Here is a 54,089-nt window from a genome sequence, read left to right as displayed (position 1 = left end):
GACGCCGACGGGCTGGACGACGCCCGCGAACACGAGATCGGGACCGACCCGACGGATCCCGACACCGACGGCGACGCACTCTCGGACGCTACCGAGCGCACGGTGGGCACCGATCCGACGAGCCCCGACACCGACGGCGACGGGACGAACGACGCGATCGACGCGTACCCGACGGACCCGTCCGTCCGAACGGACCGGCCGAAACGGAGCGTCGAGGGTGGGACCGAGGCCACCGACGGGAGGTCGACCGACTCGGCGACCACGGCCGACGACGGCACCACGCGGGGCGACGACGTCACGACGGAACGGGTCGAAGCAACGGGAGAAGAGATCGCCGAGCGCGTCGACACGCCGGGGTTCGGAGCGGGCCTGGCGGTCGCGGCGGGCGCTCTCGTGGGGATGCGACTACTGTTGCAGAACCGCGATTCGTCCTAGACGCGCCGGAGACCGTCGCCGATCCCTTCGGCTTCGCCGCACTCGGGACATTCGTAATGCCACCCGTCCTTCGTGGCTCTGCCCTCGGGGAACTCCGCGGCACACTTTCGGCATACGAGCATGTCTCGACCGGACTGCTTTGTTATCTGCATCCCCGCCATAGTGACATGAACACCTGCATGTAGCTTCAAGATGTCGTTTTTCCTCGGTTTCGAGACGCGTTCACACGCAACAAACGCAGCCCGGGGGACGGGCGACGAGTTCCGCGGCTCCGACCGACTGTCAAGCTCCCGTCAGACGGGCGGCTAACGCGGATCCGGGACGACGTCTCGGCCAGCTGTGTCCGCGTTCAGGAACGACTGCGGGGCGTGACTGTCCGGATTACGTGGGCGACGCCGAACGGAGTCGCGGGACAGACACCCCTGGGACTTCGACGTGCCGGCAGACAGGCGGTCAGTCGTCGCCGAGGATCCCGTGCTCGGTCATCCGCGCGGGGTCGAGCACCTCGTCGGCCTCCTCGTCGGTGAGGTAGCCCTCGTCGACGGCGACCGCCCGGACGGTCTTGCCCTCGGCGAGCGCCTGTTTCGCCACCTTCGACGCCTTGTCGTAGCCGATGGCGGGGTTCAACGCGGTGGCGAGCGCCATCGAGCGCTCCACCTGGTCGGCGCAGTGGTCCTCGTTGGCTTCGAGTTTCGCGACGAACCGCTCGGCGAACACCCCTGCGGCGTTCGCGAGCAACTCCGTCGACTGGAGGACGTTGTGCGCGAGGACGGGCTTGTAGAGGTTCAGGTCGATCTGGCCCTCCGCCGCGCCCGCGGCGACCGCGGCGTCGTTGCCGACGACCTGCTTGTGGACCTGGTTGACGGCCTCGGCGACGACGGGGTTGATCTTGCCGGGCATGATCGACGACCCGGGCTGGTTCTCCGGCTGTTCGAGTTCGCCGAGGCCGTTTCTCGGTCCGGATGCCAGCAGCCGGAGGTCGTTGGCGATCTTGTTCATCGATCCCGCGACCGTTCGAAGCGCACCGTGGGCCTCGCTCATCGCGTCGTGGGCCGCCTGTGCCTCGAAGTGGCTGTCGGCCTCGCGGAACTCGATGCCCGTCTCCTCGGAGATGTACTCGGCGGCGCGTTCGGGGAACTCGGGATGGGTGTTCAGGCCGGTCCCCACGGCGGTCCCGCCGAGGGCGAGCTCCGAGAGGTGGTCGTGGACGTGGTCGACGCGCGTGACCCCCTTCTCGATCTGCGTCCGGTAGCCCTCGAACTCCTGTCCCAGGGTGATGGGGGTGGCGTCCTGCAGATGTGTCCGGCCGGTCTTGACGACGTTCTCGAACTCCGCTTCCTTCGCCCCGAGCGCCTCGGCGAGCGCTTCGAGGGCGGGACGGAGGTCCTTCTCCATCGCTTCGAGCGCCGAGACGTGCATCGCGGTCGGAATCACGTCGTTCGACGACTGGCCGTAGTTGACGTGGTCGTTCGGGTGGACCGCGCGGTCGCCGATCTCCTCGCCCATGAGCTCCGCGGCGCGGTTGGCGATCACCTCGTTGGCGTTCATGTTCGAGGAGGTGCCCGATCCGGTCTGGAAGACGTCGACCGGGAACTGGTCGTCGAGGTCGCCCGCGATGACCTCGTCAGCGGCCTCGACGACCGCGTCGGCGACCGCGTCGTCGAGCAGGCCCAGGTCGCGGTTGGCCTGCGCCGCGGCCTTCTTCACGACACCGAGCGCGCGGACGAACCGCCGGCCGAAGCTGATGCCCGAGATGGGGAAGTTCTCGATCGCTCGCTGTGTCTGTGCGCCCCAATACGCCTCCGCTGGAACCCGCATCTCGCCGAGGCTGTCCCGTTCGACCCGGTAGTCCTCACTCATGTCCGGCGCAACGGAACGGGGTCGCCTAAAAGCTACTCTTGCGGCACGCTACGACGGCCGGCGAGCCGAGCCGTCGCCGCGGTGTCCGCACGCCGACGCGGGATCTGCTCCCCCGGCTGGTCCGGGAGTCTCACCGCACCTGTCCAAAACCAGTGTATTCGTTCACCAACAGTTCACGCGTGGAAGCGTCAGCCGACGGCCTCGGAGCCTCCGAGCACTGTCTGGAACATTCATTCTATATATGGTAAATTCGATAAGTTTTATGTAGATACTGTCTCACTGTCGTAACGAGCGGCTTATACTACAAAGAAACCATGACAGACAACGATCGCGATATCTCACGACGGACGTACGTCAAGCTTACGGGACTCACAGGTGTCGGGATGGCGGGTCTCGCTGGCTGTGCCGGTGGCGGCGGGAACGGGGACGGCGGGAGCGGCGACGGTGGCGGCAGCTCCGGTGACGGCGGCAGTGGAGACGGCGGGAGCGGCGACGGTGGCGGCGGTTCGGGCGACGGCGGCTCCGGCTCCTCGAGCGCGCCGGTAGAGATACTCCACGGCTGGACCGGGGGCGACGGCGCGCGGGCGGCCGAGGCGCTCGCTACCGCGTTCGGCGAGGCGTACCCCGACATCTCCGCCGAGTTCAACCCGATCGGCGGCGGCGGCAACGAGAACCTCGACGCCGTGGTCGCCAACAGACTGCAGAGCGGGGACCCGCCGAGCACGTTCGCCAACTGGCCCGGGAAGAACCTCCAGCGGTACGAGGGCGCGCTCGGGACCGTCGACGACGTCTGGTCGGAGAACGGCTTCGAGGACGTCATGGTTCAAGAGGCCGTCGACCTCCACCAGCAGGGCGGGAGCTTCCGCGCCGTTCCGCTCGGCTCCCACCGGCTGAACTGCCTGTTCTACAACGTGAGCGTGGTGGAGGAGGCCGGCGTCGACGTCGATTCGCTCACGAGCGTCTCGGCGTTCGCCGACGCGCTCGACACGGTCGCGTCCGAGACGGACTACATCCCGTTCACCCACGGGATGTCGGGCACCTGGACGACGACACAGCTGTGGGCGGCGATGATGCTCGGACAGGAGGGGTACGACGCCTACATGAGCTTCATCAACGGCGAGGGCCCCGAAGAGGCCGTCCGCGCCACGTTCGAGTCGACGGCGGCGGTGCTGGAGAACTACATCAGCGACGACGCCTCCTCGATCGGGCTGACCGAGTCGAACCAGAACCTCATCAACGGGAACGCGGCGTTCATCCACCAGGGTAACTGGGCCGCGGGCGCGTACCGCAACGCCGAGGACTTCAACTACGACGAGGACTGGGGTTTCAAGACGTTCCCCGGGACCGAGGGGATGTACACGCTCCACTTCGACTCGTTCCTCTACCCGTCGAACAACCCGACCTCCGAGAACACGAAGGCGTACCTGAGCTTCGTCGGCAGCCCGGAGGCGCAGATCGCGTTCAACCAGTACAAGGGCTCCATCCCCACGCGGACCGACGTCAGCATGGACGAGTTCGGGCCGTACCTCCAGGAGACCGCCCAGGACTTCGCCGAAGCCGACCAACGGCCGCCGACGCTCCAGCACGGTCTCGCGGTCACGAGCGAGAAGATGACCGCGCTCAACGAGGTCATCTCCTCGGAGTTCACCGGCCCGTACAACGTCGACGCGGCGACGCAGGGCTTCCTCGACGCGGTCTCGAACTAATCGAACAGTCGTACCATGTCCCGAATCTTTCGAACGATTCGACGACTACTCCCGGGTGGGGGCCGGCACACGGGGGACGACGACACGCGCACCGACGGTGGCGTCGTGAGCGAGTCCGAGCGCGAACGGGTGCGTCGGGGGCCGCTCGATCGGCTGATCGGTCGTGTCGACGGCCGCTTCGGGAGTGACTTCGCCGAGTCGCTTCCGTTCTGGCTGCCGGCGTTCCTGTTGATGGGACTGTTCGTCTACGGCGCGATCATCTGGAACCTGATGATCTCGCTCACCGACTACGAGGGGTTCGCCCAGGCGCCGGACTACTCGAACCTCGACCTCGAGATGTACGTCCGGGCGGCGACCGACCCGGGGGCGGTCGACGCCGCGCTCAACACGGTCGTGTTGCTCGTCTCGTTCACCGCCGCGACGCTCGCGGTCGGGCTCGTGTTGGCGATCCTGATCGACCGCGGGATCCGGTTCGAGAACACGTTCCGGACGATCTACCTGCTGCCGATGAGCCTCTCGTTCGTCGTGACGGCGCAGTTCTGGCTCTGGATGTACAACTTCAACAACGGGGTCGTCAACATCGCGCTGGGCACGTTCGGGATCGGACCGATCGACTGGATCGGCAACCAGGGGATCGTCCTCTGGGCGGTTATCTTCGCTTTGATGTGGCAGTTCTCGGGGTACGCGATGGTCGTCTACCTCGCGGGCTTGCGCGCGATCCCGACCGAACACTACGAGGCGGCGAAGGTCGACGGGGCCTCGACGCTGAAGATGTACTGGCGCGTCATCGTCCCGCAGTTGAAGAGCGCGACGATCGGTGCCGCGGTGGTGCTCATGGTGTTCGCGCTGAAGGCGTTCGACTTCCTCTACTCGCTGAACGCCAACTATCGCCCGCCGAACGGCGCGGACATCCTGGCGACGAAGATGGTCCGTGAGGCGTACTCCAACCAGAACTGGGCGTACGGTGCCGCCCTCGCCATCATCCTCTTCTTGATGGCGCTGTCGGTCATCGGCCCGTACCTCGCGTACCAGTTCAGGAGGGGGAACCTATGAGCACCGAGACGTCGCTACGCGGCCGTCTCGAGACCCTCGACGGCTACCGCGTCGGACTGTACGCGGTGCTCCTCGGGCTGATCGCCTTTTACCTCACCCCGATCGAGTCGGGGCTCGTCACGTCGTTTAAGACCAGCAGTGCGATCACCGGGACGGCGCCCTTCGCGCCGCCCGGTCCGAACGGCGCCACGCTCGAGAAGTGGCGGACCGCCGTCGACGCGTTGCTGCGCGGCATGGGCAACAGCCTCCTGTACGCCGTCCCGGCGACGGTCCTCTCCGCGTTCTTCGGGAGCATCGCGGCGTACGGGCTCACGATCACGACCTGGCGGATGCGGTACAAGGCACCGCTGCTCGCGCTGTTCGTCGCAGGGATCTTCATCCCGTACCAGGCCGTCCTCGTGCCGCTGAGCCAGTTCTGGGCACAGATCGCCCCGCTCGACGAGTGGCTGGCGTTCCTCTGGGCGGCCGGCATCAACGACGACTACGTCGGCATCGTCGAACTCATCGTCACCCACGTCGCCTACGGGATCCCGATCTGTACGATCCTCTTCCGGTCGTACTACAAGAACATCAGCACCGAGATGATCGAGTCCGCGCGACTCGACGGCGCGACGTTACGAAGGGTGTACCAGCGGATCGTCTTCCCGCTGTCGACGCCGATGTTCGCGGTCGTCCTCATCTACCAGTTCACACAGATCTGGAACGACCTGCTGTTCACCCTGATCCTGGTGGCGACCGAGTCCAGCGCCGCCGCGCCCGTCGTGTTGATCCTCGCCGGGTTGGGCCAGTCGCTAGAGGGGCAGGACTTCGGGCTTCGGATGGCCGGAGCGTTCTTCGCGGCGCTCCCGACGCTGGCGGTGTACATCATGTTCGGCGAGGAGTTCGCCGAGGGGGTGGCGACGTGACCGACGCGCGACGGCGGGCGAAGACGGACGCGGAGCGTCGGCTCGCGACGGAGCCGCGCCGCCGCCCACGACAGCCGCTCACGACGGCACGCGGAGGACCGACGACGGACAACAGGAGGCGATAAGATGGCATCACTCGAACTCGATTCGCTCACGAAGGTGTTTCAGGACGGCAACGAACAGGTGGTCGCGGTCGACGAGGTTTCGGTGTCGATCGACGACGGCGAGTTCCTGGTGGTCGTCGGGCCGTCGGGCTGTGGAAAGTCGACGACGCTCCGGATGGTCGCGGGGCTCGAAACCGTCACCGACGGCACGATCAGCCTCGACGACCGGGCGATCAACGACGTCAAACCGCAGCATCGGGACATCGCGATGGTGTTCCAGTCGTACGCGCTGTACCCGCACATGTCCGTGCGGGAGAACATGTCGTTCGGGCTCGAAGAGAGCACTGACCTCCCGGAGGACGAGATCTACGACCGCGTCGCGGAGACGGCGTCGCTGTTGGACATCTCGGAACTCCTCGAACGCAAGCCGCGGGACCTCTCGGGCGGCCAGCAGCAGCGCGTCGCGCTCGGGCGGGCCATCGTCCGCGACCCCGAGGTGTTCCTGATGGACGAACCCCTGTCGAACCTCGACGCCAAACTCCGGGCGCAGATGCGCACCGAACTCCAGCGGCTGCAGGAGGACCTCGGCGTGACGACGATGTACGTCACCCACGACCAGACCGAGGCGATGACGATGGGCGACCGGATCGCCATCCTCGACGGCGGCGAACTCCAGCAGGTGGCGACGCCGCTGGAGTGTTACCACGAGCCCGCGAACGTCTTCGTCGCGGGCTTTCTCGGTGAGCCGTCGATGAACTTCTTCGACGTCGACCGCGAGGGCGACAGCCTGGTCGCCGACGCGTTCGACTACCTCGTCTCGGATGCGCTCGCCGCCGACATCGGCGACGAGACGGAACTCGTCCTGGGGATCCGCCCCGAGGCGATCGAACTCGTCGCGAGCGCCTCGGGCCCGCACGACTTCGAGACGCAGGTCGACGTGGTCGAGCCGATGGGCGACGAGAACACGGTCTACCTGACGCTCGGCGACGAGACGGAACGAACGCTCGTGGCGACGACGAGCGGTATGCGGCAGCTCAGCCGGGGACAGTCCGTCGCCGCGCGACTGCCCGAAGAGGCGATCCACGTCTTCGACCGCCGGACCGGACGGGCGCTACACAACCGGACGGTCGTCGACGAGGAGATCGTCGACGCGCCCCAGCGCTGACGCTCCGACTCAGACACCCCCGGGGGAGGGCTCCCACGGGCTCCTGAACAGGCCCTCGCCGAGGATACGGGCCGCGACGACGTGTGCGTACGCGACCGCGACCGCCCCGAGGACTGCGGCGACCGTCGCGACGCCCGCGGTCGCGAGGGCGCTCCACGCGACGACGACGAGCGACGTGGCGACCGTCCACGCGAAGAAGTACGAGCCGCTCGCCAGGCCGCCGAGCGACCGCCGCGAGAAGCCGGCCCGGAGCCCACGGTGGACGGCCGCGGACAGCGCCCCGGGGAGGACGTAGACGGACGCGACCGTGACGAGGAGCGCGACGGTCGGCGCGATCGTCAGGAGCGAGCCGCCGCCCCCGCTGATCAGCACGAACGCCGTCCCGAACAGGGCGACGACCGCCGGGAGGAGGTAGACGCTGGCGACGACGAGCAGCCGGAGGCCGACGCGGAACGCGCCGAGCGACCAGGCGAACGGCGGCGCGCCGCTTCGCCCCGGATCGGCCGAGAGGACGCGTCCGAGATAGCCGGCGAACAGCGATGCGGGCGGGAGGGCGAGCACCACGGGGAGGGCCACGAGTGGCGTGGGCCAGAGCGCACTCCCCACGCGGAACAGGACGAGAACGGCCAACACGAGCCCCGTACAGGTGGCGAACGCGTCGCGGCCGGCACGGCCGCCGAGCGGGTACCGGAGCGCCTCAGCGAGCACCGTTCACTCCAAGCGGTGCGCCCCGGTGGTCGGCGGTCGCACACGCTCGTGGTCGTGGGTTCGGTACACGTCTCGGCCTCTCCGCGGGCTCTGAAAACGGTGTCGTCCTGCGACGGCGATCGGGTGGCTCTGGGCCCGTCCGGGAGCCGCCACACGCCCCGGTGGCGGGGTCGCCGTCACGCCCCGTCGGCGTGGTCGTCGTACTCCGCGGGCGTGTACGTCTTCATCTCCAGCGCGTGGATGTCTGTCGTCATGTGTCCGTCGAGGGCGTCGTACACCAGCTGGTGCTGCTGGACAAGCGACTTCCCCTCGAACGCGGGGGAGACGACGACCGCCGCGAAGTGTGCGTCCTCGAACTCCTGGTCGGGGTTTCGCGGCGTCGTCACGGTCGCCTCCGCCTCTTCGATCCCTGCCTCGATGAGTCGTTCGACCTCGGCCGTGTTCATACCCGCCCCGTGGCGCTCCGGGGGCAAAAGTCGACGGATACCGGTTCCGGGAACTCGTCCCGCCAGGCTGCTCACTCGTTGGAGGTACGACGAGTGATAATCGAGGGCGAACCGTCATATATCGGCCGATCGCTCCTTCGAGCATGTGGAATCGACGGAGCATCCTCGCCGGCGCTGGGGTCTCCTTGCTGTCGATCAGCGTGGCAGGACAGCTCCAGAACGGACCGTCCGATTCGACGAACCCGTACGTCAGAGAGATCACGTTCGAGGGGCAGACGGTCGACGTCGACAGTGACGGCGACCGCGAGCGGCCCGTCTGGGTCAGCTTCGTGCCGGCCCGACGGCTCGTGGCCGTTCGGCTCGAAGCGCGGGTCGAGGACGCGACCGATCCTGACCTCGCCCGTCGCCTCGACCAGGAGGGCGACGGCTGGTACGTGATCGCCCGACGGACACGACTCGGAGACCGACACCGTGGGGAAACCCGATTCCTCCGAGCGTCGCGAAGCAGGCGACTTCCGGGCGCCGACGGGCGCTGGCTCGTCGAGAGTCGCGGGTTCCAGACCGGCTCGACGGGCGTCACCGACTCCCGTGGGTTCGACCGCGGTGACGTCCTCCGGCTGGTCGTCGTCCCATACGGCGACGATCCGGTCGTCGTCGCGGAACACGTCGTCGGTGTCGACGGCTGAAGCCGGAGTCGGGCAGTGTCGGGCGACAGTATATAGTGCCGTGAGGAGTACCCGACGGTGTGACCGACGTCGACACGAGCGCCGTCCGGGACTCCCTCGTCGAGAGTCATCCGGGAGTCGTCGACGCCGTCCGCACGTGCGCCGCGGCGGCGGCCGCGGCCGTCACGACCGACGCCGGACGGACCGACACGAGCGCAGTCCGGCGGGAGATCGAATCACGGCTCCGAAGCGCGGGGGTCTGGGGCGAGTTGCCGTCGGTGCTCGCCGACTGCGTCGAACGCACGGGACGGCGCTTCAGGGCGACGCCGGTCGCGGCCCCGCCGTACGTCGCGCCGACGGCGACGGGCGTCGTCCTGCGGGCGACGCTCGACGGCGGTCGGCTCGTCGTCGCCGTCGACGCCCTCTCGATCGAGCGCGAGCGAGCGGACGGAACGGGGACGGGCGTCGAACTCCGGCCCCGCCCCCCGGAGACGCCACGGGCCGACCTGGTGCGCGTCGAGTGGCGGTCGTGACCGGGGATTACATCTGGTAGCGGCGTTCGTCGTCGCGCTGTGGGTACTGGTCGGCCCCGGTCATCTCGTCGTACGTCATTCCCGCGAGATACTCGTCGTAGGTGACGTCGTACGCCTGCCGGAGGTGGAAGTCGAGGTCGCCGGTGTCGACGGTCGAGCGGAAGAGCGCGTGGACCCCTCGTCGAAGGAGTTCGTTCACGTCGGCGTCGAACACGGCCGCGAGCATCGCGAGTTCGTTCTTCGTCTCGCGGTCGAGGTCGGCGGTGTGTTCGTCGTTCAGCCCGCTGTAGACGTCTTTGACGTCGGCGTCGAGGTCGTCGAGTGTCATCGCCGGCGAGAGGGGGCCTGGGGACATACGGCTTTTTGTTCACCCGTCACGGCCGTGCATCTCCGACCGGTGAAGACGTGTTCACAATTCTCTTGGTTCGGCTCCCCCTACGTCAGAGGTATGGGCTACACGTACGCCGGGGACGCCCACCTGGCGCTGCAGGCGTCCTTCCGGGACGACGCGGAGCCGTTCCCGACACGCACGTCGATGCGGTTCCCCCGCCGGGACCACCTGCGCGACGAGGTGAGCGCCCTCGAACGCCTGCTGTTCCCCCGCTGTTGGAACGCGGGATCGCTGGTCGGCGACGACGAGGCGCTGGGCGACCGACTCGCGGAACTCGGGCGACTCGTTCACCTCGGCGTCGACTCGTACGCGCCGAAGGACGACGACCCGACGGAGACGGTCGACGCGCTCTTGGACCGGCTGCCGGCGCTCCGGCGGACGCTCAAACGGGACGTCGAGGCCGCCTACAAGGGCGATCCGGCCGCGAAGAGCTACGTCGAGATCATCCGGTCGTATCCCGGCTTTCACGCGGTCACGATCCATCGGGTCGCTCACGTCCTCTACGAACTCGGTGCGCCCGAGTACGCCCGGGAGCTCACCGAGTACGCCAAGGTCGAGACGGGGATCGACATCCACCCCGGCGCGGAGATCGGCGAGCACTTCTTCATCGACCACGGCACCGGCGTCGTCATCGGCGAGACCGCGACGGTGGGCGAGTGGGTTCGGATCTACCAGAACGTCACGCTCGGCGCGCTCCACTTCGAGGAGGAAGAAGACGAAGAGCACACGCTCAAGAAGGGGTACAAGCGCCACCCCGACATCGGCGACCACGTCGTCATCGGGGCCGGCAGCAACGTCCTCGGCCCGGTCACGATCGGCGATCACGTGAGCATCGGCGCGAACTCCTGGATCACGGACGACGTGCCGGATCACACGAGCGTGTTCATCGCCGAACACCCGACACAGGTTCGCAAGGACAACGACTGACCGTCCATCGGTGGGTGCGAACCACTACGCCTTTACTCCGGTCGTCCCTTCCCCCGTCGATGAGCGACGAGGAGTCCCCGCTCTCGGGGGTGGACCGCGACGCCGTCCGTGCGGCGCTCGTCGAGTGGTACGAGTCCGACCACCGCGAGTTCCCGTGGCGGCGCACGACGGATCCGTACTCGATCCTGGTGTCGGAGGTGATGAGCCAGCAAACCCAGCTGGGACGGGTCGTCGACGCCTGGGAGGACTTCTTGGAGGAGTGGCCGACGGTCGAGGAGCTCGCCGCCGCCGACCGCGCCGACGTCGTGCGCTTCTGGTCGGATCACTCGCTGGGATACAACAACCGGGCGAAGTACCTCCAGGAGGCCGCGAGACAGCTCACGGCGGAGTACGACGGGACGTTCCCTGAGTCACCCGCCGAGTTAGAGGAACTGATGGGCGTCGGGCCGTACACGGCCAACGCCGTCGCCTCCTTCGCGTTCAACACCGGGGAGGCGGTCGTCGACACCAACGTCAAGCGCGTGCTCTACCGCGCCTTCGCCGTCGCGGACGACGACGGCGCGTTCGAGACCGTCGCGCAGGGGCTGATGCCCGCGGGGGAGTCGCGCGTCTGGAACAACGCGATCATGGAACTCGGCGGCGTCGCCTGCGGGAAGACGCCGCGCTGTGACGAGGCCGGCTGTCCGTGGCGGCGGTGGTGTCACGCCTACGAGACCGGCGACTTCACCGCGCCGGACGTCCCCGAGCAGCCGAGCTTCGAGGGCTCGCGGCGGCAGTTCCGGGGGCGAGTCGTTCGCGTCCTGGGCGAGTACGACGCGCTCGCGCTCTCGGAACTCGGCCCGAGGGTGAGAGTCGACTACGGACCCGACTCCCGGGCGTGGCTCCGCGACCTCGTCTCCGATCTCGCCGACGACGGACTGGTCGAGGTCGTCGACGGCGACGACCGTAGCGATGGGGATGCCGATGACGACGAAGACGAAACGGTTCGCGTTCGCCTCCAGGCCTGAGGCACCCGCCCGAGTCGATCGGCGTGGGTTCGCTCGCATCGGTTGGCGCCTGGGGCGCGGATCGTGGCACCTTTCTCCCCGTCGCTCGTCGCTCCGCGCATGACACACGTCCTCGCCATCTGCGGGAGCCGCCGCGACGAGAGCTACACCCGGGCCGCCCTGGAGACGGCGCTCGACGAGGCGGCGCAAGCGGGCGCGTCGACGGAGCTGCTCGACCTCCGGACGCTCGATCTCCCGCCGCTGGACGCCGACCTCGCGGCCGACGAACAGGGCGACGGCGCACGACTCCTCGCCGCGGTCGACGGCGCGGACGCGGTGGTCCTCGGGACGCCCGTCTACCACGGCTCGTACTCGGGCGTGCTGAAGAACGCGCTGGACTACTGCGGCTTCGACGAGTTCGAGGGGAAGACCGTCGGCCTCCTCGGCGTCGCGGGCGGGTCGTTCCCCGTCACCGCGCTCGAACACCTCCGGTCGGTCTGCCGAGCGCTCAACTGCTGGGTCGTCCCGCACCAGGCGGCGGTGCCGGGGGCGTACAGACACGTCACGTACGACGGCGGCGAGGGGCGCATCACCGACGAGGACCTCGCAGAGCGCGTCCGCGTACTCGGGCGGCGCGTCGTCCAGTACGCGACCATCGAACCCGATCCCGAGACGTTCGAGGCGGGCGAGAACGTCGGCGCGGGGGACTGAGATGAACCTCCAGGTCGCCGTCGCGCTCGCGACGGGGCTGGTCGCCGGCGCGGCCTTCGCGGCCCTCGAAGTGCCCATCCCGGCCCCGCCGAACGCCGCCGGCATCATGGGCATCGTCGGGATCTACCTCGGCTTCAGAGGCGTCGAGGCGCTGGGGTACAGCGTCGACGTGCTGGGGCTCCTTCGCGGGCTGTATTGACACCGTCCGGCGTGGCGTGGCCCGCGCCGGAACCGCCGACCGATCGACATCAGAGTCCCGCCGGCGACCGAGAGCCGGAACGGTTTTGCGTCTCGGTTGGCCCCTCTCGAAGCGTGCACGCCATCACCAAGAGCGGGTGGATCGAGGTCGTCACCGGCTCGATGTTCTCCGGGAAGACCGAGGAGCTCCTCCGGCGGCTGCGGCGCGCGGAGATCGCGGGCCAGGCGGTCGCCGTCTTCAGCCCCGCCGTCGACGACCGCTACGGGAAGACCACGGTCGGGTCACACGACGGGCGGACCTGGGAAGCGACCGTCGTCGGGAGCCCGGCCGCCGGCACGGACGGCGGCGACCCCGACGAGCGCGCCGCCGGAGCCGAAGAGGACCACGGACGGGACGGTGCCTGGGAGATCTACGACCACCTCTCGGCGCTGGACGAGGGCGTCGATGTCGTCGCGATCGACGAGGGGAACTTCTTCGGGCCCGCGCTCCCCCGAGTCTGTGAGTCGCTGGCGGACGACGGCTACCGGGTGGTCGTCTGCGGGCTCGACACCACGTTCAGAGGCGAGCCGTTCGAGCCGATCCCGCGGCTCATGGCCGTCGCGGAGTACGTCGAGAAGCTCCAGGCGATCTGCTCCGTCTGTGGCGAGCCGGCGACGCGGACCCAGCGGCTCGTCGACGGCGAGCCCGCACACGTCGACGACCCGACGGTCCTCGTCGGCTCGGAGGAGTCCTACGAGGCGCGATGTCGGAACTGTCATACGCTCCGGCGCGCCTAATCACTCACACTGTGACAACGTGGGTCGAGACGCCCGGTGAGGGGCGCGAACGTGGACCGATCGGGCTCGGCCGTGCCTGGGTCGAGGTGCTCGTCCGCCCGCGCGGCTTCTTCCGGGCCGGGGTCGTCCCGGGCGACCAGGCACCCGGGCTGGTCTTCGCCGTCGTCGTCGCCCTGACGTTCGTCGCTACCCGCTTTCTGGTCGACCCCACGTCGGTCCCCGCGGTCCAGGGTGGGCCGGCGCTGTCGGCGGCGTTGACGCTGCTCGCGGTCGGGTTGCTCGTCGCTCCCGCAACGCTGCATCTTACCGCGGCGATCCAGACGCTGTTGCTCATGCTCGTCGTCTCCGACCGCGCCGGCGTGAGCGAGACCGTCCAGACCATCGCCTACGCCACGGCACCGTGTGCCCTCGCCGGCCTGCCGTTCCCGACGGTGCGGGCGGGCTGTGCGCTCTACGGGGCCGCTCTCCTCGTCGTCGGTCTCGCGGAGGTCCACGGCACGAGCGTCGCCCGGGCGGCCGTCGCGGCGCTCGTCCCGGCGGCGCTGGTGTTCGGCTACGCCTTCGGCGGCTTCGGCGCGATCATCGCCGTCGCCCGCGCCTGGGCGGTGATTTGATCCGCCCCCTCGCCGTAGCGAGCCCATGCTCACGCTCGACCTGACGGATTTCGTGATCGAACTCGACGAGGGCGCGGTGAAACACGTCGGCACCAAGACGAAAGGTGCGACGGTGAAACTGTACCACGTCACGGAGACAGAGGCCCGGGCGTTCGGCGACCGGGTGAAGTTCGTCTTCGACGACGGCGAGGGCAACCACGTCGAGGTGGCGCTCGACCCCGACCAGGTGACCGCACTCACTTCGGACATCGAATCGTTGCGTGCCGACGAGTCGCACGCGGCGGCGGACGAGTGAGCGCCCGGAGAACCCGGCGACTGCGGGTGCTCACACGCCACGGGGGGCGACGGTCGACGCTCGGCGGGGGGACGCTGCTGTCGCCGGCGTATCGACAATCGTTTTAGTCGGCGGGCGTTTCCTTCGGCTAACGGACCTGACCCGCCGGCCGACGGCGGGTCTCTCCCACCCATCTAACCCAGTGACACACCCATGGATTGGATTACCCACGAAGAAGACGTCTGGTTCGATTTCCGCGGACAGCACGCAAACCAACTCACGTCCGGCCGCTTCTACCGGGGCACCGTCGACGGGTTCGCCGAGTTCGGCGTCTTCGTCGACCTCTCGCCGAGCGTCACCGGCCTCTTACACCGAAGCGAACTCGACCGCCGCCTCGAGAGCCTCGACTGGGAGCGCGGTGACACGGTGTTCGTCCAGGTGAAAAACGTCCGCGACAACGGCAACGTCGACCTCGGCTGGTCCATCCGGCAGTCCGAGAGCGAGTTCCGGGGTGCCCGTATCGACGACCCCGACGGCGACCCCGCGGGCGAACCGCTCGAACGCGACGAGGACGACGCCGACACGGGACCGGTGAAGAAACGGCCCAAGCCGGCGAAAGGGACCACGAACGACCGCACGAACCGGGGAGGAAGCGACTCCGTCCCGGACACGCAGGGCGACGCGGGGAACGGTCGTGCGTCCTCTGACGGCGACGCTGTGGACGACAGGAACGACGAGGGCGACTCGACGGCGGTCGACGAGGGCGACTCGACGGCGGTCGACGACGAGGCGTTCTCCCGCGTCTCGATCGACGACCTCGACGACCGCGTCGGCGACGACGTCAGCGTCGAGGCGATCGTGGTCGACGTCTACCAGACGTCCGGACCGACGGTGTTCGAGCTCCGCGACGAGACCGGGACGGTCGAGTGCGCCGCCTTCGTCGAGGCGGGCGTCCGCGCGTACCCCGAGGTCGACGTCGACGACGTCGTCCGGCTGGCTGGCGAGGTCGAACTCCGTCGCGGCGAACTCCAGATCGAGACCGAGGCGCTGACCGTCCTCACGGACGACGAGGCCGCGACCGTCCAGGGCCGTCTCGACGACGCGATGACCTCCCGGGCCCGACCGGAGTCGGTCGAACCGCTCGCGCCGCACGGCGCGGTCGAGACCCGCACCGAGGAGCTCGCGGACGCCGCCGAAGCGATCCGCCGGGCGGTGTTCGACGACCGTCCGATCGTCCTCCGGCACGCGGCGACCGCCGACGGCTACGTCGCCGGCGCGGCTATCGAGCGGGCCGTCCTCCCGCTCATCCGCGAGGAGTACCCCACCTCGGACGCCGAGTACCACTACTTCACGCGCCGTCCGCTCGACGACCCGATGTACGGGATGGACGCGGCGACGAACGACGTGACGCGGATGTTGCAGGACCGCGACCGCCACGACGAGCGGCTCCCGCTCGTCTTGCTTGTCGGGACGGGCTCGACGGCCGAGTCCGCCGACGGTCTCGGGCTTCTCGGCGTCTACGGCGCGCGTCGGGTGGTGCTCGACGCCGCCGCGGCCGACGACGAGGTCGCCGACGTGACCGAGGTACTCGTCGACGCCGACGACGCCGACGACCTCTCGACGGGGGCGCTCGCCGCCAACGTCGCGAGCGCGGTCAACCCCGAGGTGCGTGACGACCTCGCCCACCTCCCGGCGGTCAGCTACTGGGAGGAGACGCCCGAGGCGTACGTCGAGGCCGCCGCCGAGGCCGGCTACGACGCCGACCGGGTCCGCGAGATCCGCGAGGCGGTCGCGCTGGAGGCGTACTACCAGTCGTACGAGGACAAGCGCGAACTCATCACCGACCTCCTGTTCGACGACGACGGCGGTCTGGCCGGCCACGTCTCCGAGCAGTTCCGCGTCAAACTCGAAGACGAGATCGAGACAGCCGAGGCGAACCTCGAAACCCGAGAGGCCGGCGGCGTCAACTTCGCCGTTCTCGACACCGACTCGTTCACCCACCGGTTCGACTTCCCGCCGACGACGCTGCTGCTCGACGAACTCCACCGGAGAAACCGCACCGACGAGGGGCCGTTCGTCACCGTCGGGATCGGCACCGACGAACTCTACCTCCGGAGCACCGCGCCGTTCGACGTCCGTTCGGTCGCCGCCGCGGCACGGGAACGCGTCCCCGCCGCGGGCGTGACGGCGTTCGGCATCCGCGACGGCCGAATCGAGTTCCTCTCGGGGATGCGTGAGGACGTGCTGAGCGCCGTCGTCGACGCCGTCGCCGACCAGCTCTGACTCACCGGCGACGTATTCGCCGTCCGACCAGTCGACCGTGGGAACGCTCGTCCGGCCTCGACCTCACGCGGTCACCGGCTTCGAGTCTCGCCTGAACGTCTCGTAGACCCGTTCGGCCCACGCCCGCGCGATGGCCGTGTCCGTGTCGACGAACACCCGAAGCGTCCCGGTCTCCTCGTCGTACCCGCCGATCCCGACCCGGTCGTCGAACAGCGCGAGTCCGTACGGGAGCGCCTCGCGGGTCAGGAGCTTCAGATGTCCGTCCTCCTCGTCGAGCGCGCGCCAGACGTCGCGCTCAGTCTCGCGGAGCGCTTCGATCACGTTCGGGAGAGAGATCAGTTCCACCTCGCACGCCGCGAACGGATCGCCGTACAGATCGGCCAGCCCCGGTGGGATCATGTGGGTGGTGTTGAAGCCGCGGAACCGACCACAGCTGCGAAGGAGCGTCAGAAAGCGGGTCACCGGCGCGTACGGCTCCGACGGCGTCGCCACGGTCACGGTGGCGTCCTCGAACGGTTCGACCACGAAGTCCCGGTGGTCCTCACAGATCACGTCGAGCAGGGGGGCCAGCCGGTCGGCGGCCCGGAGCTTCCGCTCGAGCCCCATCACGGCCTCGGCGACGACCTCGCCCTCGCCAGTCAGGTGGTAGACGCCGTCGACGCGGTCGGCGTACGCGTTCGACGCGAGCCAGCGGGTGAACCGGTGGCTCGTCGCCCGCGAGACGTCGAGCCGTGCTTCGAGGTCGCGACGGTCGAGCGGTTCGTCGTACAGCGCCTCGAACAGTTCGCGGTGCCGGACCACGTCGAGCAACTCGTCGGTGTCGAGTCGAGCGTCGGCTGGTCCCGCCCTGAGGCCGCGGTGTTGGATCTCCAGCGCGTTCTGCAGGAGTTCGTCGAGGACTTCCCCATCTGCGTCTCTCATCTTCTCCTCCCCCGAATCTCGGGATGCGTGTCCACGGTCCCTCCAGTGGATGACACGCGTTACCATCCGTTCGCACCCCGATGTGATAACTGTGTCTCGGGCCGTGAGACGCGGGTCACCGCGTGGCCGTCGTCTCCGGACGCGACCTCCGTCACACCCCGACCGACACGTTTCGTTTCGGAAACTGTGTCTCAGAAAGTAACTATAGCCCGCTCGGACGCCACCGTCCAGCCATGGCAACGAGCCAGCCAGAGATCGACCGAACTGCCGTCGAAACATTTCAGGAACGGGTCTTCGAGGCCGCGCTGGGGACGTTCACCACCTACGCCATCCACCTCGGCTCGCGGCTCGGCTACTACGACGCCCTCGCCGCCGAGGGACCGTCGACGTCCGTCGAACTCGCGGCGGCCACGGAGACGAGCGAACGGTACGCGCGCGAGTGGCTCGAACAGGGTGCGGTCGCGGGGCTCCTGACGTGCGAGAACCCCGGGGCGGCCGCCGCCGAACGGCGCTTCGCGCTCCCGCCGGCACACGCGGCCGTCCTCACCGACCCCGAGAGCCTCGACTACCTCGCGTCGCTCCCGCGGACCGTCGTGGGCGCGGTGTCGATCGTCGGCGACGTCGCCGAGGCCTACCGCACGGGCGAGGGGATCGAGTTCCACGAGTTCGGCGCGGACTTACACGAGGGACAGGCGGCGCTCAACCGGCCGCTGTTCGTGAACGAACTCGGCACGGAGTGGTTGCCGTCGCTCGACGGGGTCGACGCCGCGCTCCGTGCCGGCGGGCGCGTCGCCGACGTCGGCTGTGGCCACGGCTGGTCGGCGATCGGCATCGCACGGGCGTACCCTGACGCGACCGTCCACGGTATCGACGCCGACGAAGCCTCCGTCGACAGGGCTCGCGAGAACGCCGCCGCGTCTGACGTGGGCGAGAGACTCTCGTTCACCCACGCCGACGCCGCCGACGTCGAGGGGTCGTACGACCTCGTGACGGCGTTCGAGTGTGTCCACGACATGTCCGACCCCGTCTCGGTGCTGTCGTCGATGCACGACCTGGCGGCCCCCGACGGCACCGTTCTCGTCATGGACGAGCGCGTCGACGACTCGTTCGCGCCCGACGCTGGCACCGTCGAGGCGTTCATGTACGGCTGGAGCGTCTTCCACTGCCTGCCGGTGAGCATGGTCGACGACGGCGTCGGCACGGGGACCGTGATGCGCGCGGAGACGCTGCGGGAGTACGCGACGGAGGCGGGCTTCTCCGACGTCGAGGTGCTCCCCATCGAGAACGAGTTCTTCCGGCTGTACCGACTCGTACGCTGAGAGAGGTGACTTCCGCACCGTCACCGTCACGGTCGGGGTCGGGGTTCGACCGGGTCAGTCGCCTTCGCGACTGTCGCCGGGGTCCTCCTCGTCGTGGGGGTGACGCACGGTGGTCGTCGGACGGCCGACACGACGGCCGTCCGCTGACGCGGGCTCGCTGTGCTCGTTCTGTTCAGGCCGTGTGAGAACGTTGATTATCGTCGGGTCCTCCCACCCGACAGAACGGATGATGAGCGAGCGCGACCCCGTGAGCGTCCTGCTGCCGACCGTCGAGTGGGGCGACGCCTGCGAGGCGCTGGTCGCCGGCCTCGGCCCCGACGACGAACTGCTGGTGATCTGTGATACGCCGGTCGATCCGGTCGCCGGGCACGACCCACCGGACGGTGTGGAGGTGCTCGTCGCCGGCGAGCCGGAGGGCTGTTCGGGCAAGGCGAACGCGCTCGCGTACGGGATGGAGCGCGCCGAGAACGACCGGTTCGTCTGGACCGACGACGACTTCGAGCGCGACGCCGAGTGGATCGACCGACTGGTCGCCGCCGGGGAGGACCACGGCCCGGCGAGCGCCGTTCCGGTGTTCGTCGGCGACGGCTGGTGGCGGCTCGTCGAGGCGTGGTTCGGCGCGCTGTTCGCGTTCCTGATGTGCTTCCAGGTCGGGAGCGTGGCCGACACCGCCTGGGGCGGCGGCGTGACGTTCACCCGGTCGGAACTGACGGTGAGCGTCCCAGCGCTCGCTGACGAACTCCGGGAGGTGTTGAGCGACGACTACCTGCTCACCCAGCGACTCCCCGGCGTTCACCCGGTTCGGTCACTGGTGACCCCGGTGACGGTCCCCGGGGAGTTCGAGCGGGTCTCGAACCGCCTCGTTCGGTTCGTCCGCATCGTCGGCGTCAACGAGGGGTGGCGCTGGTCGCTCCTGAGCGTGCCGCTGGCCGCGGCCGGCGTCTGCTTCCCGCTCACGGTCGCACCGCTCCTCACGGTCGCCATCGCCGGGGTGTACGCCCGGCTCGGGCTCCGTCGGGTGAACGTCCTGTTCGCGTACCCCGGGTTGCTGTTGCTCCCCGTCGTGACGCTCGCGGGACGCGTCGTCACCGAGTTCGAGTGGGCCGGGCGGCGGTACCGGTTCGCAGAGGACGGCCGCGTCGAGGTGCTCGGGCGGGAGCGTCGGTAGGTCGCGGGGCGTATCACAGCAGGCCGCGGGTCGCGCTGCCGGTCGTTTCGGCCGAGCGTTTAGACGAACGACACGCTTATTCGCCTCAGTCCACCACTCAGGGACGATGACCGGCACCGCGGAGGGGACCGTCGACGACCCCGATCCAGAGGAGACCGAGGCCTTCCGGAAGACCTGCGAGACGCTCGTCGAGCGCATTCTGGCAGGAGAGGTCAACGCCGAGTCGCTCGAGAGCGCGAAACTGCGGGCGTGTTCGGAACACTCCTCGCCGAAAGTGCCGAAGAACACCGACGTCCTCCAGCACGCGCCCGACGACCGCCGCGAGGACGTGATGGAGGTCGTCCGGCGCAAGCCGGTCCGGACCGCCTCGGGGGTCTCGCCCGTGGCGATCATGACCTCGCCGCACATGTGTCCGCACGGCAAGTGCCTGTACTGTCCCGGCGGCCCGGCGAGCGAATTCGACTCGTCGCAGTCGTACACGGGCCACGAGCCCGCCGCCGCGCGCGGGGAGCAGAACGACTACGACCCCTACGGCCAGGTGACGCTCCGGCTGGAACAGCTGCGGCACATCGGTCACCCGGTCGATAAGGCGGAGCTCATCCTGATGGGCGGGACGATGACCGCGCGGAGCCACGACTACCAGGAGTGGTTCGTCAAGCGCGCCCTGCAGGCGATGAACGAGTACGACCTCGACTCGCCCCCGAACCCCGCGGAGGGGCGGTCGTTCGCACAGGCCCCCGACGAGTACGACTTCCGCTACGTCGCGGACGTCATCGCGGAGAACGAGACCGCCGACGTTCGCTGTGTGGGAATCACGTTCGAGACGAAGCCCGACTGGTGTGACCCCGAGCAGATCGACCGGATGCTCCGGCTGGGCGGGACGAAAGTCGAGGTGGGCGTCCAGACCACCTACGAACGGATCAACCGGGAGATGCACCGCGGCCACGGTACGCAGGCGTCGGTCGACGCCAACCGCCGCCTGCGCGACGCGGGGTTCAAAGTCGGCTTCCACATGATGCCCGGCCAGCCCGGCATGACCCGGGAGATGTGCGTCGAGGACTTCCGCCAACTGGCCGAGAATCCGAAGTGGCGGCCCGACTACCTCAAGATCTACCCGACCCTGGTGGTGAGAGGGACCCGCGTGTACGACCAGTGGCGCCGGGAGGAGTTCGACCCGCTGACGAACGAGGAGGCCGCCGACGTCGTCGCGGAGGCGATGGGGCTCGTCCCCGAGTACACCCGGTTGCAGCGCGTCCAGCGCGACATCCCCGCGGACTTCATCGACGCCGGCGTCTGGAAGTCGAACCTCCGCCAGCTCGCCGAACAGCGGGCCGCCGAGAGGGGAATCGAACCACGCGACATCCGCGCCCGCGAGGTCGGGATGAACGACGCCGACCCCGATCCCGATCGGATCACGCTCTCGACCCGGACGTACGACGCCGTCGGCGGTCGAGAGCACTTCCTCGCGTTCGAGGATCCCGACGCCGACCTCCTCGTCGGCTTCTGCCGCCTTCGCTACCCCTCGTACTCGCCGTACGGCGACCGCCCCGACGCCGACCCCGTCCGTGAGGAACTCCGCGACGCTGCCATCGTGCGAGAACTCCACGTCTACGGGAGCGAGGTCGGACTCGGCGGCGAGGGCGACTGGCAACACCGCGGCTACGGTCGGCGTCTCTTAGGAAGGGCCGAGGAACTCGCGGCCGACGACGGCTTCTCGAAGCTCGCGGTCATCTCCGGGATCGGCGTCCGACAGTACTACTGCGACAAGCTCGGCTACCACCAGGACGGCCCGTACGTGTCGAAGCGGCTGTAGATTTCACAGAGCGTTCTGATCCAGGCATTGCGCGAGCGACCGCCGTCACGCACGGCCGACGACGCGCAGCTCCCACGAGCGAACGCGGACGCCGTGGTCGTGGACCCCTCGCGCGGACGCGATCGACGGTCAGTCCGGTCACCGCGCCGGCGACCCCGAGACAGCGGAGCGCCGCCCGCCGACCGGGTGGCTCCGCGCCCGCTCGTCCGTCGCTCGGGTCCGCTCGTCGCCGGTCGTTCCACCTTCGGATCGACGCCGGTCCACGGTATCGCGCTGTCTCGGTCGGTCCGGATCGGCCTCGGCGTCCGCGCGGTGCTCGCGTTCCGCCTCCCCCGGAGTCGTACGCATCGGTGTATCTCCCCGGAGTTCTGCGGTAAGGCTACGCCTCGAGGCATCAGTCGGCGGAACGGAGAGGGGTCGCCGGTTCGACCGGGGAACGACTCAGCAGTTGCGGACCATCTCGACGTGTGGGATCCCGGCCTCCTCAAACTCCTCGCCGACGGATCGGTAGCCACGATCGGCGTAGAAGCCCTCGACGGGAGTCTGGGCGTGGAGCACGAGCGTCTCGAACCCCGCCCTCCGGGCCTCCGCCTCAACAGCGTCCATCAGGCGAGCGCCCCAGCCCTCGTCGCGACGGTCGGCGAGGACCGCGACGCGTTCGATCTTCGCCCGCGCCGGCGTCGCGTGATCGTCCGCCCCGTCGGTCCCGGCGTCGACCGGCCTGAGCCGCGCCGCGCCGACCGCGGTATCGCCGTCGACTGCGAGGAAGTGGGTCGCCGCGCCGAGGTCGTCGTATGCGTCGACCTCCAGCGCCGGGGGGACGTCCTGCTCGTCGACGAACACCGCCCGGCGGACGGCGAGAGCGTCTTCCAGTTCCGCCTCCGTTTCGACCCGTCGGACCGATCGTGTCACGTTCGGATGTCGATCGGGAGGACGAAGAGCCTCACGCTCGTCGTCGAATCGGCGGTGACAAGTCGAGCCGTCCGCTCGGTCGGTTCTCGGCCGGCCGTGAGGCGGCCGAGGACCGATCGGAAGCGACACCCCTTTTCGGCACCCGCTGATACGAGGACGGTATGGAGCCCAAGCAGGAGCTTTCGAGCGTCGACCTCGCAGCGCTCGTCACCGAACTCACCCGGTACGAGGGGGCGAAAGTCGACAAGGCCTACCTCTACGGCGACGACCTCCTGCGCCTCCGCATGCGCGACTTCGACCGCGGCCGGGTCGAACTCATCGTGGAGGTCGGCGACGTGAAACGCGCGCACGTCGCCGCGCCCGAACACGTCCCCGACGCGCCTGGCCGCCCGCCGAACTTCGCGATGATGCTCCGGAACCGCATCGCCAACGCGGACTTCCGTGGCGTCGAGCAGTTCGAGTTCGACCGCATCCTCGTCTTCGAGTTCGAGCGCGGCGACGAGCGGACGAAGATCGTCGCGGAACTGTTCGGACAGGGGAACATCGCCGTCCTTGACGGGACCGACGAGGTGGTGCGCAGCCTCGAGACCGTCCGCCTGAAGTCCCGGACCGTCGCCCCGGGCGCGCAGTACGAGTTCCCCTCCTCGCGGCTGAATCCCCTCACCGTCGGCTTCGACACCTTCCGCCGGCAGATGGCCGACTCCGACACCGACGTGGTACGGACGCTGGCGACCCAGTTGAACCTCGGCGGGTTGTACGCCGAGGAGCTCTGCACGCGGGCGGGCGTCGAGAAGACGCTCGACATCGCCGACGCGGACGAGAGCGACTACCGCGCGATCCACGACGCCATCGCCGAACTCGCCTCGCAGTTGAAGTCGGGCGACTTCGACCCGCGGGTGTATCTCGACGGCGACCGCGTGGTCGACGCGACGCCGTTCCCCCTCCGTGAGCGTGAGCGCGAGAACCTGAACGAGGAGGCGTACGGGACGTTCAACGAGGCGCTCGACGAGTACTTCTACCGGCTGGAACTCGCCGACGAGGAGCCCGAAACGGGGGACGACCGACCTGACTTCGAGGCGGAGATCGCCAAACAGCAACGGATCATCGAACAGCAAAAGGGCGCGATCGAGGGGTTCGAGGAGCAGGCCCGCGCGGAGCGGGAGAAGGCCGAGGCGCTGTACGCGAACTACGACATCGTCGATGAGGTGCTCTCGACCGTCCGCGACGCGCGCGCGGAGGGGATCCCGTGGTCGGAGATCGAGTCGAAACTCGCGGCGGGCGCGGACCAGGGGATCCCCGCCGCGGAGGCGGTCGTCGGCGTCGACTCGGCGGCGGGAACCGTCACGATCGACCTCGACGACAGCCGGGTGACGGTCGACGTCTCGATGGGGGTCGAGAAGAACGCCGACCGCCTCTACACGGAGGCGAAGCGGATCGAGTCGAAGAAGGAGGGGGCGCTGGCGGCGATCGAGGACACCCGCGAGGAACTGGCCGCGGTGAGAGCACGCAAGGAGGCGTGGGAGGCCGACGACGGTGACGAAGAGGACGAGGACGAGGAACCCGTGGACGTCGATTGGCTCTCGCGGCGGTCGATTCCGATCCGCAAGCCCGGCCACTGGTACGAACGCTTCCGGTGGTTCGAGACCTCGGACGGCTACCTCGTCGTCGGGGGGCGGAACGCCGACCAGAACGAGGACCTCGTCAAGAAGTACCTCTCGAAGCACGATCGCTTCTTCCACGCGCAGGCGCACGGCGGGCCGGTAACGGTGCTCAAGGCGTCGCGGCCGTCGGAGCCGTCGAACCCCGTCGAGTTCCCCGAATCGACGCTCGAAGAGGCCGCGCAGTTCGCCGTCGCGTACTCGTCGGTGTGGAAGGACGGCCGCCACGCGGGGGACGCGTACATGGTGACGCCCGATCAGGTGTCGAAGACGCCCGAGAGCGGCGAGTACCTGGAGAAAGGTGGGTTCGCCATCCGCGGCGACCGCACCTACTTCCGCGACGTCGAGGCACGCGTCGCCGTCGGCGTCCAGTGCGAGGGGGAGACACGCGTGCTCGGCGGTCCGTCGTCGGCGATCGATCCGCGCGTCGAGACCGCGATCCACCTCGAACCCGGCCGGTACGCGCAGAACGACGCGGCGAAGATGTGTTACCGGGAGTTCAAGACACGCTTCACCGACCAGTCGTTCCTCCGGAAGGTGGCCAGTCCTGATCTGATCCAGGAGTTCCTCCCGCCCGGCGGGAGCGAACTGCGTGACGCCGCGGACTGAGCGTTCGTCTCCGGTGGAGTCGGGTGGTGTTGACAGAAAATAACGTTCCGTTTATCCGACGGAACGAGCACCATAGATATTACCTCCGGTCGCGTGTAGAACGCAGAGCAAGTGCAGGCCACGCCGACACGTGTCGTGCCCGTGTGGCGGCACGCTCGGTGAATCACTATGATTGAAGAATCACTCAGATACCTGCGCAGCAGCGACGACTGGATAAAGACGGTTCTGCTCGGCGGCGTCCTGACGCTGTTCGGCTTCCTCCTCGTCCCGCTGTTTGCGGTGTTCGGCTACTACGTTCGCGTCCTCCGGGGGACGATGCGCGGGGGCGACGAACCGCCGGTGTTCGACGACTGGGGGACCATGATCGTCGACGGGCTGAAGGCGTTCGCCATCTACCTCGTGTACGGTCTCGTCCCGGGCCTGCTCGGGGCGACCATCGCGTTCATCGGCATCGGCGGTGCGGTCGCCGGTGACTCCGGGGTCGCGGGCGCGATCGGCGGCCTCGTCGCCGTTGTCGGCTTCCTCGTGGCGTTCGCCCTCGGGCTCGTTGCGGCGTACATCGCCCCCGCGGCGCTCGCGAACTACGTCGAGAAGGACGACCTCATGGCCGGCTTCGCCTTCGGCGAGATCCGTGCGGCCATCACGACCAGAACGTACGCGATAGGGTGGTTGAGCGCGTTCGCGATGCTCCTCGCCGCGGGGCTCGTCACGTCCGTGCTGAGCATCGTCCCGATCGTCGGGACGATCGTCGGCGTCTTCGTGACGTTCTACGCCGCCGTCGCGGCGTTTTACGTCATCGGCCACACCTGGACGGATCTCAACCCCGTCGAACTGCACGAGGAAGACGAGATGCCCGGCGAACAGCCGGCCGTCTGAACGACCGGGCGATCGGTATCCCGACGGGATCGATTTCCCGACGGATCGATGTCCGTCCCGCACCAGCGGGCCGACTCTGTGTTCTCTCGAGGACCCTCGCGCTGACGTTCGGAGTCGGGCGCTCGGTCCCGAAACCGGGCGACTGCGGCGGTGGTGCAAGAATAGTCACAAGAACTAACTCCGCGCCCGGTCACCGACCGGGTGATGCTCTTCGATGCTCTGTCGTTTCCCCGTCGAGGCGATGACTGGCTGTCGACGCTCCTCGTCGGCGGGGTTTTGACTCTTCTCGGCGTGTTGGTTCTCCCGGCGTTCGTCGTCCAGGGCTACCTCGTTCGGGTGCTCGACCACGCCGCGCGTCGGGAGCGCACGCCCCCCTCGTTCACGCAGTGGGGCACCCTGTTCGTCGACGGGCTGAAGCTGACCGTCGTGAACTTCGTGTACGGGTTGTTCGTGCTCGTCCCGCTTGCGATCGTGCTCGGAGCGATCCTCGTGTTCATCCCCAGCGATCCGATGATTGCCGAGGCGGGTGCGGGGAGCCCCCCGCCGGCACCGACCGTCGTCGGACCGGGACCCCTCGTCTTCGTCGCCTTCCTCGCCGCCGTCGGGCTGTTCTTGCTCGTCGTCACGTACATCCTCCCCGCAGCACTCGCGAACTTCGCCATCGAAGGGCGACTGCGTGCGGCGTTCGACGTCCGGACCGTCCTCGCGGGGGCGTTCACGAGCGACTACGCCGTCGCGTGGCTGCTCGCGATCGTCGTCGGGATCACCGGCGGACTCGTCGGCTCGGTGCTGACCGTCGTCGTCGTCGGAATCTTCGTGCTCTTTTACGTCCAGGTCGCCTCCTACTACCTCGTCGGACGGGGGTTCGCCGCGGGGCTGTCGAAGAAGCGGTGGAGCGAACCCTGATCGTCGGTCGGCCGGAATGACAAGACACGTAACGCCCGCCCGCCGAGAGCCGACATGCGCATCGTAAGCCGGGGTCGCGGCGAGGAGGGACGCGAGCGGGTGACGCTCGTTCCCGAGAACGTCGACGACCTCTGGCACCTCTCGTACGTGCTCGAACCGGGCGATCTCGTCGAGGGTGACACCACCCGGCGCATCCAGCGCAACGAGGAGAACCTCCGCGATACGGGTGGCGAACGCGAACACCTCCACCTCACGCTTTCGGTCGAGGACGTCGAGTTCGCCCGCTTCGCCAACCGGCTCCGCGTGGGCGGCGAGATCGTCGGCTGCTCCCGCGAGGACCAGCTCGGCCACCACCACACGCTGAACGTCGAGGAACGGTCGGAGATCACGGTCGAGAAACACTGGAAGCCGGACCAGACCGATCGGCTGGAGGAGGCCGAACAGGCGAGCGAGAACCCCGACGTCGCCATCGTCACCGTCGAAGAGGGCGAGGCGTACATCCACACCGTCGCCCAGTACGGCACCGAGGAGTACGCCTCCTTCACCAGGCCCACGGGGAAAGGCGAGTACGCCCGCCCGCGGACGGAACTCTTCGACGAGGTCGGGTCGGCGCTGTCGCACCTCGACGTCGACGCCGTCGTCCTCGCGGGGCCGGGCTTTACGAAGAACGACGCTCGTGATTACATCGCAAGCGAGTTCCTCGACGCGGCGGAAAAGATCGTGAAGACGGTCGATACCGCCGGCGTCGGCGACCGCGGCGTCCACGAGGTGCTCAAGCGCGGCGCGATCGACGACGTCCAGAAGGAGACCCGCATCGCCGAGGAGTCGCGGCTCATCGACGAACTCATGGACGGCATCGCAGCGGGGACGAAAGTCGCCTACGGCGTCGAGGAGGTCGCCGAAGCCGCCGAGTTCGGTGCCGTCGAGCACCTGCTCGTCCTCGATTCGAGGCTGAGAGACGAGCGCCAGGGGGCGGGCGAGTGGGACGTCGACGCGAACGAGGTGATCGAGACGACGGAACAGAAAGGCGGCGAGGTAACCGTGTTCTCCGCGGAGTTCGCCCCCGGCCAGCAGCTGAAGAACCTCGGCGGCATCGCAGCGCTGCTGCGGTACCGCCTGCAGTAGTCGTCGCCGGGAAGGACGAACAGCCCGAGTGAGACAGCCGGACCCGCCGGTGGTGGGGAAAATACGGGAAGGTAGAGGGCCTGACGTCGAGTCGTTGCGTCGACGGCTCAGTTGCTGCCGCCCGAGAGCGCCGACTCGATGACCGACGAGTACGACGACTCGCCGATGTTGAACGCCACCTGCGTCATGACTTCGCCGTCGAAACTGTCCTCGAAGACGCTGGTGAACCGCTCGGAGAGCTGCTGGCCGTAGTCGTTGTTGACGTACAGCGTCGACACCGTAGAGGCACCGAGCCGCTCGGACATGACCTGCGCCATGACGCGGCCCTGGAGCTGGTCGGACGGTGCCGTCCGGAAGATGAAGTCGTTGTCTTCGAGGTTCGTCACCGACAGCGCCGTCGACGACGGCGAGCAGCCGACGATCTCGTTGGGGATCGCCACCTGCTGAGACATCGGGACGTTCACGCCCGAGGAGGCGGTGCCGCAGATGAACGGCACACCCGCGCTCGCCAGCGACTGACCGGCGGCGACGCCGGCGCTGGGCGAGGTCTGAGTGTCCTCGATCTGTGCGTTCACCGAGAGCCCGGCGGGGTTGGCCTCGTTGACCAGAATGCCGGGGATCTGCGCCGCCTGGATCATCGGCTGGCCGGTCGAGGCGAGGTCGCCCGTCTCCGGGAGGAGGATCCCGAGCGAGATCTCACGGTCGCTTCCGCCGGGGCCACTGTCGGCGGACGGACCGGCTCCGTCGGGGTTCTCGCCGGAGAACGACTGCGTCTCGACGGCCGTCGTCGACTGCGAGTCGACGCCGTCGAACTCCCAGATGTCGTACGCCGCGGACGCGGGGTCGCCGTTCTGGTCGAAGTTGGTCGCCGAAGACGCCCCCTGGTAGTTGACGTCCTCGCCGTTGGCGGCGGCCTCGACGCCCTCGACGAGGTTCTGGGGACCGACCTCCATCCCGCCCGGGTTGGCGATGCGACGCATCTGGTCCTTGACCGCCGGCCCGCTGTTCTCGCCGGCGGCAGCGTTGGCGAGGATACCGATGGCCGCGGAGTCGAACGACTGGGAGGTGAAGACGCCGGGCGCGGAGCCGTACTCCTCCTGGAAGAGTTCGTTGAACGCGTCCTGGTTCGGCCCGCCAGCCGCCGGCGCCGTCCCCGTGACGTTCTCCATCGGGTTGCCGACCTGTGCGGGCAGTGCGCCGTCGCGGAGCCCGTCGGGGATCAGGATCGACTGGCTCCCGTCGGTCTGGCTGTAGTAGTCACGGAACAGCTGAATCCCCGACTCGGGGTATCCGATGACGACGAGCCCGTCTGGGCCGCTCATCCCGCCGCCACCGGTGCTCCCACCGGATTCCGTCTCGGAGCCGTCACTCGATTCCGTCTCGGTCGCCTCCGAGCCCCCACCCGACCCGCCGTCGCCACCACCGATGCAGCCGGCGAGTCCGGCGACACCGGCGACACCGGCTCCCTTCAGGAACTTACGTCGGTCGATATCACGTACCATAATCCGTCGATGGGTACACCGTCGTATAAATCTACCTTTGTGAACGAAACTCACATGTTTCGTGAACGAAATCGCCACGATAAATTTCTGTAGTTGGCGAACGTTTCGACGGGGTTTGGGCTCCGACGGCCCACCTCCGGCCGACCGGCGGTGGTCGCCGGAACCGCTGATCGGCGGCCCACGGTCACACGGTCGATGGGAGCGAAACCAACACGTTGAAACCGGTTCCCGTCCCGGACTAGCCGGATGGGTATCCCGTCGTTCGTCATCGGCATCGCGGGAGGGACTGGCGCCGGGAAGACGACGGTCGCCCGACTCGTCACGGAGAACGTCGGCGAGTCGGTCACGCGGATCCCGATCGACAACTACTATCACGACCTGAGCCACCTCGACTTCGAAGCGCGGAAGAGTCGGAACTACGACCATCCGTCGGCGTTCGAGTGGGACCTGCTCCAGACGCAGATGAGCAGCCTCCTCGAGGGGCAACCGGTCGAGATGCCCCAGTACGACTTCACGAGGCACAACCGCAAAGCCGAGCGAAAACGGGTCGATCCGACCGACGTCGTCATCCTCGAAGGGATCCTCGCGCTGTACGACGAGGCGATCAACGAGATGATGGATCTCCGCCTGTACGTCGAGACCGACGCCGACGTCCGGATCCTCCGGCGGATTCAGCGCGACGTCATCGAGCGTGGGCGCGACCTCGAAGGCGTCATCGAGCAGTACCTCTCGACGGTGAAGCCGATGCACGAACAGTTCATCGAGCCCACGAAGCGGAACGCGGACCTCATTATCCCCGAGGGGGCGAACAGCGTCGCCGTGAAACTCCTCGAGGAGAAGGTTCGCGCCGAAGTGACCGGCGACGCAGCCCGGACGTGGGAACGGGACTCGGTCGAGGTCGAACTCGACGCCGAATTCGACGACGCCTAGGCGCGGTCGCGGACGAACGCGTCGGCACCCTCGTAGAACCAGAGGTCGTTCTCCCGCATCGCCCGTCCGAGCGCCTGGTGAAACTCCACGAAATCGGCGAACTCCTCCTCGTCGACCCCCTCGAACACCTCGCGGAGCGAGACGACTCGCTCGGAGTCGATCCGGATCGGGTCGTCGCCGTACTCGGCGACGAACGCGTCCCGCGAGAGCGGGAAGTCCTCGTCCTCGTCGACTTTCTTGGCGACGACCGCGTGGCCGTACTTGCGTCGGCCCTCGCTACCCTGCTCCCCGTCGGGATCGTGTGGCCAGTCCATACTCGACGGTTGGGTGGCCGACTCAAAGCCGTTACGCTGTCGGTCGCGATCGGGAGACGCGAGCGACCGAGACGGACAGCGACACGTCCGTCGGGACCGCCCGCTGTGTGGTCTCGTGGTCGCGCAACGTCCGTCGCCACCGGTCGATCGACGCGTCGTCCGCACCGCTTTCGACCAGGAGCGTCGCGTGGATCGAGACGACCGCCGACCCGAACGGGCACTCCTCTCCCGCCGCCGCGACCGTTCCCTCGACCGTGACGCGGGCGACGTGTGGCCGCCCACCGAGCGAGTCGGTGACCGCGTGGGCCACCGACCCCAGATGCGCAGCGCGGAGATCGAGCGCCGTCCCGTCCACCGAGGGGTGCGATCGGTTCGGGTGAGACGGAAGTCGAACGTCAGCCGCTCCGAGACGTCGAACCCGCCGGTACCCGAGGAGCCGGCGCGGTTGTGCGCCTCGACCCGGTACGTGTCGGCCCGGCCGGCTCGACGCATGAACCGAGACGGGTACTGAATAGAACATCCCACCCGACGCCGCGTTCGCGCGCCTCAGTCGAGCAGCCCCAGTTCGGCCACGAGCGGGGCCGTCCACTTCGGGACGATGCGGCCGGCGTCACGGCGCGCTGCGAGGAGCGGGAGGATCGTGTCGAGGTCCGCGGCCGTCCGGAGCACGGGTTGCATCGGGAGGAAGTCGACTTCGAGCCCGGCCGCGTCCCCCCGGGCGGCGAGCGTCGACACTTCGGGCGCGGCGAAGGCGTCCGTGAAGTCGATCGGCTCGGTGAACGCGGCGTAGAACACCCGGCCGGTCGGTGCGGGCCCGAGGACGACGGGCGTCGACCGAAGCTTCATCGCCGCGGAGTCGACGGCCGTCCGCGTCAAGAACGGAGCCGTCCCGCGGACGACCGCCACGGAGTCGACGCCCTCCTCGCGCAGGAGGTGGGTGGCGGTGTTGCCCGCCCGGGCGGCGTACGACGAGCCGACCTGCACCTCGAACCGCACGTCGTCGAGGTCGTCGAGCGCGTCGGCGGCGAGCGCGCGCACCGCCGCCTCCGCCGTGACGTCCCCCGCGTTTCGGTGTTCGTCGGGCAGGAGCTCCTCCGGGCGGTAGTTGACGAGGAGGTCGCCGCCGGAGCGGTCGACCGCGAGGAAGGTGTCTTTCAGCATCGCGGCGTACAGGTCGGCGGCCTCTGCACCGGAGAGCGGACCCTCTTCGACGAGAGCGGGGAGGACGAGACCCGGTCGGGGCGGATCACAGAGTACGGCAACGACGGTCATGTGAATGACGTACGGCGGCGGCGCCTTGAACGCGCCGCTTCGGTGCCGGACGTCGACACGGCCGACGGCACGGTCACCCGACTCGTTTTGTCGCTCCCCGTTCCAGTGGTGGTATGAAGTTCGTTCGTCGCCTCGCCCTGCTCGCGGCCGTGGCCGTCGTCGGTCTCGGCGTCGGCGGACTCGTCGTGCTCGTCGGCACGCTCGACGTGGCCGCGGCGCTCGTCGTCGCCTTCGTGGCCGGTCTCCTGCTCGGTGGCGTGGTCGCGGGGCTCCGCTGGGCGGGCCGGTCGGACACTCCCTACTGGTGACCGCCCGAGCTACCGCCCGCGGCGACCCTTCGTCTGGCGGTAGTCCCTCCCCAGGACGTTCTCGCGGACGTGGTCGACGAACGCCTCGGTGTCGGCGTCGGTCTGCTCGTCGAGCGGGAGCATCGGCACCAGTTCGAAGCCGCGCCCGCGGATGGTCGTGGCGTGGGCCGCCGCCACGTCGAAGCTCTCGGGTGCGCGTGTGGTGTACTCGGTGGCGAGGGCTTCGAGCACCCGTCCCCCGATGGGGACGATGATGTGGGGGTTGATCATCCTGATCTCGGCCGTGAGGAACGGATCGCAGTTCGCCACCTCGCCGTCGGTCGGGGGACGCTCGGGGTGGTGACAGCGCGCCAGGTAGGTGAGAAAGACGTTCTGGAGGTCGGGTTCGGTCGAATCGGGCGGCGACCGCGAGAAGCCCAGGTCGCCGAGGACGCCCTGGAGCCGCTCGCCCGCGGCGTCACCGGTGAACGGAACCCCGGTCCGGTCGGCGGCCTGCGTTGGTGCGTCTCCGACGACGAGGAACTCCCCCCCGACGTCGCCGTAGCCGTGGACGACCTGTGTGCGCGTCTCGGGGAGCGCGTCGCAGTTCGTACACTGCTCGTCCATGTTGAACGGGTTCCGGAGGCGGTCTTGGTGTGCGTCCACAGTCGGCTGTCGGTTCCGAGCGGCAAAACCCTCCGGGTTCGTCGGGTGTCGTCGCCGCCGTGTCGCGGAACGAGATGGCGGAGCGGAGGCCGCAGCCGGCTCCGATCGGCTCTCGGCGGTCCCTATCGGTCCAACCCGCCGCGTCGGTTTACCTGCATGATGAACCGGACGGTGCGGTAGATCTCCTCGGGCGTCGTCTCCTCGCCGTCGTCGTAGAGGTCGCTCACGCGGTAGAGGACCGCGGCGAGCTGCTGGCTCGCCGAGGAGTCGCCGCGGAGGTCGTCGGCGGTCTCCCGGAGGAGGCGCACCCGGTCGGGGTCGGGGGCGAACCCCTCGGAGTCGTCGACCCGATCGGTGTCACCCACGTGTCCGCCACCGCCGTCGGCCGTCATCACGAACGAGAGACTCGCCGGCGGTGGACAGTCCCGACGTTGTTGGCGACGTTCTCGGTCATCACCCGGAGCGCGTCGGCCGTCTCGCTGCCCTCCTCCAGAACCATCGGTTCGCCGGTGTCGCCGCCCGTTCTGACGGCGGGGTCCAGCGGGATCGACCCCAGGAATGGCAGTTCGTTCTCGTCGGCGAACGCGCGGCCCCCACCCGACCCGAAGAGGTCGTGGCGGCTCCCGCAGTCGGGACACCGGAACCCGGCCATGTTCTCGACGATCCCCAGCACGTTGGTGTCGTGTTTGCCGAACATCCGCAGGCCCTTCCGGGCGTCGTCGAGCGCCACGTCCTGCGGCGTCGTGACGATGACCGCCCCCGAGAGCGGGAGCGTCTGGAGGATCGTCAGTTGGGTGTCGCCCGTCCCCGGCGGGAGGTCGAGGATCATGTAGTCGAGCGCGCCCCACTCGACGTCCTCGACGAGTTGAGTCAGGACCTTGTGGACCATCGGGCCGCGCCAGATGACGGGGTCGTCCTCGCCGACGAGGAAGGCCATGCTCATCAGCTTCATCCCGAACTTCTCGGGCGGGACGATCGTCTCCTCCGGCGTGGCCTGTGGGTGTTCGTCGGCGTCGACCATCCGGGGGACGTTCGGCCCGTACACGTCGGCGTCGAACAGTCCCACCCGCGCGCCGAGCTTCGAGAGGCCGGCGGCGAGGTTGACCGCGATCGTCGACTTGCCGACGCCGCCCTTGCCCGAGGCGACAGCGATGACGTTCTTCACACCCGGGAGCACCTGCTCTTCGGCCGCCCGAGCGGGCAGTTTCGCCGTCAGGTCCGCGTCGAGACCCGCGTCACCCAGTACCTCTCGCACCCGCCGCGCGACGGCGGACTCCTGTGGGGAGTACGGCGCGCCGAGCGCGAGCGATACCCGAACCCGGTCGCCCTCGACCTCAACGGCGTTGACCAGGCCGAGCGAGACGACGTCGTCACCGAGGGCAGGGTCCTCGACCGCTCGGAGGAGCTCTCGTACGTCCGCGTTGTCCATACCCTCATCTCGTCGCGTCCGGCGAATAAGGGTTGTGAAGGGGTGACCGTGATGAACTGTGAGCGTCGGTCCGACCGTCGCGAACGGACAGGCCCTGTCACTACGCGCACGGACGAACGGCAGGTGAAAACACGACCGCAGGTGAAAAACCTGACACCAAGAATCGTGATGTCCGCGTCGGTCGTTGAGCAAGATATGGCAACGAAAAACGTGCCACGACCGGAGTCCGAATCGAACGACGAAGCTGAACACCCCACGGGCGTGCTCCCGTGGCAGGCCGTCGTCCGCCTCGCTCACCAACGAGCACTCGGCGAGGAGTGACGGCGAGGGAGAGCGGTTTTTTGGAGTCGAAGAGACGGCACGGCGTTCACCGAGCGGGCGTGTCCGTCCGCAGCGTCGCTAAGTAGGCAGCCGTGACGGGCGTGGCGTCCGCTCTGTGTGTCTCGAACCGCTCCTGCATCCACCGGACGACGTGTTCGTCGTCGGTTTCGATGATCGCGATAGAGGTGTTCCGTTCGTCTCGGACGATGAGGCAGGCGAGTCCATCGTTGAGACATATCGGAGGGGTAACGTCGCCATCGGAGACGAAGGCGGAGCAACGGTCTGCGGTGACCATTTCGACGAACTTCTCGGCGGAGCGAAACGCCATCACCGCCTCCAGTACCGGGGGAGTGAAGACGACCTCGAACGTCTGTGTCCCGTTCACGACGGCCTCGTGACGAGCATCGAGACACGGTTCGGGGAAGAAGTCCGTGAGGCTCGTCGAGTGCTCGGACTCGAGTTCGTACTCCCTGATCCGCGACGCCATCGCAAGCGGGTCGTCCGGCGTCGAACGGGCTACCGACGCCCCAGCGAGGCGCTCGAGGTCGAACCCCACCGTGTCGAAGGGGAGGCTCGCCAGCAACGGCTGGAGGTCGCGCGCGACCGTCACCCTAGCGTGGAGCGTGGTGAACTCCCGCGAGACGAACCGTCCGAGCGGCGTCAAAGCGTACCGTCGCTCCTCCTCTGTGACCCACCCGCGGCGTTCGAAGTCACTCAGGAGCCGTCCGACCGTCGCCGCGGACGCCCCGGTCACCGTTCGGATATCGGCCCGCGAGCACGGCGCATCGGCCAGCGCCTCCATCGCGACGAGTCGATGGCTCGAATCGGCGAGAAACCGGATGTCGTCCAGTGCCGTGCTCATAACACAGAGTGGCGACGATATTACATAACCAGCCCAGTAACGCGTCACCGCCGAGCACACTCAGGATATCGCGCTCGTTTCGGCCCGTGGAACGGCTTCTGTTCGGCGCGTTCGTCTCGCGGCCGGGCGAAGGCTCGACATCGAGGACCGTCGACCGTCGTCCGTCCGAGGGCCGGCATTATGTCACAAAAGATATTACGAACGGCTACGTACACCCAAAAGAAGTAACCAGAAGAAGTTACGAGACCGCCCAATCGACCCTGCAAGTTAAGACTCCTCACATCCACCTCTCTCCCACATGCTCGAGGACGACTTCGGACGGGAGGTGACAGGCGTCCGGGTCTCGCTCACGGACCGGTGTAACTTCGACTGCGTCTACTGCCACAACGAGGGGTTGGGCGACACCCGGGGGCCGATGGAGCCAGGGGACAACGAGATGTCGACCGACGACGTCGTCCGCTTTCTCGACGTCGTCGAGGAGTTCGGGGTCCGGAAGGTGAAGTTCACCGGCGGCGAGCCGATGCTCAGACAGGACCTCGAAGAGATCATCCGCCGCACGCCGGACTCGATGGAGACCTCGCTGACGACGAACGGGACGTTTCTTCCCGGGCGGGCCGAGGCGCTGAAGGAGGCCGGACTCTCGCGGGTGAACGTCTCGCAGGACGCGCTCGACCCACAGGCGTTCGCGGAGATCACCAAGTCGGGCGCGTACGACAAGGTGATGGAGGGGGTGCAGGCCGCGGTCGACGCGGGACTCACCCCCGTAAAGCTGAACATGGTCGTGTTCGAGCACACCGCGGGCTACGTGGAGGAGATGGTCGAACACGTCGCCGAGAACGACGGCCTCCAGCTCCAGTTGATCGAGTACATGCCCGAGCTCACGGGCAAGCCCGAGTGGAACATCGACATCCAGCGCGTCCACGACTGGCTCGCCGACATCGCCGACCGGGTCGAGCACCGCGAGATGCACGACCGCAAGCGCTACTTCGTCGAGGGCGGCATGGTCGAGATCGTCGACCCCGTCGAGAACGAGGAGTTCTGTTCGAACTGCCACCGCGTCCGGGTGACCCACGAGGGGTATCTCAAGGGCTGTCTCAACCGCAACGACGACCTCCGACCGATGGGCGAGATGAGTCGGGAGGAGATCCGTACGGCCTTCCACGAGACGGTCGAAAACCGGGTCCCGTACTACGGGGAGTACCTGGTCAAGGACGACGACGGCGACTGGGTCGTCAACGAGAAGTACCTCGGTGTCGAGCCCGAGCCAGTGACGGCCGACGACTGACCCGCCCAGCCCCGTCACGCGTCCGTGTCGGAGCCCCACACGCCGGGGCCGTTTTCGTGACCCTTAAGTACACTCTCCCAGTTGTATCGACTGCAAACACTGTAGGGGCAGCATGCCCCGAGTCCGCGACGGGCGACAGTGAATCAGAACGCGGGTTGCGGTAGCCAAGCCTGGCCCAAGGCGCAGGGTTGCTAACTCTGTGGCGTCAAGCCTCCGGGGTTCGAATCCCCGCCGCAACGCTCACCAATCTAGTCATGAGTGCAGAAGAACCACAGGACGACGCTGCCGAAGACGACGACCTTCGGTACTTCGTCAGGATCGGACAGACGGACCTCGACGGGACGAAGTCCGTCGAGCGAAGCCTGACGGAGATGAACGGTATCGGCAAGCGCACGGCGCGTATCGTCGCCGACGCGGCCGACGTCGACCGGATGGCGACGTTCGGTCGGCTCGAAGACGACGAGATCGACGCCGTGGTGGAGGTCGTCGAGAACCTCCACGACCACGTTCCGGCGTGGATGGCTAACCGCCAGCGCGACTTCTACACCGGGGAGACGAGCCACATCGTCGGCTCGGACCTCGGGCAGAAGCGCACCCACGACGTCAACCGGATGAAGATGATCAACTGCTACAAGGGCGTGCGTCACAAGCGCGGCCAGAAGGTGCGCGGCCAGCGGACGAAGTCGACCGGCCGGAGCGAAGGCACCATCGGCGTCAACGTCGAGGCAATCAAGGAAGACATGGCCGAGGAGGCCGCTGAAGACGAATGACAACCGGAAAGAACACCAAGTTCTACGAGACCCCGAACCACCCGTTCCAGGGCGAGCGCATCGCGAGCGAGGGTGGACTGCTCGGCGACTACGGCCTGAAGAACAAAGAGGAACTCTGGCGAGCCCAGTCACAGCTGCGCGACATTCGCCGCGAGGCCCGACGCCTCCTCGGCGAGGCGCAGGGTGACGTCGAGGTCGCCGAGGCCGCCGGGGCCGGCTTCCTGAACCGACTTCGCCGGCTCGGCATCCTCTCCGAGGAGGACGACATCTCGCAGGTGCTGGGGCTGGACGTCACCGACCTGCTCGAACGCCGCCTGCAGACGGTCGTCTACCGGAAGGGGCTGGCGAACACGCCGAAGCAGGCGCGACAGTTCATCAGCCACGGCCACATCACGGTCGACGGCGCCCGCGTGACGGTGCCGTCGCAGAAGATCGAGGTGGACGAGGCCGGCGCTGTCGCCTTCGACGCGAACAGCCCGCTGGACGACGACCTCCACCCGATGCGGGCGGAGGCGCAGGAGTAACCACCAATGAGCGAAACAGACGAGGAGCGGTGGGGGATCGCCCACATCCACGCGTCGTTCAACAACACGCTGATGACCGTCACCGACCAGACCGGCGCCGAGACCGTCGCGAAATCCTCGGGCGGGTCGGTCGTGAAGCAGAACCGCGACGAGGCGTCGCCGTACGCCGCCATGCAGATGGCCGACTCCATCGCCGAGGAGGTCAAGGCGGCGGGCATCACGAAACTGCACGTTCGCGTGCGCGGTCCCGGTGGGAACAAGACGAAGTCCCCGGGCCCCGGTGCCCAGGCGGCCATCCGCGCGCTCGCCCGCGCCGGCATCGAGATCGGTCGCATCGAGGACGTCACGCCGCTGCCGCACGACGGTACCCGAGCGCCCAAGAACCGACGGTTCTAAGATGACAGAACAGTTCGAAGTCGAGTTCATCGAACGCTCCGATCGAAAGGCGCGCTTCGTTGCGCGCGGGCTGACGCCGGCCTTTGCCAACGGCATCCGCCGGGCGATGATCGCCGACGTCCCGACGTTCTCCATCGACGACGTGCGGTTCGTGGAGAACTCCTCGGTGATGTTCGACGAGATGATCGGGCTCCGTCTCGGGCTCGTCCCGCTGACGACGCCGCTGGACGACTTCGAGATCGGCGACGTGGTCACCCTCGCGCTCGACGTCGAGGGGCCGGCGACGGCGTACTCCGGCGACATCGAGACGTCGGACGCGCTCGTCCGGCCGGCGGACACGAACGTCCCCATCATCGAACTCAAGGAGGGCCAGCGCCTCGAACTCGAGGCCGACGCCGTCCTCGACAGCGGGAAGAGCCACGCCAAACAGCAGGGTGGCGTCGCGGTGGGATACCGACACCTCCAGCGGGTGGAGGTCGTCGGCGACGACCCCGACGCCGAGTTCGGAGAGCAGGAGCCGAACATCCTGCGCGGCGTCATCGAGGACGACGGCGAACTCGTTCCCACGGAGCAGTTCGACAACGACCTCACGGAGCGGTACCCCGGCAAGGAGGTCGAGATCCACGACGTCCCCGGTGCGTTCGTCTTCCACGTGGAGACGGACGGCTCGTTCACGGTGGACGAACTGGTGACCCGCGCGGTCGAGTCCATCGAGTCCCGCGCGGCCGAACTCGAAGAGAAAGTCGCCCTGTAGGGCACGAGAGGAACACACGCACAGATGCGCCCCCGAAACCCACCCACGACGGCTCGCTCGCCCCGCCCACGGCCAGCCGAGCGTCCGTCACCGTCCGCGTCGGCCGCGACGTCGCGCCCACGCGGGGTCGGGATCGAAAGCGGTTTCAAGGGGCACGCAGTAGCGGAGTACGCACGCAGGGATAGCCAAGTCTGGCCAACGGCGCAGCGTTCAGGGCGCTGTCCCATAGGGGTCCGCAGGTTCAAATCCTGCTCCCTGCACTTTTCAGCTCGACCAAACGGGAGAGCTGTGAAAACCCGAGCGGACAGGTTTGCCCCCCGCGAGGCGCAGCGCGTCTCGCGGTGGTTCAAATCCTGCTCCCTGTACTCTCCGATTTCTCCTCACTGGAGTCACAGAACATGAGTAAGACGAATCCGAGACTGAACAGTCTCATCGCCGAGCTGAAGGCGGTCTCCCGCGACTCCGGCTCCCCGGTCTGGGCCGACGTCGCCGACCGCCTCGAAAAGCCACGGCGCACCCACGCAGAGGTCAACCTCGGACGCATCGAACGGTACGCCCGCGAGGACGAGACCGTCGTCGTCCCCGGCAAGGTGCTGGGCAGTGGTGTGCTGCAGAAGAACGTCACCGTCGCCGCCGTCGACTTCTCCTCGACAGCGCAGAAGAAGATCGAGCAGGTGGGCGACGCCGTGACGTTAGAACAGATCGCCGAACAGAACCCCGACGGATCGAACGTACGGGTGATCCGATGAACGCCGCCGAGTTCGACGCGGACGTCGTCATCGACGCCCGCGACTGCATCCTCGGCCGCGTCGCGAGCGAGATCGCACAGAAGGCCCTCGCCGGCGAGCGAGTCGCCGTGGTCAACGTCGAGCACGCTGTCATCACCGGCTCGGAGTCGGACGTGATGAGCGTCTACCGCAAGCGTGTCGAGGTCGGTTCCGACAGAGGGCCGTACTACCCGAAGCGGCCCGACCGGATCTTCAAGCGCGCCGTCCGCGGGATGCTGCCGTACAAGAAGCCGCGGGGCCGCGAGGCGCTGGACCGCGTCCGGGTGTACGTCGGCAACCCCTACGACGACGAGGGCGAACTGCTCGAAGATACGTCGCTGGATCGCCTGTCGAATATCAAGTTCATCTCGCTCGGCGACGTGAGCGAGAAGCTGGGAGCGAACGTCACATGGTAACGAACACCTCAGGAAAGAAGAAGACGGCCGTCGCCCGCGCCACCGTGCGCGACGGCGAGGGTCGCGTGCGCATCAACTCTCGACCGGTCGAACTGGTCGAGCCGGAGATGGCCCGCCTGAAGATGCTGGAGCCGTTCCGCATCGCCGGCGAGGACCTCCGCTCGCAGGTCGACCTCGACATCGCCGTCTCCGGCGGCGGCGTGAGCGGGCAGGCCGACGCCGTCCGGACGGCCATCGCGCGCGGCATCGTCCAGCACCTCAACGACGCCGAACTCCGCGACGCGTTCATGGAGTTCGACCGATCGCTGCTGGTGAACGACGTCCGCCAGTCCGAACCCAAGAAGTGGGGCGGACCCGGCGCGCGTGCCCGCTACCAGAAGTCTTACCGCTAGGTGATCTCGCCATGATGATTCCCGTCCGGTGTTTCACGTGCGGCAACGTCATCGGTGAACACTGGGACGAGTTCACGACGCGCACCGAAGTGGGTGAAGACCCGGCCGAGGTCCTCGACGACCTCGGGGTTCACCGCCACTGCTGCCGTCGCATGATCGTCTCGCACAAGGACCTCGTCGACGTGGTCGCACCGTACCAATGAAGCAGCGCTACAACCGCTACGAGAAGGCCCGCATCCTCGGGGCGCGAGCCCTGCAGGTGTCGTACGGCGCGCCCGTGCTCATCGACTCCGACCAGTCGGAGCCGATCCTCATCGCCGCCGAGGAGTACGACGCGGGCGTGCTCCCCTTCACAGTGCGACGGGAGGGGAACTGACATGAGGGTGCCTATCGCACATGGAGACGGCGCATGACCCGAATCAGCTCCATCTCGCTGCGTCGCGTGCTCGACTCGCGCGGGAACCCGACCGTCGAAGCCGACGTACTCACCGACTCCGGTGGCTTCGGCCGTGCCGCAGCCCCCTCGGGGGCGAGCACCGGCGAGTACGAGGCCATCGAACTCCCGCCGTCGGAAGCCATCGCGGCCGCACGCCGGCTCGCCATTCCCAGACTGGAGGGCGAGGTGTACGCCGGCGACCAGCGCGAAGTCGACACTACGCTCCGCGCTGCGGACGGCACGGAGAACTTCTCGGAGATCGGTGCCAACTCCGCGGTGGCCATCTCGATGGCGGCCGCGAAGGCCGGTGCGGACACGCTCGGCCTGCCGCTGTACCAGCATCTCGGCGGTGCCTTCCGCGGCGACAACTTCCCCATCCCCCTCGGGAACGTCATCGGGGGCGGGGAACACGCCAAGGAGGCGACCCACATCCAGGAGTTCCTCGCCGCGCCCGTCGGCGCTCCCTCCGTCGAGGAGGCCGTCTTCGCGAACGCGCAGGTCCACGCCGCCGCCTCCGACGCCCTCGACGAGCGGGGCATCCCCGCCGCGAAGGGTGACGAGGGTGCGTGGGCCCCGCCCGTTTCGGACGCGGAGGCGTTCGAGGTCATGGAGGAGGCGGTCGACGCCGTCGCCGACGACCTCGGCTTCGAGATCAAGTTCGGCCTCGACGTCGCCGCCTCCGAGTTGCACACCGACGAGGGGTACGACTTCGGCGACGAGGTCAAGTCCACGGCGGAGATGATCGACTACATCGCCGAGATGGTCGACGAATACGACCTCGCGTACGTGGAAGACCCCCTCGACGAGAACGACTACGAGGGGTTCGCCGCCCTGACCGAGCGGGTGGGCGACCGGACGCTCATCTGCGGCGACGACCTGTTCGTGACGAACACGTCGCGCCTCCAGGACGGCATCGACCAGGGTGCCGGCAACTCCATCCTCATCAAGCCGAACCAGATCGGTTCGCTCACGGACGCGTTCGACGCCATCGAACTCGCGACCGAGCACGGCTACGACTCGGTCATCTCCCACCGCTCGGGCGAGACCGAAGACACCACCATCGCACACCTCGCCGTCGCCACCGACGCGCCGTTCATCAAGACCGGCACGGTGCAGGGCGAGCGAACAGCCAAGCTGAACGAACTCATCAGAATCGCAGACGACGCAGTATGAGCGACAACGACAACGACGCGGTCGAGATCGTCGACGAGGGGGCCGACGAGGCCGCCGCCGTCGAGACCGAGACCGAAGGAGAAGCCGAACCGCCCGCCGAGGCCGCCGAGGTCGAGGCCGAACCGGAACCCGAGACAGCGCCCGACGAGGCCGACGCCGAAGAGGAGGAGGCCGCCGGGCCGGCGTTCGACGAGGACGTCATGCCGGACGAGGAGGCCGACCTCCTCATCCCCGTCGAGGACTACCTCTCCGCGGGGGTCCACATCGGGACCCAGCAGAAGACGAAGGACATGGAGCGGTTCATCCACCGCGTCCGCGACGACGGGCTCTACGTGCTCGACGTGAGCCAGACCGACGATCGCATCCGCGTGGCGGCGGACTTCCTCGCTAACTACGCGCCCGAGCAGATGCTCGTCACCTCCTCGCGGCAGTACGGCCGGTTCCCCGCCGAGAAGTTCGCCGACGCCGTCGGTGCCAGAGCGAGAACGGGGCGGTTCATCCCGGGGACGCTGACGAACCCCGACTACGCCGGCTACATCGAACCGGATGTCGTCGTGGTGACCGACCCGATCGGTGACGCCCAAGCGGTGAAAGAGGCGATCACCGTGGGCATCCCGGTCATCGCGATGTGCGACTCGAACAACCAGACCTCGAACGTCGACCTCGTCGTCCCGACGAACAACAAGGGGCGGCGAGCGCTGAGCGTGGTGTACTGGCTGCTCGCCAACGAGACGCTCGACCGCCGCGGCACCGATCAGGTGTACGCGCTGGACGAGTTCGAGGAAGTCTAACTCCGTTTTCGGCCGTCACGTTTCCTCCGCCCCCTAGTCGCCGAGAGCCATCCGTGTCGGCCCGTCGATCCGACGACGGCGGTCTCTGCGTCGAAGGTGCGCGGGAAGGGGGAGCAACCCGGCTCACTCGATTACGCCGACCCGCCCCCGGAAGAGGTCGCGATCGAACCACGCCGCCCGGCGAGCGCCCCACGCGACGGGGTCGGTGAGCTCGTACGCCGTCCGCGCCGCCGCTAGGTCGTCGGTCCCGAGGAGGACGGCCGCAGGTCGTTCCCCGACCCGAGCGAGTCGCGCGTCACCGGCCGCTGTGAGTGCGATCGGCGCGCCGGGGACGTCGGTAACGTCGCCGGCGACGGCGTCGGTTTCGGCCAGGACGGGTGCGGGGATCCGGTACCGACGATCAAGGAGCGCCGCCGCGTCGTCGACGTCGGCGACGCCGAGGACGACCGTGTCGACGCCCGAAAGCGGCGTCACTCCGTCCGTTTCGGAGACGCGCCACGACCGGGGCGTGCGGTCGACGAGAGGGAACGGGAACAGCCACCTGTCGGGAGCGTCGACGCGCTCGAACGTCTGGTCCCACTCGACGCGCCGGCCGTCGGGTCGGTCGCGGCCGCCGTGCAGCGGCCCCTCGACCGCGAAGCCGGCGTCGATCGCTCGTTTCGTCTCGGCGACGACGTCGTCGACGCGGACGCACCACGCCGCGGGGCCGGCGCGGGCGGCGAGCGCCGCGGGCCAAAACCCCGCGGCTTCGGGGTTCGTCCCCGGGGTCGGTGCGATGTACTCCAGGTACGAGCCGTCCGGAAGGCCGGTCAACGCCATGTGTGTCGTGCCGTCGGCGTGGGTCCCACCCTCGTCGAACGGGAGCCCGACCGCATCGAGCGCAGCCCGGACCGTGTCGAGGTCGTCCCAGCCGAAGGCGACGTGATCGACGTGCATGGGTTCGCATTGGCTCCGACGGGGATGAGCGTGTGGGTGTCAGTGGATCGGGTTCGGGCGCGAGCGTGGCGAGGGTACATCGCCCTGGCGACACGCCGCGTCCACTCGGTGTTCGCTCCAATCACGGACGGATTCAGCCGTTCGGACGGTCCGTCGCGTCCACGTGGACGCCGGTCGGATCCACGCGAACGTCGCCGACAACCCGGGCCGAAGGGTTTTGTCGCTCGCTCACCGACTGAACCGCATGAACTTGTTTCGGAGCGTTCGGGCGGTCGCGGAATCGACCGGCGACGGCACGGGAGCCATCGACTGGGAGGCCGTCGCCGAGGCCGCGCAGGTCTCGACCGAGGCCGGGTCGCTCGCGCTCACGGCGGCGGAGCGGGAAGGGTACGCCGCCGACGTCAGGGACGCACGGACGCGGCTCCAGTCGGTGGGCGAGGTCGAGTTCGACCTCCCGCGGACGATCGAGATACAGAACCGCCACCACTGGATCGACGCCAACATCCGGACGTTCGAGCGGGTGATGCACCCCATCGAGGAGCACGGCGCGACGGTGCTCCCGGGCGTGACGCGCGTCGTCAACACGGGGACCATGGCGTTCGTCCTCTCGTTTCTCGCCAGACACGTCCTCGGGCAGTACGATCCGCTCCTCCTGGCGGACGGCGACGACGACCACGGCCTCTACTTCGTCCACCCGAACATCGTTCGGGTCGCCGACCTGCTGGACGTCGAGTACCCGCGGTTCCGTCGGTGGATCGCCTTCCACGAGGTGGCCCACGCGGCGGAGTTCGGAGCCGCGCCGTGGCTCTCCGGGCACCTCGAGACGCGCATGGAGCGCGGCCTCGACGCCCTCGCCGAGGGGAGCCTCGACCGCGAGGCGTTCGAGGAACTCGACGTCGCCATGACCGCCGTCGAGGGGTACGCCGAACTCCTGATGGACCGGGCGTTCGACGACGAGTACGGCGACCTCCGCGCGAAACTCGACGCGCGACGGCAGGGCGGCGGCCCCATCGCTCGGCTCGCCCGACGACTGCTCGGTCTCGGTCTCAAGCGGCGGCAGTACGAACGCGGTGCCCGGTTCTTCCGGAGCGTCGCCGACGCCCGCGGGGTGGCCGCGGCGAGCCGCGTCTGGGACCGGCCGGAGAACCTCCCGACGAGCGCGGAACTCGACGACCCCTCGCGGTGGATCCGTCGGATCGACCCCTGAGTCGAGTCTCCCCGGCCGGTCGGACCTCCCTTTCGACGACCTCAGCGACGCGACCGTCGTCGGTTCGTCTCCCGCCGGAACTGCGCGGACCACCGACGGAGCCACAGGAGGAGCGCGCCGCCGAGACCGAAGCCGGCGACGGCGGCGATCCCGACCTGGAGGGTCGACGCGCCGGCCTGGAGTGCGACCAGCCCGGCCGAGACCCCCACGAGCACGACGAAGCCGAGTTGGAGACGGCGGTTGGCCAGCCGACGCTCGTCGTCGGTGATGCTCGGGCCGACCATGTTCACACCGAACCGGACCGGTCGGCTCCGGCCGGCTGGGCTCTGTCGTGCGGGGCCGAGACGTGCATGTCGACGAACACCCACTCGGGGTCCGCACCGCCGCGCGGTTCGAGCACCCCGCTCCAGCGCGTCTCGAAGGCGTAGGTGGCGTCGTCGGCGGTGTCGGTCCACGAGAGGTCGACCCGATCCGTGAACCGAGCGTAGGTGTCGCGTTCCGTGACACTGAGGTCGTGGCTGTCGACTGTCCAGTCGTCGGTCGTCCGCCCCTGCTCGCGAAGCCCCTCGGCGACGGCGTCGCCGCCGACCAGCCGAGAGAAGACACCTACCTTGACCACGTCGGATCGCTCCGCGAAGTACGGATACAGCGGCTCACCTCGCCGGAGCGCCTCGTAGTAGTCGCGAACCGTCTGCCGAACACTCATGCGAGTGGCAAGGGGGTGAGAGGATTTGAAACCGAGGGACTGTGGTTTCACGACCGGGCGACGAAGTGGCCTGGTCAGGCGAAGCCGCGGCCGATCTCGTCGTCGTCGATGAGGTCGTCGAGCTCCGCGTTGAGCAACTCCTCGCTCTCCTCGAACGTCGACGACAGTGCGTCGAGTCGGTCCGGCCGGTCGCTCAGTTCGTACTCCATCGGGCCGAACGCGGGACTCTCGATCGCCTCCATGAGATCCTCGAAGAAGTCCTCCGGCGAGGTCGGCGTCTCGCTGTGGACCCGGACGGTTTCCTGGAGGCGCGTAGCCATCGTCTTCGCGTGGTCTTCGTCCTCCGGCGGGCTCTGGACGGCGAACCGACCACCCTCATCGTCCGTCGGGAGCAACGAGTCGAGATCGCCGTCGACCTTCCGGGCGACCTGGGTGCCGATCCCTTTCACCTCGTAGGGGTTCTTCGCGTACGTTTTGAGATGGTAGACGCCCTGTGAGGGGTGACCGAAGTAGAGGTCTTCCCCCACGCCGGTCCGACGCTGCCCGGCCACCGCACGCCATCCCGCCTGCTCGGTCGAGTCGGACGACACATCGGCGAGGATGTCCTTCCAGTCGCGGACGCGCATGGATGGACGTTGGGTGGCACGCACCTTAGCGTGTCGGTCCGGCACACTGGCCCGTCGAACCGTGCGTCCGCCACGCGAGTATCACAACGGAGAACGGTGGAGGGAGATTCATCACGCTCGCGGTGAATCGGCTCACCATGCCAGCGATCTCGATCACCGACGACCAGCGCGAGCGCCTCCGCTGGATCCAGGCCCGACTCGAAGACGACGTCGAGTACGGCCACGTCAGACCACGCGACGCGCTCGAATTCCTGCTGGACCGGGCCGACGAGGCCGGCGAACTCTCGCCCGCGATGGACACGGATCCCGAGGAGATGGCGTCGGACTCGGGCCCAGAAGAGACGGCGTCGGACTCGGCGTCCACGACCGCGTCGACGGACACGCCAGGCCGGACCGGCGGATTCGTCGTCATGAACGGCGGAGACGTCGCTGCCTCGGGTGGGCTGACCGGCCTCGGTGACGACCGGACGGGGGCGGTGAGCGCCGACGCGGACGCGGGAGAAGACGCGACCGAGACGGCCGAGGACGCGGCTGGGAGCGAGGACCCGACGACGAGCAGCCCCGACCCGACGAGCGACAGCGACGAGACGGAAGACGAGGCGAACGACGAGGCGCGACTGAACTCCGTGATGAGCCTCCTCGACGACCACGACGGGAAGTGGCGCGAGACGGGCGGCGGCGAGGAGAAGTACGAGGTCGACCTCCCGGACGGGGGGGCCGAACGAGCACGGACGAAAGACGACGTGCGAGCCGTCCTGTTCAGGCACTACCGATGAGTGCCGCGGCCGCCTCCGGTCCCGGCATGACGCCGAACGGCGAGGTGTGTCGCCGCCGTGAGACGCGGCTCGACGGACTCGGATCGGGGGGCGGTCGGAGAGCGGGAGGCGGACGTCACGGCGGCCCCGAGCGACGCGGACCGCGCGGTCGATGCCCGGGACGACGAGCAGTCGCTCGCGTGTCCGACGGGTGGAGCAGCTCCTGCCCCGACCACGTCGGAGTTCGTCTGGTGTGACCAAGCGCAGTCACCGACCGAGATCGAGTTCGCGACCGAGAGCGGGTTCGAGTGGTGTAACCCGGAGGACGACCGGAAGCAGCGGTCCCGGTCGGAACCCGCGGCGACGGACGGAGCGGTCGACACGACTGCGGCGGCCGACGGCGGGCCGACCGGTCTCGTCCTAGATCCCGAGATCGTCACGACGGCGCGCCTGCGGGGGATCGACGACGAGGCGACCGCGCTGTTGTCGACGCTCCGGCGACACGGCGAGCCCCGACGGACCGAGCGCACCGAGGACGGCTGAGCCGACGGACAGGGTTTTTACTCGTCGGGGGCGGAGAGCGGTCGTGAACCTCCGCGGAGTCGTCGTCGACGTCGGTACGGCACGGACCGTGGACACGCGCTACGGCGAGCGGGACCTCGTCGAGTTCTCCATCAGACCCGACGACAGTGACCCGGTGCGAGTGACGCTCTGGGGGAAGTGGACGGCGACGGCCGACCACGCCGAAGCGGGGATGACGCTCCTCGTCACCGAGGTCGAAGAAGAAGAGTTCCGCGGCGAGACGACGTACGCGACCTCGCGTGCCTCGTACGTCGTCCTCGAACCGGAGTTCCTCGTCGACGTGACCGACGTTCGGTCGTGGGTGCAGTGTCCGCGGATGTACTACCTGAACAAGCTCTCGGGGATCCCCCTGAACTACCCCGTAGTGAAAGGGACCGTCGTGCACGAGGTGTTCGGCGATCTCCTTCGCGGCGTGGACCTCGACTCGGCCGTCGAGGAGCGCGTCGCCGAGGCGGGGCTGGAGCTCGGCCTCCTGGGGAGGGACGCTAACGAGGTCGAAGACGAGGTGCGGCGCAACGCCGCGGCCATCGAAGGGTGGCTCGCGCAGGGGACGCTCACCCAGGCCGACGAGTGGCGGTCGGAGTACACGCTCGTCTCGCCGACGTTCGGGATGAAGGGACGGGCCGACGCCATTCGTCGGGACTGTCCGGTCGAACTGAAGACCGGGAAGAACCTCAAACGCGAGCCACGCTTTCAGGACAAGATCCAGGCGGCGTGTTACGCGCTCATGCTCGGCGACTCGGGAGCCGACGCGCCCGACACCGGGACGCTGCTGTACACGAAGAACACGGCGCTCGAACGAGTCGAAGAGAGCGGCGATCTCTCGCCCGCCAAGGAGTTCTCCATCGGGAAGGGCCTCCTCGAGTACGTCGTTCGGACCAGAAACGAGATCGCCGCGATGGAGTTCGACGCCGGGGTCCCGACGGGGTACGAAGCCGGCGCGAAGTGCGAGTACTGCTTCGAGCAGGACACCTGTATGGTCGTCTCGGGCCGCCTCGACCAGGAGTCGAAGGCCGGACAGATCGGCACGGCGATCCCCGAGGAAGAGCGCGCGTACTTCGACCGCACGTACGGCGACATCGAGGCCGAACGTCGGGCCACACACGCCGAGTACCGTAAGCTGTGGGAACAGACCGCCGAAGCACGCGCCGCGGACGACCGCGCGCTGATCGACCTCGAACCGCTCGGTCGGACGGAACGAGCGGACGGCCGGTGGGAACTTCGCGCGCGGAAGCGGTCTGACGCGGTGTCGAAGCTCAGGACAGGCGACGTCGCGCTCGCATCCGACGGCGACCCGGTCGCCGGTCACGCGGAACTCTGTCGGATCGAGCGGCTCGACGAGGAGATCGTCGTCACGACGGACGAACCGGTCGAGCTCCGGCGGCTGGACGTCTACCCGTCGGAGATCACCGTCTCGCGGCTGCTGACGGCGCTCCACGACGCCCTCCTCAAGGGCGACGAACGCCGGAAGGACGTGCTGTTCGGGCGGACCGAACCATCGTTTTCGGCCGAAGAGCGAACGTACATCGACAACAACGCCGCGCAGAACGCCGCGGTGAACCGCGCCGTGAACGCCGAGGACTGCGCGCTCGTCCACGGCCCGCCCGGCACGGGGAAGACGTACACCATCGCCCGGACGGTCCGCGCCCTGGTCGACCGCGGCGACCGCGTCCTCCTCGCTGCGTTCACGAACCGCGCGGTCGACAACGCCCTGGAGGCGCTCCGCGACCAGGGGTTCGAGCGCGCGGTCCGCGTCGGGAGCGAGAACGGCGTCCGCGACGACATGCACGACCTCCGGCTCCGAGAGCGCGGTGATCCGAACGCGCTCGCCGCCGCGTTCCGCGACGCGCCGGTCGTCGCCGCAACCACCGCCGCCTGCGGCTCGCGCGTCCTCCGGGAGGGGAGCTTCGACGTCGCGCTCGTCGACGAGGCCTCCCAGCTCACCGAGCCGGGGACGCTCGCCGCGATCAACCTCGCCGATCGGTTCGTCCTCGTCGGCGACCACCAGCAACTGCCGCCGGTCGTCCGGGCGGACACCGATCTCTCGACGTCGCTGTTCGAGCGGCTCGTCGATCGGTATCCGGGCGCCTCGGTGATGCTCGACCGGCAGTACCGGATGGCCCAGCGCATCCAGGCGTTCTCCTCCAGCGAGTTCTACGACGGCCGGCTCCGGCCCGCGTCGGGCGCGGTCGCCGCCCAGCGGCTCTCGGACCTGCCCGGCGTCGACGACTCCCGACTGCCCGCCGAGCTACGGGACGCCGTCTCGTTCGTCGACCCCGGCGGCCGGCGAGAGGGGAACGCCAACCCGATCGAGGCCGACCGGGTGGCGGGCGTTGTCCGGGCGTTTCTCGACGCCGGCGTTTCGGAGGAAGAGATCGGCGTCATCGCGCCGTTCCGCGCGCAGGTCGCCGAGATCAGCCGCCGGGTCGACGTGACCGTCGACACCGTCGATCGGTTCCAGGGCTCCGCGAAGGAGGTCGTCGTGGTCTCGTTCGTCGCTACGGGTGCGCTGGACGGCCCCATCTTCGAGGACCACCGGCGGGTGAACGTCGCGCTGACCCGTGCGAAGAAGGCGCTCGTCCTCGTCGGCGACGCCACGGCGCTCGGCTCCGAGCCGTTCTACGCGCGGATGCTCGCGTGGGCGCGGCGGTAGCGGGCGACCGGTCGTGCGGTCCCATCCGCTGCCACTCTGCCCCCGCCGAACGGGAGACCACCGAGAGTCAAGAGCGTCGCCGCCGTTCGGCCCGTATGACCGACGGTTCGCTGGCCGAGCGGTGTGCGACAGAGGTGGCGGAGCTCCACGCGTTCTTCGAGCTGTGGTTCGTGGGCGAGCTCCCTGAGACGCGCGCGGCGCTCGAACGGTTCTCCGACGTGCTCGCCGACGACTTCCGGATGGTACAGCCGTCGGGGCTGACGCGGAGTCGGGAGGGGATCACGAGAGATGTCTTCGACGCACACGCGGTCCACGACGACGTCACGGTCGAGACGTCGACGTTCGAGCCGCGCGTCGTCGGATCCGAGATCTGTCTCGGCACGTACGAGGAGTGGCAGACGGTCGGCGACGACCGGACGGGGCGAATCTCGACCGTGCTGTTCCGGCGCGCCCCCGAGACGCCGAACGGGGTCGAGTGGGTCCACCTCCACGAAACCTGGCTGGATCGTCGGGGTGAGTAGGTCCGTCGAGGGAGGAGAGCCCGGGCGCGTCGTGTGTTCCCGAGCGTACTACGTCGCCGCTCGGCGGAGGCGTTCGTGGATCTCGGATTTCATTTTCTCGCGGTCGCTGACGGAGGCGGCCCGCCCCGAGACCAGTTCGAGGAGGTCGTACTCCGAGAGCACGTCCCTGGTCGTCTCGCGGTCGAGGTCGAGGTGACGCTGGACGTCGTAGAGCGTGTTCGCGGTCTCGACGGCCGACATCAGTTCCTCCGTGGAGAGCGACCCCGGGAGGTCGAGGTCGGGCAGTCGGTCCGCGATGCGCTCGGGTTCCGGTTCGGGCTCGGGGTCGGGGTGGGACTCCGGCTCCGCCGCCCCGTCCGACCCGGCGTCGGCGGCCGGCGAGCGCCCGGAGCCGTCCGTTCCCGCCTCGGAGTCGGGTCCGTCGAGTTCGTCGTGATCTCGCGCACCGTCCACTCCTTCCGTCTCATCGGGGGCCTCCAACGGTCCGGTCCCGCCGTCCGCCAGGCCGGCGGTTCCGGTCGTTCCGTTGGTCGCGTCGCCGGGCGGCGGCCGCTCGCCGCTGTCGGCCTCCGAAGCGACGGGGTCGGCGGGTTCGCCGTCCGTCGTCGACTCGTCGGCGTCGTTCTCCTCGACGCTCGTCGACGACGCGTTGGCCGAAGTCTGTCCCTCGGGTTCGTGAATCCCGTGGCGGATCATCTGCTTGCGGACCGCCTGGGCCCCGACGTCGACGTCGAGCGCCGCGGTCATCTCGGCGAACGTCTCGTACTCGTCGTACACCTCGGCGAGGGCTTCGGGATCGTGGTGGATCGCGCCGCGCGCGGAGGGGTCGACGAGGTCCGAGAGCGGGTGGGCCTTGGTCCGGTGGATCTTCATGCCGCGCTCCGTCTCGAACGTGCGGTCGCAGTCGGGGTGGGTGCAGGGGACGGCCCCCGCGTCCGACTCGTCGTCGGTCGTGTCCGCGTCGCTGACGGTCTCGGCGTCGTCCACCGTTTCGCGTTCCGCCTCGTCGACACGGTCGCTGACGGTCTCGGTGTCTTCGTCGGCGGACCTTGGCTCCGCCCCGTCGCTGGCACCGGCTTTCCGGCCGGCCCGGGGTGGATCGGGCTCAGTGACACCGGTGTCGGCCTCGTCGTCCACGTCGCCATCGCGACCGGCGTCCACGGCGACGGTCGTCGATTCCTCGGCCCCCTCGTCGGACTGGCGCGTCGCGTCGCTCACACCGTCGGTCGAGCCGTCGGGACCCTCGTCTTCCTCGCCGACAGCGATCACGTCGTCGGCGACGAGCCGCTGGGAAGAGCCCTGTTCCGGGAGCTCGACCTCCAGGTGGACGGTGAACCGATCGGTGCTCGATCCGTCGTGACCGCTTCCGTTGACCGGAGCTGCCTCCCGTACAGTGATCCCCCGCGCCTCCAACGCGTCGATGAGCGCCGCGAGTTGCCGGTACTCATCGCTAAGTGTCATCTGTCATGGCTCCCTCCCACTCTCGTTTGTGGGTGATATTCGTTCGGCAATAAGTTTTCTGTGATGGGATATAAGAATTCACTACCGAGACTCATACCCGATAACTACTGTATATATCTCTGGATACACCTCTAGGGCCGCGGGCGACGAACCGTTTCACCGGGACCGACCGGACACCGGGAAGTTGATACGGCTCTCCGTCGAACGCGGGCTACATGGGATTGAGATCGGCCTGGCACGACAACCAGCAGGTCCGACGCGGCGTGATCGGGGCTATCTCGGGCGCGATCGCCGGGATCACGGCCGCCGGCCTCGAGGGGGGACTCTTCCAGCGCTACGGCGTCGCGATCGTCATCGGACTCATCGTCTTCGTCGCCCTCAAACTCCTCGTCGACTAGTCGTCGGCGTCGACGCGCGTCACGTCGTCGATCTCCGCGAGCACCCGTTCGTGGAACTCCTGGAGCACTTCGCTTTCGTCCTCCGCGAGGACCACGTCGCTCGCCATGAGCGTGGCGAGGCCGAACGCCCGCGGCGACGGCGTGTCCGCCGATCGGCTCTCGACCGTGATCTCCCCGCGCTGGACGGCCGAGAGCACCTCCCGGATCCCGTCGACGTTCAGCTTGTCGTCGAGGATCTCGCGGTAGGTCTCCTCCATCACCGAAAAGGAGTCCAGTTCCTGGGCGAACGACAGCAGCATTTCGCTGGAGACCTGCTGCTGGGCGGCGGATTTCTCGTACCCCTTGTACCGCTTGAGGATCATCAGCGAGCGCGTGGCGTTGATCCGGAAGTAGCGTTTCAGGAGGTCGGTCCCCTCGAGGGCAGCGCGGAGGTCGCCGACCACCGAGTCGGGATCGAGCCCGGCGAGCAGGCTCGCGACGTCGACCTTCCGGTTGAGTGGCATCGACACGGTGAAGCCGTTGTCCGCGACCGTGACCTGGACGTTGGCGTTGGCCCGCCGCGAGCAGTGGTACGCCACGAGCCGGGAGAGCCCGTCGTTGAACCGCCGCCCGTACAGCGAGTGGACGTGGTAGTGTCGGCGATACTCCCCGCGGTCTTTCACCTCTTCGACCGCCAGGCGGCTGTCGGTCGAGACGGAGTCCACGCCGGCGTACCGCAGTTGCTCGTCGAACATGCACGCGACGGCGCGGACGGAGTTCTCGTCGAGGGGGAACTCGCGGAGCCACTCGCGGGCAGCAGGCCGGCCGCCGTGTTCGAGCCGCTCCGTCAACTCCCCCTGGAACGCCGCGATCTCCCGACCCAGATCGTACGACAGCGGAAGCCGTTCGGAGAACCACGAGGGGACGGTC

The 54,089-nt window shown here is 68.4% G+C and carries 65 protein-coding genes and 2 tRNA genes (2 of these 67 running past the window's edge); 45 read left to right on the top strand and 22 right to left on the bottom strand.

From position 1 onward, the window contains the following. Positions 1-435, top strand: the final stretch of a protein-coding gene (locus tag NKJ07_RS03865) for a hypothetical protein (protein WP_318569279.1). 1,431 nt of this gene lie to the left of the window's left edge; the window shows 435 of its 1,866 coding nt (coding positions 1,432-1,866); the start codon falls outside the window, past its left edge; its stop codon occupies positions 433-435. On the opposite strand, the gene NKJ07_RS03860 is transcribed toward NKJ07_RS03865, so the two are convergent. Both NKJ07_RS03860 and NKJ07_RS03855 read right to left on the bottom strand, forming a co-directional pair. Continuing rightward, positions 432-557, bottom strand: coding sequence for an HVO_2901 family zinc finger protein (locus tag NKJ07_RS03860; protein ID WP_318569278.1), 126 nt, complete (start codon positions 555-557; stop codon positions 432-434). The genes NKJ07_RS03865 and NKJ07_RS03860 overlap by 4 nt on opposite strands. Before the next feature lie 331 nt (positions 558-888). Further along, positions 889-2,295, bottom strand: coding sequence for a class II fumarate hydratase (locus NKJ07_RS03855; protein ID WP_318569277.1), 1,407 nt, complete (start codon positions 2,293-2,295; stop codon positions 889-891). A 314-nt stretch (positions 2,296-2,609) separates the two neighbouring features. Between NKJ07_RS03855 and NKJ07_RS03850 the strand changes: the two genes are divergently transcribed. The 4 genes from NKJ07_RS03850 (at position 2,610) to NKJ07_RS03835 (ending at position 7,228) form a co-directional block, all read left to right on the top strand. Further along, a complete protein-coding gene (locus tag NKJ07_RS03850; protein ID WP_318569276.1) occupies positions 2,610-4,001 on the top strand; it encodes an ABC transporter substrate-binding protein in 1,392 nt (463 codons plus the stop codon). Positions 4,002-4,016: 15 nt separating this feature from the next. Further along, positions 4,017-5,054, top strand: a complete 1,038-nt coding sequence (locus NKJ07_RS03845; RefSeq protein ID WP_318569275.1) for a carbohydrate ABC transporter permease — start codon at positions 4,017-4,019, stop codon at positions 5,052-5,054. Beyond that, a complete protein-coding gene (locus NKJ07_RS03840; protein ID WP_318569274.1) occupies positions 5,051-5,959 on the top strand; it encodes a carbohydrate ABC transporter permease in 909 nt (302 codons plus the stop codon). Before NKJ07_RS03845 ends, NKJ07_RS03840 begins: the two co-directional genes overlap by 4 nt. Positions 5,960-6,085: 126 nt before the next feature. Next, complete coding sequence (locus NKJ07_RS03835) at positions 6,086-7,228, top strand: ABC transporter ATP-binding protein (protein WP_318569273.1); 1,143 nt, start codon at positions 6,086-6,088, stop codon at positions 7,226-7,228. Positions 7,229-7,237: 9 nt separating this feature from the next. Here NKJ07_RS03835 and NKJ07_RS03830 read toward each other — a convergent pair whose 3' ends face one another. Further along, the gene (locus NKJ07_RS03830; RefSeq protein WP_318569272.1) at positions 7,238-7,936 is read right to left on the bottom strand and encodes a hypothetical protein; all 699 of its coding nucleotides are present in this window, start codon (positions 7,934-7,936) and stop codon (positions 7,238-7,240) included. Positions 7,937-8,112: 176 nt separating this feature from the next. Then, the gene (locus NKJ07_RS03825; protein ID WP_318569271.1) at positions 8,113-8,382 is read right to left on the bottom strand and encodes a BolA family protein; all 270 of its coding nucleotides are present in this window, start codon (positions 8,380-8,382) and stop codon (positions 8,113-8,115) included. A gap of 143 nt (positions 8,383-8,525) precedes the next feature. Here NKJ07_RS03825 and NKJ07_RS03820 point away from each other — a divergent pair, with 143 nt between their 5' ends. Beyond that, complete coding sequence (locus tag NKJ07_RS03820; RefSeq protein ID WP_318569270.1) at positions 8,526-9,068, top strand: hypothetical protein; 543 nt, start codon at positions 8,526-8,528, stop codon at positions 9,066-9,068. A gap of 59 nt (positions 9,069-9,127) precedes the next feature. Next, positions 9,128-9,580, top strand: coding sequence for a DUF7988 family protein (locus NKJ07_RS03815; protein WP_318569269.1), 453 nt, complete (start codon positions 9,128-9,130; stop codon positions 9,578-9,580). 7 nt (positions 9,581-9,587) lie between these two features. Here the strand turns inward: NKJ07_RS03815 and NKJ07_RS03810 are convergent, their stop codons facing one another. After that, positions 9,588-9,908, bottom strand: coding sequence for a ribbon-helix-helix protein (locus tag NKJ07_RS03810; RefSeq protein WP_318569268.1), 321 nt, complete (start codon positions 9,906-9,908; stop codon positions 9,588-9,590). A 120-nt stretch (positions 9,909-10,028) separates the two neighbouring features. Between NKJ07_RS03810 and epsC the strand changes: the two genes are divergently transcribed. From epsC to NKJ07_RS03770, 8 genes are all read left to right on the top strand, one after another. Further along, positions 10,029-10,898, top strand: coding sequence for a serine O-acetyltransferase EpsC (gene epsC, locus NKJ07_RS03805; RefSeq protein ID WP_318569267.1), 870 nt, complete (start codon positions 10,029-10,031; stop codon positions 10,896-10,898). A 59-nt stretch (positions 10,899-10,957) separates the two neighbouring features. Then, positions 10,958-11,905 (top strand): A/G-specific adenine glycosylase, encoded by a 948-nt coding sequence (locus NKJ07_RS03800; protein WP_318569266.1) that lies wholly within the window; start codon positions 10,958-10,960, stop codon positions 11,903-11,905. A 99-nt stretch (positions 11,906-12,004) separates the two neighbouring features. Next, entirely contained in the window at positions 12,005-12,595 is a 591-nt protein-coding gene (locus NKJ07_RS03795) for an NADPH-dependent FMN reductase (protein WP_318569265.1), read from the top strand. Position 12,596: 1 nt separating this feature from the next. Further along, entirely contained in the window at positions 12,597-12,794 is a 198-nt protein-coding gene (locus NKJ07_RS03790) for a XapX domain-containing protein (protein WP_318569264.1), read from the top strand. Between the two features lie 113 nt (positions 12,795-12,907). Next, positions 12,908-13,570 (top strand): thymidine kinase, encoded by a 663-nt coding sequence (locus NKJ07_RS03785; RefSeq protein WP_318569263.1) that lies wholly within the window; start codon positions 12,908-12,910, stop codon positions 13,568-13,570. 11 nt (positions 13,571-13,581) lie between these two features. Further along, positions 13,582-14,184, top strand: coding sequence for a YIP1 family protein (locus NKJ07_RS03780; RefSeq protein ID WP_318569262.1), 603 nt, complete (start codon positions 13,582-13,584; stop codon positions 14,182-14,184). A 25-nt stretch (positions 14,185-14,209) separates the two neighbouring features. After that, positions 14,210-14,479 carry a hypothetical protein gene (locus NKJ07_RS03775; RefSeq protein ID WP_318569261.1) on the top strand — a complete coding sequence of 90 codons (270 nt, stop codon included), beginning with the start codon at positions 14,210-14,212 and terminating at the stop codon, positions 14,477-14,479. Between the two features lie 192 nt (positions 14,480-14,671). Further along, a complete protein-coding gene (locus NKJ07_RS03770; protein WP_318569260.1) occupies positions 14,672-16,741 on the top strand; it encodes a DHH family phosphoesterase in 2,070 nt (689 codons plus the stop codon). A gap of 63 nt (positions 16,742-16,804) precedes the next feature. Here NKJ07_RS03770 and NKJ07_RS03765 read toward each other — a convergent pair whose 3' ends face one another. Then, a complete protein-coding gene (locus NKJ07_RS03765; protein WP_318569259.1) occupies positions 16,805-17,662 on the bottom strand; it encodes a helix-turn-helix transcriptional regulator in 858 nt (285 codons plus the stop codon). Positions 17,663-17,895: 233 nt separating this feature from the next. On the opposite strand from NKJ07_RS03765, the gene NKJ07_RS03760 reads away from it, so the two are divergent. The 3 genes from NKJ07_RS03760 to NKJ07_RS03750 all read left to right on the top strand — a co-directional run bounded on the left by NKJ07_RS03760 (position 17,896) and on the right by NKJ07_RS03750 (position 21,962). Further along, on the top strand, positions 17,896-18,981 hold the full coding sequence (locus NKJ07_RS03760) for a class I SAM-dependent methyltransferase (RefSeq protein ID WP_318569258.1): 1,086 nt from the start codon (positions 17,896-17,898) through the stop codon (positions 18,979-18,981). Positions 18,982-19,207: 226 nt separating this feature from the next. Next, positions 19,208-20,149, top strand: a complete 942-nt coding sequence (locus tag NKJ07_RS03755; RefSeq protein WP_318569257.1) for a glycosyltransferase — start codon at positions 19,208-19,210, stop codon at positions 20,147-20,149. 106 nt (positions 20,150-20,255) lie between these two features. After that, positions 20,256-21,962: a tRNA uridine(34) 5-carboxymethylaminomethyl modification radical SAM/GNAT enzyme Elp3 gene (locus NKJ07_RS03750; RefSeq protein ID WP_318569256.1), complete on the top strand. Its 1,707-nt coding sequence runs from the start codon at positions 20,256-20,258 to the stop codon at positions 21,960-21,962. A gap of 138 nt (positions 21,963-22,100) precedes the next feature. Here NKJ07_RS03750 and NKJ07_RS03745 read toward each other — a convergent pair whose 3' ends face one another. Continuing rightward, entirely contained in the window at positions 22,101-22,310 is a 210-nt protein-coding gene (locus NKJ07_RS03745) for a hypothetical protein (RefSeq protein WP_318569255.1), read from the bottom strand. 93 nt (positions 22,311-22,403) lie between these two features. Next, positions 22,404-22,874 (bottom strand): GNAT family N-acetyltransferase, encoded by a 471-nt coding sequence (locus tag NKJ07_RS03740; protein ID WP_318569254.1) that lies wholly within the window; start codon positions 22,872-22,874, stop codon positions 22,404-22,406. Between the two features lie 161 nt (positions 22,875-23,035). On the opposite strand from NKJ07_RS03740, the gene rqcH reads away from it, so the two are divergent. The 4 genes from rqcH (at position 23,036) to NKJ07_RS03720 (ending at position 28,048) form a co-directional block, all read left to right on the top strand. Continuing rightward, a complete protein-coding gene (gene rqcH, locus NKJ07_RS03735; protein WP_318569253.1) occupies positions 23,036-25,141 on the top strand; it encodes a ribosome rescue protein RqcH in 2,106 nt (701 codons plus the stop codon). A gap of 168 nt (positions 25,142-25,309) precedes the next feature. Further along, on the top strand, positions 25,310-26,017 hold the full coding sequence (locus NKJ07_RS03730) for a DUF4013 domain-containing protein (RefSeq protein WP_318569252.1): 708 nt from the start codon (positions 25,310-25,312) through the stop codon (positions 26,015-26,017). Between the two features lie 204 nt (positions 26,018-26,221). Then, complete coding sequence (locus NKJ07_RS03725; protein ID WP_318569251.1) at positions 26,222-26,923, top strand: DUF4013 domain-containing protein; 702 nt, start codon at positions 26,222-26,224, stop codon at positions 26,921-26,923. A 54-nt stretch (positions 26,924-26,977) separates the two neighbouring features. Continuing rightward, positions 26,978-28,048, top strand: a complete 1,071-nt coding sequence (locus NKJ07_RS03720) for an mRNA surveillance protein pelota (protein WP_318569250.1) — start codon at positions 26,978-26,980, stop codon at positions 28,046-28,048. Between the two features lie 107 nt (positions 28,049-28,155). Here NKJ07_RS03720 and NKJ07_RS03715 read toward each other — a convergent pair whose 3' ends face one another. Beyond that, positions 28,156-29,550 carry an ABC transporter substrate-binding protein gene (locus NKJ07_RS03715; RefSeq protein WP_318569249.1) on the bottom strand — a complete coding sequence of 465 codons (1,395 nt, stop codon included), beginning with the start codon at positions 29,548-29,550 and terminating at the stop codon, positions 28,156-28,158. 246 nt (positions 29,551-29,796) lie between these two features. Between NKJ07_RS03715 and udk the strand changes: the two genes are divergently transcribed. Then, positions 29,797-30,480, top strand: coding sequence for a uridine kinase (udk, locus tag NKJ07_RS03710; protein ID WP_318569248.1), 684 nt, complete (start codon positions 29,797-29,799; stop codon positions 30,478-30,480). Here the strand turns inward: udk and NKJ07_RS03705 are convergent. The 3 genes from NKJ07_RS03705 to NKJ07_RS03695 form a co-directional block, all read right to left on the bottom strand. Continuing rightward, positions 30,477-30,794, bottom strand: coding sequence for a DUF5785 family protein (locus tag NKJ07_RS03705; protein ID WP_318569247.1), 318 nt, complete (start codon positions 30,792-30,794; stop codon positions 30,477-30,479). The genes udk and NKJ07_RS03705 overlap by 4 nt on opposite strands. Before the next feature lie 31 nt (positions 30,795-30,825). After that, the gene (locus NKJ07_RS03700; RefSeq protein WP_318569246.1) at positions 30,826-31,149 is read right to left on the bottom strand and encodes a hypothetical protein; all 324 of its coding nucleotides are present in this window, start codon (positions 31,147-31,149) and stop codon (positions 30,826-30,828) included. A gap of 191 nt (positions 31,150-31,340) precedes the next feature. After that, entirely contained in the window at positions 31,341-32,066 is a 726-nt protein-coding gene (locus NKJ07_RS03695; protein ID WP_318569245.1) for a hypothetical protein, read from the bottom strand. Between the two features lie 113 nt (positions 32,067-32,179). Here NKJ07_RS03695 and NKJ07_RS03690 point away from each other — a divergent pair, with 113 nt between their 5' ends. Continuing rightward, complete coding sequence (locus NKJ07_RS03690; protein ID WP_318569244.1) at positions 32,180-32,374, top strand: hypothetical protein; 195 nt, start codon at positions 32,180-32,182, stop codon at positions 32,372-32,374. A 9-nt stretch (positions 32,375-32,383) separates the two neighbouring features. On the opposite strand, the gene NKJ07_RS03685 is transcribed toward NKJ07_RS03690, so the two are convergent. From NKJ07_RS03685 to NKJ07_RS03675, 3 genes are all read right to left on the bottom strand, one after another. Beyond that, on the bottom strand, positions 32,384-33,019 hold the full coding sequence (locus NKJ07_RS03685) for a uracil-DNA glycosylase (RefSeq protein WP_318569243.1): 636 nt from the start codon (positions 33,017-33,019) through the stop codon (positions 32,384-32,386). Positions 33,020-33,141: 122 nt separating this feature from the next. Then, on the bottom strand, positions 33,142-33,411 hold the full coding sequence (locus tag NKJ07_RS03680; RefSeq protein WP_425504784.1) for a DUF7976 family protein: 270 nt from the start codon (positions 33,409-33,411) through the stop codon (positions 33,142-33,144). After that, positions 33,411-34,448 (bottom strand): Mrp/NBP35 family ATP-binding protein, encoded by a 1,038-nt coding sequence (locus NKJ07_RS03675; protein WP_318569242.1) that lies wholly within the window; start codon positions 34,446-34,448, stop codon positions 33,411-33,413. The genes NKJ07_RS03680 and NKJ07_RS03675 overlap by 1 nt, the downstream gene beginning before the upstream one ends. Before the next feature lie 195 nt (positions 34,449-34,643). On the opposite strand from NKJ07_RS03675, the gene NKJ07_RS03670 reads away from it, so the two are divergent. Continuing rightward, complete coding sequence (locus NKJ07_RS03670; RefSeq protein WP_318569241.1) at positions 34,644-34,769, top strand: hypothetical protein; 126 nt, start codon at positions 34,644-34,646, stop codon at positions 34,767-34,769. A gap of 46 nt (positions 34,770-34,815) precedes the next feature. Here NKJ07_RS03670 and NKJ07_RS03665 read toward each other — a convergent pair whose 3' ends face one another. After that, positions 34,816-35,631, bottom strand: a complete 816-nt coding sequence (locus tag NKJ07_RS03665) for a helix-turn-helix transcriptional regulator (protein ID WP_318569240.1) — start codon at positions 35,629-35,631, stop codon at positions 34,816-34,818. Between the two features lie 298 nt (positions 35,632-35,929). Between NKJ07_RS03665 and moaA the strand changes: the two genes are divergently transcribed. The 14 genes from moaA to rpsB all read left to right on the top strand — a co-directional run bounded on the left by moaA (position 35,930) and on the right by rpsB (position 43,335). Next, the gene (moaA, locus tag NKJ07_RS03660; protein ID WP_318569239.1) at positions 35,930-36,916 is read left to right on the top strand and encodes a GTP 3',8-cyclase MoaA; all 987 of its coding nucleotides are present in this window, start codon (positions 35,930-35,932) and stop codon (positions 36,914-36,916) included. 154 nt (positions 36,917-37,070) lie between these two features. Then, positions 37,071-37,155, top strand: a tRNA-Ser gene (locus NKJ07_RS03655). A gap of 15 nt (positions 37,156-37,170) precedes the next feature. After that, positions 37,171-37,686 carry a 30S ribosomal protein S13 gene (locus NKJ07_RS03650; RefSeq protein ID WP_318569238.1) on the top strand — a complete coding sequence of 172 codons (516 nt, stop codon included), beginning with the start codon at positions 37,171-37,173 and terminating at the stop codon, positions 37,684-37,686. Beyond that, complete coding sequence (locus NKJ07_RS03645) at positions 37,683-38,210, top strand: 30S ribosomal protein S4 (RefSeq protein WP_318569237.1); 528 nt, start codon at positions 37,683-37,685, stop codon at positions 38,208-38,210. Before NKJ07_RS03650 ends, NKJ07_RS03645 begins: the two co-directional genes overlap by 4 nt. Positions 38,211-38,216: 6 nt before the next feature. Continuing rightward, a complete protein-coding gene (locus NKJ07_RS03640; protein ID WP_318569236.1) occupies positions 38,217-38,606 on the top strand; it encodes a 30S ribosomal protein S11 in 390 nt (129 codons plus the stop codon). 1 nt (position 38,607) lies between these two features. Then, positions 38,608-39,360, top strand: coding sequence for a DNA-directed RNA polymerase subunit D (locus NKJ07_RS03635; RefSeq protein ID WP_318569235.1), 753 nt, complete (start codon positions 38,608-38,610; stop codon positions 39,358-39,360). Between the two features lie 175 nt (positions 39,361-39,535). Continuing rightward, positions 39,536-39,620 (top strand) — tRNA-Leu (locus tag NKJ07_RS03630). A 138-nt stretch (positions 39,621-39,758) separates the two neighbouring features. Further along, positions 39,759-40,109 (top strand): 50S ribosomal protein L18e, encoded by a 351-nt coding sequence (locus tag NKJ07_RS03625; RefSeq protein WP_318569234.1) that lies wholly within the window; start codon positions 39,759-39,761, stop codon positions 40,107-40,109. Beyond that, entirely contained in the window at positions 40,106-40,543 is a 438-nt protein-coding gene (locus NKJ07_RS03620; protein WP_318569233.1) for a 50S ribosomal protein L13, read from the top strand. The genes NKJ07_RS03625 and NKJ07_RS03620 overlap by 4 nt, the downstream gene beginning before the upstream one ends. Beyond that, complete coding sequence (locus NKJ07_RS03615) at positions 40,537-40,935, top strand: 30S ribosomal protein S9 (RefSeq protein ID WP_318569232.1); 399 nt, start codon at positions 40,537-40,539, stop codon at positions 40,933-40,935. Before NKJ07_RS03620 ends, NKJ07_RS03615 begins: the two co-directional genes overlap by 7 nt. An 11-nt stretch (positions 40,936-40,946) precedes the next feature. Continuing rightward, positions 40,947-41,138, top strand: a complete 192-nt coding sequence (locus tag NKJ07_RS03610; protein ID WP_318569231.1) for a DNA-directed RNA polymerase subunit N — start codon at positions 40,947-40,949, stop codon at positions 41,136-41,138. Then, complete coding sequence (locus NKJ07_RS03605) at positions 41,135-41,311, top strand: DNA-directed RNA polymerase subunit K (protein WP_318569230.1); 177 nt, start codon at positions 41,135-41,137, stop codon at positions 41,309-41,311. Before NKJ07_RS03610 ends, NKJ07_RS03605 begins: the two co-directional genes overlap by 4 nt. Before the next feature lie 33 nt (positions 41,312-41,344). After that, complete coding sequence (eno, locus tag NKJ07_RS03600; protein WP_318569229.1) at positions 41,345-42,544, top strand: phosphopyruvate hydratase; 1,200 nt, start codon at positions 41,345-41,347, stop codon at positions 42,542-42,544. Next, positions 42,541-43,335: a 30S ribosomal protein S2 gene (rpsB, locus tag NKJ07_RS03595; protein ID WP_318569228.1), complete on the top strand. Its 795-nt coding sequence runs from the start codon at positions 42,541-42,543 to the stop codon at positions 43,333-43,335. Before eno ends, rpsB begins: the two co-directional genes overlap by 4 nt. 123 nt (positions 43,336-43,458) lie before the next feature. On the opposite strand, the gene NKJ07_RS03590 is transcribed toward rpsB, so the two are convergent. Next, positions 43,459-44,271 carry a VOC family protein gene (locus NKJ07_RS03590; protein ID WP_318569227.1) on the bottom strand — a complete coding sequence of 271 codons (813 nt, stop codon included), beginning with the start codon at positions 44,269-44,271 and terminating at the stop codon, positions 43,459-43,461. Positions 44,272-44,515: 244 nt separating this feature from the next. Between NKJ07_RS03590 and NKJ07_RS03585 the strand changes: the two genes are divergently transcribed. Further along, positions 44,516-45,478, top strand: coding sequence for a zinc-dependent metalloprotease (locus tag NKJ07_RS03585; RefSeq protein WP_318569226.1), 963 nt, complete (start codon positions 44,516-44,518; stop codon positions 45,476-45,478). Positions 45,479-45,519: 41 nt separating this feature from the next. Here the strand turns inward: NKJ07_RS03585 and NKJ07_RS03580 are convergent, their stop codons facing one another. The 3 genes from NKJ07_RS03580 to NKJ07_RS03570 all read right to left on the bottom strand — a co-directional run bounded on the left by NKJ07_RS03580 (position 45,520) and on the right by NKJ07_RS03570 (position 46,810). After that, positions 45,520-45,762, bottom strand: coding sequence for a hypothetical protein (locus NKJ07_RS03580; RefSeq protein ID WP_318569225.1), 243 nt, complete (start codon positions 45,760-45,762; stop codon positions 45,520-45,522). 2 nt (positions 45,763-45,764) lie between these two features. Further along, positions 45,765-46,184: a nuclear transport factor 2 family protein gene (locus NKJ07_RS03575; protein ID WP_318569224.1), complete on the bottom strand. Its 420-nt coding sequence runs from the start codon at positions 46,182-46,184 to the stop codon at positions 45,765-45,767. A 74-nt stretch (positions 46,185-46,258) separates the two neighbouring features. Then, positions 46,259-46,810, bottom strand: coding sequence for a hypothetical protein (locus NKJ07_RS03570; protein WP_318569223.1), 552 nt, complete (start codon positions 46,808-46,810; stop codon positions 46,259-46,261). A gap of 137 nt (positions 46,811-46,947) precedes the next feature. Here NKJ07_RS03570 and NKJ07_RS03565 point away from each other — a divergent pair, with 137 nt between their 5' ends. The 4 genes from NKJ07_RS03565 (at position 46,948) to NKJ07_RS03550 (ending at position 51,321) form a co-directional block, all read left to right on the top strand. After that, positions 46,948-47,586, top strand: coding sequence for a hypothetical protein (locus NKJ07_RS03565; protein ID WP_318569222.1), 639 nt, complete (start codon positions 46,948-46,950; stop codon positions 47,584-47,586). Positions 47,587-47,643: 57 nt separating this feature from the next. Further along, the gene (locus NKJ07_RS03560) at positions 47,644-48,108 is read left to right on the top strand and encodes a hypothetical protein (protein ID WP_318569221.1); all 465 of its coding nucleotides are present in this window, start codon (positions 47,644-47,646) and stop codon (positions 48,106-48,108) included. Between the two features lie 43 nt (positions 48,109-48,151). Further along, positions 48,152-50,800, top strand: a complete 2,649-nt coding sequence (locus NKJ07_RS03555; RefSeq protein ID WP_318569220.1) for an AAA domain-containing protein — start codon at positions 48,152-48,154, stop codon at positions 50,798-50,800. 95 nt (positions 50,801-50,895) lie between these two features. Continuing rightward, entirely contained in the window at positions 50,896-51,321 is a 426-nt protein-coding gene (locus NKJ07_RS03550; RefSeq protein ID WP_318569219.1) for a DUF4440 domain-containing protein, read from the top strand. Positions 51,322-51,369: 48 nt separating this feature from the next. Here the strand turns inward: NKJ07_RS03550 and NKJ07_RS03545 are convergent, their stop codons facing one another. After that, complete coding sequence (locus NKJ07_RS03545) at positions 51,370-52,782, bottom strand: DUF8073 domain-containing protein (RefSeq protein ID WP_318569218.1); 1,413 nt, start codon at positions 52,780-52,782, stop codon at positions 51,370-51,372. Between the two features lie 215 nt (positions 52,783-52,997). Here NKJ07_RS03545 and NKJ07_RS03540 point away from each other — a divergent pair, with 215 nt between their 5' ends. Continuing rightward, positions 52,998-53,180, top strand: coding sequence for a hypothetical protein (locus NKJ07_RS03540; protein WP_318569217.1), 183 nt, complete (start codon positions 52,998-53,000; stop codon positions 53,178-53,180). Here NKJ07_RS03540 and NKJ07_RS03535 read toward each other — a convergent pair. Next, positions 53,177-54,089 carry the 3' portion of an ATP-dependent helicase gene (locus tag NKJ07_RS03535; RefSeq protein WP_318569216.1) on the bottom strand. It continues 1,838 nt past the right edge of the window, so only the last 913 of its 2,751 coding nucleotides appear in the window; its start codon lies beyond the right edge, outside the window; it ends in the stop codon at positions 53,177-53,179. The genes NKJ07_RS03540 and NKJ07_RS03535 overlap by 4 nt on opposite strands.

The organism is Salinigranum marinum, assembly GCF_024228675.1.
In the GTDB taxonomy this organism is placed as follows: Archaea; Halobacteriota; Halobacteria; order Halobacteriales; family Haloferacaceae; genus Salinigranum; species Salinigranum marinum.
Note: the sequence above shows the minus strand (reverse complement) of the source record. Positions and strands in the feature narration are given on the sequence as shown.

Coding starts and splice junctions, on each gene's coding strand:
- NKJ07_RS03650 (WP_318569238.1), top strand. CDS start 37,171: ATGAGTGCAGAAGAACCACAGGACGACGCTGCCGAAGACGACGACCTT.
- rpsB (WP_318569228.1), top strand. CDS start 42,541: ATGAGCGACAACGACAACGACGCGGTCGAGATCGTCGACGAGGGGGCC.
- NKJ07_RS03665 (WP_318569240.1), bottom strand. CDS start 35,631: ATGAGCACGGCACTGGACGACATCCGGTTTCTCGCCGATTCGAGCCAT.
- NKJ07_RS03820 (WP_318569270.1), top strand. CDS start 8,526: ATGTGGAATCGACGGAGCATCCTCGCCGGCGCTGGGGTCTCCTTGCTG.
- udk (WP_318569248.1), top strand. CDS start 29,797: ATGGGTATCCCGTCGTTCGTCATCGGCATCGCGGGAGGGACTGGCGCC.
- NKJ07_RS03675 (WP_318569242.1), bottom strand. CDS start 34,448: ATGGACAACGCGGACGTACGAGAGCTCCTCCGAGCGGTCGAGGACCCT.
- NKJ07_RS03725 (WP_318569251.1), top strand. CDS start 26,222: ATGCTCTTCGATGCTCTGTCGTTTCCCCGTCGAGGCGATGACTGGCTG.
- NKJ07_RS03755 (WP_318569257.1), top strand. CDS start 19,208: ATGATGAGCGAGCGCGACCCCGTGAGCGTCCTGCTGCCGACCGTCGAG.
- NKJ07_RS03760 (WP_318569258.1), top strand. CDS start 17,896: ATGGCAACGAGCCAGCCAGAGATCGACCGAACTGCCGTCGAAACATTT.
- NKJ07_RS03850 (WP_318569276.1), top strand. CDS start 2,610: ATGACAGACAACGATCGCGATATCTCACGACGGACGTACGTCAAGCTT.
- NKJ07_RS03800 (WP_318569266.1), top strand. CDS start 10,958: ATGAGCGACGAGGAGTCCCCGCTCTCGGGGGTGGACCGCGACGCCGTC.
- NKJ07_RS03545 (WP_318569218.1), bottom strand. CDS start 52,782: ATGACACTTAGCGATGAGTACCGGCAACTCGCGGCGCTCATCGACGCG.
- NKJ07_RS03790 (WP_318569264.1), top strand. CDS start 12,597: ATGAACCTCCAGGTCGCCGTCGCGCTCGCGACGGGGCTGGTCGCCGGC.
- NKJ07_RS03775 (WP_318569261.1), top strand. CDS start 14,210: ATGCTCACGCTCGACCTGACGGATTTCGTGATCGAACTCGACGAGGGC.
- NKJ07_RS03690 (WP_318569244.1), top strand. CDS start 32,180: ATGAAGTTCGTTCGTCGCCTCGCCCTGCTCGCGGCCGTGGCCGTCGTC.
- NKJ07_RS03625 (WP_318569234.1), top strand. CDS start 39,759: ATGAGTAAGACGAATCCGAGACTGAACAGTCTCATCGCCGAGCTGAAG.
- eno (WP_318569229.1), top strand. CDS start 41,345: ATGACCCGAATCAGCTCCATCTCGCTGCGTCGCGTGCTCGACTCGCGC.
- NKJ07_RS03540 (WP_318569217.1), top strand. CDS start 52,998: ATGGGATTGAGATCGGCCTGGCACGACAACCAGCAGGTCCGACGCGGC.
- NKJ07_RS03750 (WP_318569256.1), top strand. CDS start 20,256: ATGACCGGCACCGCGGAGGGGACCGTCGACGACCCCGATCCAGAGGAG.
- NKJ07_RS03610 (WP_318569231.1), top strand. CDS start 40,947: ATGATGATTCCCGTCCGGTGTTTCACGTGCGGCAACGTCATCGGTGAA.
- NKJ07_RS03570 (WP_318569223.1), bottom strand. CDS start 46,810: ATGCGCGTCCGCGACTGGAAGGACATCCTCGCCGATGTGTCGTCCGAC.
- NKJ07_RS03575 (WP_318569224.1), bottom strand. CDS start 46,184: ATGAGTGTTCGGCAGACGGTTCGCGACTACTACGAGGCGCTCCGGCGA.
- NKJ07_RS03590 (WP_318569227.1), bottom strand. CDS start 44,271: ATGCACGTCGATCACGTCGCCTTCGGCTGGGACGACCTCGACACGGTC.
- NKJ07_RS03605 (WP_318569230.1), top strand. CDS start 41,135: ATGAAGCAGCGCTACAACCGCTACGAGAAGGCCCGCATCCTCGGGGCG.
- NKJ07_RS03795 (WP_318569265.1), top strand. CDS start 12,005: ATGACACACGTCCTCGCCATCTGCGGGAGCCGCCGCGACGAGAGCTAC.
- NKJ07_RS03695 (WP_318569245.1), bottom strand. CDS start 32,066: ATGACCGTCGTTGCCGTACTCTGTGATCCGCCCCGACCGGGTCTCGTC.
- NKJ07_RS03770 (WP_318569260.1), top strand. CDS start 14,672: ATGGATTGGATTACCCACGAAGAAGACGTCTGGTTCGATTTCCGCGGA.
- NKJ07_RS03640 (WP_318569236.1), top strand. CDS start 38,217: ATGAGCGAAACAGACGAGGAGCGGTGGGGGATCGCCCACATCCACGCG.
- NKJ07_RS03635 (WP_318569235.1), top strand. CDS start 38,608: ATGACAGAACAGTTCGAAGTCGAGTTCATCGAACGCTCCGATCGAAAG.
- NKJ07_RS03720 (WP_318569250.1), top strand. CDS start 26,978: ATGCGCATCGTAAGCCGGGGTCGCGGCGAGGAGGGACGCGAGCGGGTG.
- epsC (WP_318569267.1), top strand. CDS start 10,029: ATGGGCTACACGTACGCCGGGGACGCCCACCTGGCGCTGCAGGCGTCC.
- NKJ07_RS03680 (WP_425504784.1), bottom strand. CDS start 33,411: ATGACGGCCGACGGCGGTGGCGGACACGTGGGTGACACCGATCGGGTC.
- NKJ07_RS03715 (WP_318569249.1), bottom strand. CDS start 29,550: ATGGTACGTGATATCGACCGACGTAAGTTCCTGAAGGGAGCCGGTGTC.
- NKJ07_RS03765 (WP_318569259.1), bottom strand. CDS start 17,662: ATGAGAGACGCAGATGGGGAAGTCCTCGACGAACTCCTGCAGAACGCG.
- NKJ07_RS03810 (WP_318569268.1), bottom strand. CDS start 9,908: ATGACACTCGACGACCTCGACGCCGACGTCAAAGACGTCTACAGCGGG.
- NKJ07_RS03860 (WP_318569278.1), bottom strand. CDS start 557: ATGCTCGTATGCCGAAAGTGTGCCGCGGAGTTCCCCGAGGGCAGAGCC.
- NKJ07_RS03745 (WP_318569255.1), bottom strand. CDS start 22,310: ATGCGTACGACTCCGGGGGAGGCGGAACGCGAGCACCGCGCGGACGCC.
- NKJ07_RS03825 (WP_318569271.1), bottom strand. CDS start 8,382: ATGAACACGGCCGAGGTCGAACGACTCATCGAGGCAGGGATCGAAGAG.
- NKJ07_RS03835 (WP_318569273.1), top strand. CDS start 6,086: ATGGCATCACTCGAACTCGATTCGCTCACGAAGGTGTTTCAGGACGGC.
- NKJ07_RS03565 (WP_318569222.1), top strand. CDS start 46,948: ATGCCAGCGATCTCGATCACCGACGACCAGCGCGAGCGCCTCCGCTGG.
- NKJ07_RS03585 (WP_318569226.1), top strand. CDS start 44,516: ATGAACTTGTTTCGGAGCGTTCGGGCGGTCGCGGAATCGACCGGCGAC.
- NKJ07_RS03845 (WP_318569275.1), top strand. CDS start 4,017: ATGTCCCGAATCTTTCGAACGATTCGACGACTACTCCCGGGTGGGGGC.
- moaA (WP_318569239.1), top strand. CDS start 35,930: ATGCTCGAGGACGACTTCGGACGGGAGGTGACAGGCGTCCGGGTCTCG.
- NKJ07_RS03550 (WP_318569219.1), top strand. CDS start 50,896: ATGACCGACGGTTCGCTGGCCGAGCGGTGTGCGACAGAGGTGGCGGAG.
- rqcH (WP_318569253.1), top strand. CDS start 23,036: ATGGAGCCCAAGCAGGAGCTTTCGAGCGTCGACCTCGCAGCGCTCGTC.
- NKJ07_RS03705 (WP_318569247.1), bottom strand. CDS start 30,794: ATGGACTGGCCACACGATCCCGACGGGGAGCAGGGTAGCGAGGGCCGA.
- NKJ07_RS03615 (WP_318569232.1), top strand. CDS start 40,537: ATGGTAACGAACACCTCAGGAAAGAAGAAGACGGCCGTCGCCCGCGCC.
- NKJ07_RS03670 (WP_318569241.1), top strand. CDS start 34,644: ATGGCAACGAAAAACGTGCCACGACCGGAGTCCGAATCGAACGACGAA.
- NKJ07_RS03620 (WP_318569233.1), top strand. CDS start 40,106: ATGAACGCCGCCGAGTTCGACGCGGACGTCGTCATCGACGCCCGCGAC.
- NKJ07_RS03580 (WP_318569225.1), bottom strand. CDS start 45,762: ATGGTCGGCCCGAGCATCACCGACGACGAGCGTCGGCTGGCCAACCGC.
- NKJ07_RS03645 (WP_318569237.1), top strand. CDS start 37,683: ATGACAACCGGAAAGAACACCAAGTTCTACGAGACCCCGAACCACCCG.
- NKJ07_RS03855 (WP_318569277.1), bottom strand. CDS start 2,295: ATGAGTGAGGACTACCGGGTCGAACGGGACAGCCTCGGCGAGATGCGG.
- NKJ07_RS03840 (WP_318569274.1), top strand. CDS start 5,051: ATGAGCACCGAGACGTCGCTACGCGGCCGTCTCGAGACCCTCGACGGC.
- NKJ07_RS03730 (WP_318569252.1), top strand. CDS start 25,310: ATGATTGAAGAATCACTCAGATACCTGCGCAGCAGCGACGACTGGATA.